This window comes from Oceanicella sp. (assembly GCF_056449545.1).
Genome location: NZ_JBWOMN010000141.1, coordinates 1 through 51,167, shown reverse-complemented (window position 1 = coordinate 51,167; position 51,167 = coordinate 1). Strand labels below are relative to the sequence as shown.

Below are 51,167 nucleotides of genomic sequence, written 5' to 3'. Positions count from 1 at the left end.
TTGGTCCCGATTCCCCAAAACAGCACCCGTCGGCCCCGTCGCTGCCGGCCGGGGGCCGGGCCGCCCCCACGCCGCCCGCGTCGATGACGGTGGCGCAGGCCATGGCCTCGACCCCGGCGGCGCGGGCGCGGGCGAACCCCGCCGCGTAGCCCGGATCGATGTCCCCGGCCATGCGCACCCGCGCGCAATCGCCGCGCTGCACCACGTAGAGCATGACCGCGCGCGCCCCCTGCGCCGCCATCGCCGCCAGTTCGTCGAGATGCTTGGCGCCGCGCCTGGTCACGCTGTCGGGGAATTCGGCCCAGTCGCCGGCGCGGCGCAGGGTCACGCTCTTGACCTCGACATAGCAGTCCGGGCGATCGTCGGCGCCCAGCAGGAAATCCACGCGGCTGTTGACGCCGTAGGGGGCCTCGGCGCGGATGCGGTCATAGCCGGCGAGCGCCGGGATGCGCCCGGCGGCCAGCGCCTCGCCCACCAGCCGGTTGGGCAGCGCGGTGTCGACGCAGGCGAACCGGCCCCCGGGCAGCTCCACCAGTTTCCAGCTCAGCTTCAGCTTGCGCCTGGGGTTGTCGTTGGGCTCCAGCCAGATCGTCGCGCCGGGGTCGGCCAGCCCGGTCATGGCCCCGGGATTGGCGCAATGGGCGGTGGCCTCGGCGCCGTCCGCAAGGATGACGTCGGCGAGAAATCGTTTATACCGGCGCACGAGCGTGGCGCGGATCAGAGGCGCGTCGAACTGCATCCGGCGGTGCTATCCCGCCCAGACCCGCGAGGCAAGACCATGACCCCAGCCGCTGCCGCGCCCACCGCCGCCATGGTGGTGATCGGCGACGAGGTGCTGTCCGGGCGCACCCGCGACGCCAACAGCCACCACCTCGCCAACGTGCTGACCGGCATCGGGATCGCGCTGCGCGAGGTGCGCGTGGTGCCCGACGAGCAGGCCGAGATCGTCGCCGCGGTCAACGCGCTGCGGGCGCGCTTTGACCACGTGTTCACCTCGGGGGGCATCGGCCCGACCCATGACGACATCACCGCCGACGCGATCGCCGCGGCCTTCGGGGTCCCGATCGGGGTGCGCGACGACGCGCGCGCGATTCTGGAGGCCTTTTACGGCGACGCCCGGGATCTGAACGAGGCCCGCCTGCGCATGGCCCGCATCCCCGAGGGCGCGGCGCTGATTGTCAATCCGGTAAGCCAGGCCCCGGGGTTTCGCCTTGAAAACGTCCATGTCATGGCCGGCGTGCCGGCGATTTTTCAGGCCATGCTGGAAAGCGTGCGCCCCGATCTGCAAGGCGGGCCGCCGATGCTTTGCCACGCGTTTCGCGTGCCGCTGCCCGAAGGCGACATCGCCGGTCCGCTGGGCGAGATCGCCCGCGCGCATCCGGCGATCAGCCTCGGCAGCTACCCGTTCTTTCGCGGCGGCCTTGGCACGACGCTGGTGGCGCGCGCCCGCGACCGGGCGGCGCTGGCCCGCGTCGCGGCGGCGATCCGGGCCATGTGCGAAAGCCTCGGCGCCCCCGACATCGAGGAAACCCCGCCGGACTGAGCCCCTGTCATTGCCCGCCCGGCATAGCCGCCCGCCCGGATGGTTTGCGCGCCGCCGGCGCCCCGGCCGCCGCTGCGCGACCGCCGGCAATCCGGCCTGCGCGGCCGGGGACAGGCGCCGCGCGCCGCGCCCCTAGACCGGCGCGCCGACCCGCGCCTGCGCCAGCAGATGCGCCAGACCGCGGCGCTCCAGATCATCGGCCATCTCGGCGAAATTGATCACCCCCTCCGCCATCGGCCAGGTGAATTGCCGCCGCATCTCGCTGCTGAGCCCGTCGGGATCGGCGCTCGACCCGATGAACCGCAGCAGCCGGGCGCGCTCGGCCCGGCTGTTCAGCGCCGCATGGTCGGTTTCGAGCGCCCCCCCCGCCGCGGCGATCCGGGCGCAAAGCTTGTCGAACCGGGCGCGCCCGCGCAGATAGCGCTCGAAGCGGTCGGGGTCGTAGCGCACGCGGCGGCGCAGCGCCTGCTCCGGCGGCGTCGGAGCGCCCTTGCGAAAAGTGTAAATCTCGGTCTGGCGGGCGCGCAGCCCCGACAGATGCGCCTCCAGCGGATTGCGGCGCAGCAGGATGCGCCGCCAATGGGGGCCGAACAGCAGGCTCTCGCGGATCGTCAGATCCTCCAGATGCGCCGGAAACACCTTGAAACCAGTGATCTTTTTCGGATGGATGGCGCGCAGCCGGTCGATGAACCCCATCCCCTGCGCATTGCGCGCCGCCGCGTCGCGCCGCCCAAGCCCGACCCGGCGCAGATGCCAGGCGTTCAGTTCCACCCGATCGCGCTTGAAAACCTCGCCATGGCAGATCACGTCGGGGGCGCTGTGCAGCAGGCTCGCCAGATGATACGAGCCCGAGCGCGCCGTGGTCACGATGATGAAGGGTTTCGGCGTCATCTCAGCATTCCGCCGCGAAATCCGCGCCGAAGGTCGCGGCCAGAAACGCCTCCTGCGGGGCCAGCCGGCGTTCCAGTTCCGCGCGCACGTCGCGCGGCGGCGCGGCGGGCCTGGTGGCGTGGACCTTGCGCCCCACCTCGTCGCCGCGCGGTCCCGGGTCGAGGCCCAGAAACCGCTCCACCTCCGTCAGCGCCGCCGCCGGGTCGCGCGCGATGCGCCCGAAAGGCAGGAACATCAGCCGATCCGGCGCGATCGCCGCCTGCCAGCGCGGGATCTGCGCCGCGTAATCGCCGCGATCGGCGAGGTCGGGATCCTCCAGCGCCGCGCGCCAGGCCGCGGCGCCCGCCTGCCCGCGCCGCTGCATGTTCATGCGCATCTGCGACAGCGCCCGCGCCGCCGGGGCGCGCAGGATGTGCAGGATCTTCACCCCCGGCAGGTCGCGCGCCACCTGCGCCGCCCCCGCCTCGGGCAATGACGCGTATTCGGGCGTCACGTCCATGCAGAGCCGCCCGGAGGGCGCCCGCGCGAAGGCCCGCGCGTACCAGCCGGGCGTGAACGGGTCGCGATCCGCCAGATCGCAAAGATAGCGCATCCAGTCCCGGTCGAACGTCTTGGCGTGATTCACATGCCAGCACAGCGCGCGCCGCACGCCGCGGCGCAGATGCGCATGGGTCCAGCGGCGGTTGCGCGGGATGTGCAGGTGGTCGAAATAGTGCAGTTCCTTCAGCGGCGGGGTCCATATGCCGGGATGGGTCCGCAGCCGTTCGAACAGCCAGGATGTGCCCGCCTTCTGCGCCCCGATGCAGAGAAACCCCGGCATTGTCCCCGGCAAATTCATCGCGCGCCTCCGCCCGCGCCGCGTCCCGGCGCTGTCGGGACTCTGGCGCAAACACCCCTAAGGCCGCGTTAAGCCCGGCGAGGGTTCCGGCGGCGCCGCGCGCAACTGTCGCTTGAATTGCCGGCCGCAGGGGGTAAAGAGAAGGTCCAGCGCGCCCCCCGCGCAACGCCATGCGGGGGATGCGGGGCCAAGGCGCGGGCGTGGCGAAACTGGTAGACGCATGGCACTTAAAATGCCTGGGACCTAGTCCGTGCCGGTTCGAGTCCGGCCGCCCGCACCACGATGTCCGGAATGACCGGCGCCGCCGGCTCAGATGGTGCGCCCGCCATCCACCTCCAGCACCACGCCGGTGATGAAATCCGCCTCGTCCGAGCACAGATACAGCGCCGCGTTGGCGATGTCGCGCGGCTGCGACAGCCGGCCCAGCGGCACCGTGGCGATGAAGGCGGCGCGCTTTTCCGGAGTGTCCTCGCCCATGAAGGTCGCGAGCAGCGGGGTTTCCCCCGCCACCGGGGCCAGCGCGTTGACGCGGATGCCGTCGGGCGCCAGTTCCACCGCCAGCGAGCGGCTCATCAGGTTCACCGCGCCCTTGGTGGAGTTGTACCAGGTCAGCCCCGGGCGCGGCCGCAGCCCGGCGGTGGAGCCGATATTGAGCATCACCCCGCCGCCCGCGTCGCGCCAGAGCGGCACCACGGCGTGGCAGAAATGGAAGATCGACTTCACGTTGACCGCGTAGAGCTTGTCGAAATCGGCTTGCGGAACATCGAGCAGCGGCTGGTTGCGCGGCGACCAGCCGGCGTTGTTGACCAGGATGTCAACGCCGCCGAAGGCCGCGGCGACCGTGGCGGTCGCGGCGCTGACGCTGGCGCCGTCGGACACGTCGCACAGCACCGGCAGCGCATTGGCGCCCAGCTTGTCGGCGACCTCGCGCGCCGCCGCTTCCTGGATGTCGAGCAGCGCCACATGGGCGCCTTCGGCGATGAACCGCTCCGCGATCCCCAGCCCGAACCCCTGCGCGGCGCCGGTCACGATGCAGCGCTTGCCCTCCAGTCGCATGGCGTCTCTCCCCTTGCCGTTTCGTCAGTCGCGCGCAGGGTGACGCGCGGCGCGGGCGGGCGCAAGGGGCCATCGACCCCGGAGCTCAGGCGGCGTCGCGGACCTCCTTGATCGCCATGCTCAATTCGTTGAGCGAGAACGGCTTGGGCAAAAAGTGGAAATCATCGAGGCCTTCGAGGTTCTTGCGGAACGCGTCCTCGGCATAGCCCGAGACGAAGATCACCTTCACGTCGGGCAGCTTTTCGCGGGCGCGCTTCACCCAGGTCGGGCCGTCCATGCCGGGCATCACCACGTCGGAGACGATGACGTCGATCTCGATGGCGGGGTCTTCGAGCGTCTTGAGCGCGGATTCGGCGGAATCCGCCTCCACCACCTCGTAGCCGCGCATGCGCAGGGCGCGCGCGGCGAAGGAGCGCACCGGCGCCTCGTCCTCGGCCAGCAGCACCACGCCCTCGCCGCCCAGATCCTGCGCCGCCTCGGGGGCGGCGGGGCGAATCGCGACCGGCGCCTCGGTCTGTTCGTGGCGCGGCAGGTAGATCGAGAACACCGCGCCCTCGCCCGGCGCGCTGTCCGCGAAGATGAAGCCGCCGGTCTGCTTGACGATGCCATAGGCGGTGGAGAGCCCGAGCCCGGTGCCCTCGCCCACCTTCTTGGTGGTGAAGAACGGCTCGAAGATGTTGCCGATCTTGTCGGGCGGGATGCCGGCCCCGGAATCCGAGACCTCGATCAGCACATAGTCGCCCGCCGGCACCACGGCGCGGTCGCGGCGGAATTCCTCCGACAGCGAAACGTTGCGGGTGCGCACCCGCACCTCGCCGCCGTCGCGCATGGCGTCGCGCGCGTTGACCACGAGATTCATGATCACCTGTTCGAACTGGCGTTCGTCCACGCGCACCAGACCCAGCTCGCCCTCGTGATCCAGATGCAGGCGCACCTTTTCGCCCAGCAGCCGGTTCAGCAGATGCGACAGTTCGGCCAGGGTTTCGACCAGCGAGATCACCTTGGGGCGCAGGGTCTGCTTGCGCGAGAACGCCAGCATCTGGCGCACCAGCGCCGCCGCGCGATTGCCGTTCTGGCGGATCTGCGCGAGGTCCGCGTGATCGGGATCGGTGGTGTCCCGGCGCATCAGCAGCAGGTCGCAATGGCCGTTGATCGCGGTCAGCAGGTTGTTGAAATCATGGGCGACGCCGCCGGCGAGCTGGCCCACCGCCTGCATCTTCTGGCTCTGCACGAACTGCGCCTCGAGGGTTTTCAGCTCGGTCGCGTCGGACAGGACCGCGATCAGCGACGGGGCGCCGTCGATCATCACCCGCGACAGCGACACCTGCAGGAACAGCTCGCGATCCTCGATCTTGCCCCGGGCGATTTCCGAGCGGCCGGTGGCGCGGCCGCGCGCCGCCTCGGCGACGCGATCGTCGATCGACCGCCCCAGCCCCTCGATCAAGGCGCCGATCGGGGCGCCGGGCTCGGCGCGGGGTCCGAGCAGGGCGCGCGCCGGGGCGTTGGCGGAGATCAGCCGCCCCTCCGGCGTCAGCCGCGCCAGCGCCACGGGCAGGCCCTCGAGAATGTCCTCGGCGTTGGCGCCGTCGGGCTCGTTGTCCTCGATTCGCAGCAGGAACATGGCCATGGGGGCCTCGGGCGGGGCCTTGGCGGCGGCGGTCTCGTCAAAGAACGCCCGGCAGCGCAGGCCGGGGCGCACGGGCCGCGCCAGCGCCACCGCCTCGCCCGAGCGCACCGGGCGCGCCGCGAACACGTCCTCGAGCTTTTCCACCGGCCCGTCGATCATCTCCGCCAGCGCGCGATTGACCGACGCGCGCCCGCCCTGCACCCGCAGAAACCCGAAGGCGGTGGCCGCGGCCAGCGCGCCGGCGCCCGCGTCCTCCCACGGCGCGCCGCAGGGCAGCAGGCGCCAGAGCAGCACGCCGGCCCCCGCAGGGGCGACCTCGGCATCCCATAATTCGCCGCCGCGCAGAAAGGTTTCGCGGCGCAGCACGCCGTCGCGGCGCATTTCGCGCAGCATCCGGTAGACGCGTTTTTCGATCTTCGCCGCGTCGCCGGAAAATATGCTGCGCACGTCTTCGCCGGGGCGGCAATGGGTGAGCCGGTGCATGGCCGGGTTGACCGCACGCAGGATGCCGTTGAAATCCGACAGCGCCGCGGGCGAAGAGGACGAGCCGAACAACGCGTCGAACGCCCCGCTTTCGCGCCGCGCCGCGCCCGCGCGTCGCAGCCGCAGCACGATCATCGCCGCAAAGGCGCTGAGCGCGCCGACGCCAAGCGCCGCCTGCGCCATGAGCCCCGCCGGCGCCGGCAGCGCCTGATCGGCCAGCAGCGCCGCCGCGCCGGTCAGCGCCAGCGCCGCGGCGCCAACGCCCCAGGACCGCGCCGCGCCCGCCCCGGACAGCCCGCCGCCAACTTCCGTCGCTTGTTCCGTCTGAACCGTCACGCCAACCGCTCCGCCGCACGCGCACGCATTCTGCGCAGGCAATCCCCCGCATATGAAATCCGCAAGGCTAACAGAGGGTAAACGCAATCGTGATTTCTATCTAGGGGAGAGTCGAATCACCGCGCCATAGAATCCGTCGCCGCCGTCGAGCGGGGTCAGGCGCCGCTCGGCCTCAAGCACGCAATCGCCGCGCGCCAGAAACCCGTCGACCACGTCGCGGTTTTCCGCCCGCAGCAGCGAGCAGGTGGCGTAGACCAGCCGCCCGCCGGGGGCGACGCAGCGCGCGGCCGCGGCCAGAATGCGCGACTGAAGCGCCGTCATCCGGTCCAGTTCTTCGCGTGTAAACGCCCATTTGGCGTCAGGATTGCGCCGCCACGCCCCCGAACCCGAACAGGGCGCGTCCACCAATGTCAGATCGCAGCGCCCGGCAAGCGCAGCGACGCCCGCCGCGTCCAACAGCGTGACGCGCGCCCCGGCGCGGCGCGCCCGCGCCGGCAGACCCGCCATGCGCGACGGGTCGGCATCATGGGCCAGCAATTCGCCCCGCCCCTGCATGTCGGCGGCCATGGCCAGCGTCTTGCCGCCGCCGCCGGCGCAATAATCAAGCACCCGCGCGCCGGGGCGGGCGTTGGCGAGCAGGGCGATGGCCTGACTGGCGGCGTCCTGCACCTCGACCAGCCCGTCGCGCAGGGCGGCGGCGTTGCGCAGGCGCCGCGCCCCGGCGGTGACCCGCAGGCACAGGGGCGCGAGCGGGCCGGGTTCGGCGCCCACGCCGTCGCGCGCCAGCGCCGCGCGGGCGGTCTGGATATCGGATTTCAGCGCGTTGACCCGCAGATCCGCCGGGGCGCGTTCGGTCATCGCCTCCAGCGCCGGGACGAAATCGGCGCCCAGCGCGCGGCGAAGTTCGGGGGCCAGCCAGTCCGGGATGTCGAGGCGCACCGCATCCGGGGCTGGCGGCGGCGGGACCGCGAGGCGCGCGCGGTCTTCGTCGTCAAGCGGCGCGGGCGCGTGGCGGGCGCCGGAGAACAGCGCCTCGATGGCGGGCAGGTCATGGCCTTGCGCCAGACGCCCGAGCATCAGCGTCCGGCCCGACGCCTCGTCGCCCGCGCCCATGCGCCAGGCCGCCGAGCGGCGCCGGCGCAGCGCCCCGTAGACCAGATCGGCCAGCGCCGCACGGTCGCCCGAGCCGGCGTAGCGGTTGTCGCGCCCCCAGCGGGCGAGCACGCGGTCGGCGCCGCGCCCGACGCCGACCCGGTCAAGAATTTCGATGGCGGCGGCGATGCGGGCGGCAGGAGTCATGGCGGGCTCAGGCGTTGGGGTTAAGTTGGAATTGTCGAAGCGGGATTCGGGCCGGAGGTCTGCTGTCATGGCCCGGATGCGGACGGCGGCGATCTGGCGCGACGGCGGCCCGCTGGCCGGGCCGCGCGCGCCACTGGTTGATCATCGGGCATAGTCGCTCGGGCAGGAGAGGACAAGCGCATGAAAACGGCATTCGGATCGGCTTTGCCCGGACATCCATGGCGGGCGTGGGGTCGCGCGCTTGGTCTGGGCGCGATGGCGGCGCTGCTGAGCGGCGCGGCGACGGCGCAGGAGGCGACGCAGCCGGAAAAAACCTATGAACGCGCCGCCGCCGCATCGATCGCCGCCGACAGCTACATGGTGGCGGCCGCCAACCCGATCGCGGCGGAGGTCGGGCGCGCGGTGCTGGCGGCGGGCGGTTCGGCGGCGGATGCGGCGGTGACGGTGCAGTTGATGCTGAATCTGGTGGAGCCGCAAAGCTCGGGCATCGGCGGCGGCGCGTTTCTGCTCTACTGGGACGCCTCGGCGCAGGAACTGAGTTCGCTCGACGGGCGCGAAAAGGCCCCCGCATCGGCGACGCCGGCCTATTGGCTGGGCGCGGACGGCAAGCCCGTGGGCTGGTGGGACGCGGTGATCGGGGGGCGTTCGGTGGGCGTCCCGGGGACCCTGCGGATGCTGGAGACCCTGCACCGCGCCCATGGCCGCCTGCCCTGGGCGGGGCTGTTCAACCCGGCGATCGAGATGGCGGAGGCGGGGTTCGAGATATCGCCGCGCATGGCGGAGTCCATCGCCTCGGCCCAAAAGCGCAAGCTGGGTCTGTTCGAGCCGGCGAAAAGCTACTTTTTCCGGGACGACGGGTCGCCGAGGCAGGCGGGCGAGGTGCTGAAGAACCCGGATTTCGCCCGCTCCCTGCGGCTGATCGCGGCCGAGGGCGCGGCGCCCTTCTACGAGGGCGTCATCGCCGGCGACATCGTCGCCGCCGTGCGCACCGGCGTGAACGGCGGCGAATTGACCCGCGCGGACCTGGCCGGGTACCGCGCCCTGCCCCGCCCGCCGGTCTGCGTGGAGTACCGCGCCTACGAGGTCTGCGGCATGGGGCCGCCTTCGTCCGGCGCGCTGACCGTGGGGCAGATCCTCGGGATGCTGGCGAATTTCGACCTGCCGGCCATGGGCGACGGGCCCGCGGCCTGGCACCTGTTCGTCGAGGCTTCAAGACTCGCCTACGCGGATCGCGGGCTTTACATGGCCGACAGCGATTTCGTCAACATGCCCGAGGGCTTGCTGAACCCGGCCTATCTGGCGGCCCGCGCGGCGCTGATCGACCCGGCGCGGGCGATGGCGCAAGCCGACCCGGGCGAGCCGCCCTGGGATGACGCCATGCTGCTGGCCCCCGACACCCAGCCCGAGCGCCCCGGCACCAGCCATTTCGTGGCGGTGGATCGCTATGGCGACATGGTCTCGGTCACCACCACCATCGAGACCGGCTTCGGCAGCCGGGTGATGACCGGCGGCTTCCTGCTCAACAACGAACTGACCGATTTTTCGCGGGCCCCGGAAAAGAACGGCGCGCCGATCGCCAACCGGGTCGAGGGCGGCAAGCGGCCGCGATCCTCCATGTCGCCGACGATCGTGCTGAAGGACGGGGCGCCGGTGCTGCTGATCGGTTCGCCCGGGGGATCGCGAATCATCGAATACGTGGCCGCGAACCTGATCCGCATCCTCGACTGGGGCATGGATCCGCAGGCGGCGGTCTCGGCGGGGCATGTGGTCAGTCGCGGCGGGCCCGTGGAGCTTGAAGAGGGCACGGAGGCGACGGCCCTGCAGGGCGCGCTGGAGGCGATGGGCCACGTGGTGAAGGTCAAGAACCTGAATTCGGGCCTGCACGCGATCCAGATCGGCGAGACCGGTCTGCTGGGCGCCGCCGACCCGCGCCGCGAGGGCGCGGCGCTGGGCGGCTGAGGGACGGGCGCGGGGACAAGGGTCGACGCCGCCCCCTGGATCTGAGGCGCCGCGGCATCCGCGGACGCCCCCCCCCACGGCCCCTCCCCGCCGGCGCCGGCAAACCGTCCGGCGCTCAGACGCGGTCAGGCCAGACGGGCGGCGATGAAATCGGTCTCCGCCCGGGCGTAGTCCCGGGCGATCTTCAGATCGAAATTGTTGAAGGCGTGGACGCCGCCGGGATAGATCTCCAGCGTCGTCTCGTGCCCGGCGCCGGCCCAGCGCGCCGCCATCTGCAGGCTGTCGTCGAGCAGCGGGTCCTCGGCGCCCACCTGGAACAACGCCGGGGGCATGTCGTGCAGCCGGGCCAGCATTGGCGAGGCGATCGGGTCCGCGCGCATCGCCGGGTCCGGCGTGAAATTGTCGATGAACCAGGCCACGGTGGGGGTGGAGAGAATCATCTGCCGGGCGCCCCAGTTCGCCAGCGAGGCGGTCCCGCGCAGATCATAGGCGCCGTAATTGAGCGCCGCGCCCGCGAACCGCCCGCCAAGACCGGCGTCGCGCAGGCGCAGCAGCGTCACCGCGCTCAGATGCGCGCCCGCCGATTCGCCGCCGATGAGAAACCGCCCGGTCCCGAAGCGCGCAGCGCCTTCGTCGAGCAGCCAGGTCGCGGCGGCAAGGCAGTCGTCGGGCCCCGCGGGCCATGGATTTTCAGGCGCCAGCCGGTATTGCGCCGAGACCACCGTCGCGCCGGTTTCCGCTGCGATCCGCTGGTTCTGCCGGTCGAAATGCTCGGGGCCGCCCAGCGACCAGCCGCCGCCATGGATGTGCAGATACACCCCGCGCGGGGCCCCGCTTGCGGGCGAAATCCGCACCCGCCCCCCCGACGGCAGGGTTTCCCAGTGCGAGCCCTCCAGCGGCCCGCCGGACGGGAACAGCCCGCGGCCCTCGTCGCGCGCGCGACGGGTGTCCTCTATGGGAACCTCATGGGTCGGCGGGGCCGCGCGCAGCAGCGCCTCGAGCCTGGCGTTGAACGCGGCGGTTTCGGGCAGGATGGCGTCGGGGCGGAACAGGGCCGGGTCGATCTGCGTCATGGCCGGACCCTAGCAGAGCCGCCGCCGCCCGCAACACCCCGGGATCCCGACGCGCCGGTCGCTCCCGCCCGCCCCGCGACCGCGCCCGCCCCCAAGCGCCCGCGCCATCAACCAGCGCCGTCAACCCGCGCCGTCAACCAGCGCCGCCCCGGCGAGCGTCCCGGCGATCGACCCGGCTCCGGCGCGGGCGCTGGGTGGGCGGGCGGGGCGTCCGCGCCGGAGCCGCGCGCCGCAAGGCGCGCCCGCTTTCAGGCGCCGCGCCGCCGCTCGGCGCATCCGCGCTGCGGCGGTCACTCCCATTCCATCTGCTCGAACACCCGCCCGGCGTTGCGCGTCGCCAGCTCCTTGAAAGTGTCGAGCTTCTCGTAAGGCGACTGATCCACGTAATAGGCCCCGGCCAGATCGCCGCCATTGTCGATATGCTCGCGGATCTTCCGGCGCAGATAGACCAGATAATCCCGGGTGTAGCGGCGCACCTGATCCATGTTGGTCGGATGCCCGTGACCGGGAATGACGTAGAGCGCGCCCAGCGGCTCGAATTCATCCTCCCAGGTTTCCAGCCAGGCGGCGGTGTCGGTGTCCTCGAAGATCGGCGGCAGGCGTTCGTGAAAGGCGATGTCGCCGGCGATCACCAGCTTCTGCGCCGGCAGCCAGACCGAAACGTCCCCCGGCGAATGCGCCGGCCCCAGCCGCAGGACCTCGATGCGCATCCCGCCCATCTCGACAATGTACCGGTCTTCGAAAACCTCCGTGGGCAGCGTCACCTCGGTGTTCCTCGCCAGGTCCTCGCCGTTATAGGCCTGCATGCTGGCGAGACTGTCATAGCCGGTTGCCTCGAAATGCGCCGCCGCCTCCTCCTGCGCGACGATCTTCACCCCCTGCGCCGCCCAGTAGCTGTTGCCGAGCATGGCGTGACCCTGCCCGTTCTCGTCGATCACCAGCTTCACCGGCTGATCGGTGATCGCGCGGATCTCCGCATGCAGCGCCTCGGCCAGCAGCCAGGAGGCGCCGCCGTTGATCACCACCACCCCGTCGCCGGTGACGATGAAGCTGAGATTGTTGTTGTGCCCGGCATTGGCGCGCCCCGGCGGCGCGGTGGCGCCGATCGCCGACCAGACATTGGGGATGAATTCCACCGGCTTGGAATAGAGCGGCGACGCCGGATACTGATCCGGAATCGACTGATCCGCCGCCGCCGGCCCGCCAAGGGCGAAGATCGCGCAGAGACCGGCGATGAAAGAACGCATGAGCATTGGTTTTCCTCGGAGCAAGGGGTTTCGAGGCCCGGCGCCTCGCGGCGCGCAACACATTCAGTTGTGCGAATATCCGAACGGAAAGCAAGCCCCATGATCCGCCCGCCAATGCCGGGCGCCCCCGCCCCCCGCCCGATGCGGCGAAGCCGCCCCGCGCGCAGGCCGGATCCGGGGCGCAGGCCCGCGCCACGCACGATTGCGTGAACCGCGCGTGCGCATCGTTGATTTCACTTCTCGGCGCGAAAAGGTATCAGAGACGAGCGCGCGCCAGATCGGGCGTCACGGAAAACGGGCAGACCAGATGAACAAGCACTTCCGGATCGCCGACGGCGACGCCGACGCGCCGCGCGCGAAATTCTCCGATCCGGCGCGCACCGCCAGGGGCGAGCCCCGCGCGACGGTGGCGCTCACGGGCGCGACCACGCTGTGGTTCAACACCGGAACGCTCTGCAACATCGAATGCCTGCGCTGCTATATCGAATCGAGCCCGACCAACGACCGCCTCGTCTACATCACCCGCGCCGAGGTCGAGGACTACCTCGCCCAGATCGCCGATCGCGACTGGCCGGTGACCGAGATCGGCTTCACCGGCGGCGAACCCTTCATGAACCCCGAGATGATCGCCATGGCCGAGGCGGCGCTCGAAGCCGGCCATGACTGCCTGATCCTCACCAACGCCATGCGCCCGATGATGCGCCCGTCCATGCGCGCCGGGCTCGCCGGGCTCCGCGCCCGATACGGCGACCGGCTGACGCTGCGGGTGTCGCTTGACCATTTCGCCCCGCGCCATCACGACGAAGAACGCGGCGCGGGCGCGTTCGACAGGACCCTCGCGGGCATGCGCTGGCTGCGCGACGCGGGCATCCGCATGGCGGTGGCGGGGCGCATGCTCTGGGCCGAGGACCAGGCGCAGGCCCGCGCCGGCTACAAGGCCCTGTTCGCGCGCGAAAACTTCGCCATAGACGCCGACGACCCGGCCATGTGCGTGCTGTTCCCCGAGATGGACGAGACCGCCGACGTGCCCGAAATCACCACCGCCTGCTGGGACATCCTCGGCAAGTCGCCGGCGGACGTGATGTGCGCCACCTCGCGCATGGTGGTCAAGCGCCGCGGCGCGGATCGCCCGGTGGTGCTTTCCTGCACCCTGATCCCCTATGATTCGCAGTTCGAAATGGGCGAGACCCTCGCCGACGCCGAGCGCCCGGTCAGCCTCAACCACCCCCACTGCGCCAAATTCTGCGTGCTGGGCGGCGCCAGCTGCTCCGGCTGACGCTTTTGCCGCTGTTGTCTTGGGGTGAACGGGGGCGCGTCGATGCCCGGTCGGCGCGGGACGCGATTTGTCGGCTGTTTTTTTACGCGGCGCCTGCGGCGCGCCGGGTTTTTTACGCGGCGCCTGCGGCGCGCCGGGGCGATAGCGATCGGCGCGAAACCAGACCGCCGCGATACGCCCAGCGGGCGCCGCTTTCGCCGCCGCGGTCAGGCTGACGCGCCCCCATTCGCCTCCATTCGCCCCCTCATGCAAAACAGGATGTCAGGCGGCGCGGGGTTCCGCCAGGGCGTCCGCCAGCACCGCGCGCACCACCGCCAGATCCACGTCGCGGGTGACGAAGGCCGCGCCGATGTCGCGCGCCAATATAAAAGTCAGCCGCCCGGCCTTCACCTTCTTGTCCTGCCCCATCAGCGTCAGCAGCCCGTCGGCGTCGGGCAGGTCGCCGGGGATCTCGGCCAGTCGCGCCTTCATGCCCATCTGCGCCAGATGCGCGCGCAGGCGGCTGGGGCTTTCCTGCGGGCACAGACCGAGCCGCATGGAGACCTCGAAGGCCAGCGCGCAGCCGATCGCGACGCCCTCGCCATGCAGCAGCCGGTCGCCGTAGCCGGTGGCCGCCTCCAGCGCATGGCCGAAGGTGTGGCCGAGATTGAGCAGCGCCCGCTCGCCCTGCTCGGTCTCGTCGCGGGCGACGATCTGCGCCTTCATCGCCACCGAGCGGCGCACCGCATGGATGCGCGCCGCCACGTCGCCGTCGCGCATGGCCGGGGCGTTCTTCTCCAGCCAGGCGAAGAAATCCGCGTCCCCCAGCAGCCCGTATTTCACAACCTCGCCATAGCCGGCGAGGAAATCGCGCGCCGCCAGCGTCGCCAGCGCGTCGGTGTCGGCCAGCACCAGCCGCGGCTGGTGAAACGCCCCGATCAGGTTCTTGCCCTGCGGCGCGTTGACCCCGGTCTTGCCCCCCACCGAACTGTCCACCTGCGCCAGCAGGGATGTGGGGATCTGCACGAATCCCACCCCCCGGCGCAGCACCGCCGCCGCGAAGCCCGCCAGATCGCCGATCACCCCGCCGCCCAGCGCGATCACCAGATCGTCGCGCTCGATTTTCCGATCGAGCAGCCATTCCACGGTCCGCGTCAGCGCGGCCATGGATTTCGTCGCTTCGCCCGCGGGCAGCGCCAACGCCTCGGCGGCGATCCCGGCGGCGGCGAGGCTCGCCTGCAGCGCCGGCAGATGCGCGCGGGCGACGTTTTCATCGGTGACGATGGCGCTCACCGGGCGCGCCAGCAGCGGGCGGATCAGCGCGCCGGCCTCGGCGATCAGACCGGGGCCGATCTCCACATCATAGCTGCGCGCCCCGAGCGCCACATGAACCCGTTCCCGCATAGTGTTGTTTTCCTTGCGTTTACCTGATTTCTACACGGCGAGAAGATCGCGCGCCTGCAGGGCGGCGACGATGCGCTCGACCACCTTTTCATGTTTCTCGCCCGCGTGGCTGTCGACGGTGATCATCGCCTCGCCATAGATCGGATGGCGCGCGGCGATCAGGTCGGCGAGGATCTGGCGCGGGTCGCCGGTCATCAGCAGCGGCCGCGTGGTCTTGCGCCCGACGCGTTCCAGCAGGGTGTCCAGTTCAGCGCGGATCCACACCGACGCGGCGCCGTTGTCGCGGATCAGGGCCCGGGTCTCGGGGTTCATGAACACGCCGCCGCCGGTGGCGATCACCTGCGGCGGTTCGTCGAGCAGGCGGGCGATGACCCGGCGTTCGCCGCGGCGGAATTCCGGTTCGCCCATTGTGGAGAAGATCTCGGCGACGCTCATGCGCGCGGCCGCCTCGATCTGTTCGTCGCTGTCGACGAACCCGGCGCCGAGCGCGCTCGCCAGCCGCCGGCCCACGGTGGTCTTTCCGGCCCCCATCAGCCCCACCAGCACCACCGGGCGGATCAGGCGGGGCGGCGGCGCGACGGGATCGGAACCGGATCCGGGCGACGCGTCGGTCACGGGCGGCGCGCCCGCGTCGCAGGGGCCGCGCCGAGCTGGGCGTCTGGGTCATGCATGTGCGGGCTCCGGCGTCGATTGCAACGGGCCTTGCGCCCGACGGCGAACCCCCCTCCGATCCCGCATTGCAGGGGCGACGCGGCGCCGTTAGGCTCTGCGCGCTGACCGGAATGAGCGCCCGGCCGCCGGAATTGCGAGGCAGGCTTCCCTCGTTACACCGGCCATGACGGGGCGCCAAGACCGCATCGCACGACCGATAACGACTGACACGCGACGACCGACGCGCGACGACCGACGCGCGACGACCGCACCGCCAAGAGGAGCTGCGCAGGCATGGGCCGCCTCACCAGATATTCGCTGTACCTGATCGTGCTGGGCCTGCTGGGCTTCGCCGGCTGGGCCATGTTCGCCCAATTGACGCCGCCCACGCGCGATATCGTCATCGACGCCCCGGCGCCCGGCGCCGCCGCCCCGTCGGGCGCCGGCGACGGCTGAAATGCCCCGACCGCCCGTCGCCCCGGGCCCTGCGGCCGAGGCCCTGACGCGCCCCCGCCCGTGGCGCGGCGCAATCCGGCCGCCGGGCGGCGTGGGGCTGCGGTTCGCTCTGGCCGCTGCGCTTGTCGCCGTCGCGACCGGCGCGCAGGCGGCGGCCAATTCTCCGCGCAGCGCCATCGACTGGCTCAAGGCCCCGCCGCCCGGCGCCGAGGCGCTCGGCGCCGCGCCGGACGCCGCCGCCGGCGGCGGCATCGAGGTGGAACGCTTCGCCCCGCCCGGCCCGGACGCGGCGGGGACGCTGACCCCGGCAAGCGGCGGCGTGGCCGCGAATTTCTGGCGCGGGGTGTCGGCGCTGCGCGCCGCGGCGCTGCTGCGCCGGGCGGATCTGGACGCCAGTCGCGGGCGCGCGCCGACCGCGCAGGCGCTGGTGCGGCGCATGCTGCTCAGCGCCGCGAAATCGCCCTCGGGCGGCGGGGTCGGCGGCGGGGTCGGCGGCGGCGCGCCGTTCCTGCGCGCCCGCCTCGACCTGCTGGAGGCGCGCGGCGCCCTGCCCGACGCGCTGGCGCTGCTGGACGCCGCCGCCGCGCCGCCCGCCTTCGACCTGCCGCGCCGGCTGCGCATCGGCCTGCTGACCGGCGCCGATCTCGCGCCCTGCACGGCGATCATCGCCGCGGAATCAGACATGGAATCGGGCTCAAGACCGGGCGCCGGGATGGGCGGGATCCCTGCGATCACCGCGGGCCAGCGCATCCATTGCCGCATCCGGCTCGGCGATTTCGCCGGCGCAAGGCTGTCGCTGGACCTGGCCGAGGCCTTGGACGCCGTCCCGAAACCCCGGCTGCGGCTGCTGCGCGCCCAGATCGACCCGGATCTGGCGCGGGTCGCCGAAGGCCCGGCGCGGGTGGCCGGGATGACCCCGCTGGATCTGGCGCTGGTCGACGGGATCGGCGCGCCGCGCCCGGCGGATTTTTCCAGGGCCGCGCCGCTGGCCTGGCGCTGGGCCGACATGACCGAGGCGGCGGCGCCGCGCCAGCGCCTCGACGCCGCCGAACGGCTGACCCGCGCCGGGGCGCTGCCCGCATCGGCGCTGATCGCGCTTTACCGCCGCTACGCCCCGGCCGAATCCGGCGGCGTCTGGGGCCGGGTCGAGGCCCTGCGCGACGCCGAGGCCGCCGCCGCCGACCCCGCGCAGCCCGCCAGGACCCGCGCCGCCGCCATCCTCGAGGCCGAGTCCCGCGCCGCGCTGGCGGGGCTGCGCCCGGCGATGGCGCGCGCGCTGGCCCCGCTGATCGCGGCGATCCCGGCGGCGGATTACGCCGCGCTGCCCGGACTTCAGACCGACCGGCTTGCCGAAATCCTGCTGCTGGCCGATTCGCCGGCCGCGGCGCAGCGCATCCATGGCGGATCGCCGTCGCGCCTGCGCGCGCTGCTGGCGCTGCGCGCAACCCCCGCCATCGCCGACTGGCCGGCGCTGCGCCGCGAGGCGGCCACCGGGCATGAGGACGCGGCGCGACTGCTGGCGGCGCTGGCGGCGCTGGGGCGCGCCGCGCCGGACCCCGAGCTCGACGCGCTGGTGGCGGCGGGTTCTGGTTCAAGCCCCGATTCGGGCCCAGAATCGGGCCCCGAATCGGGCGAAGGGACCGCGACCGCGCCGGCTGCGCCGGACATGGCGGATTCGGGCGCCGCCGGTTCGGGCGCGCCCTCGGTCGCCGCCCTCGGCGCGCTGCGCGAACTTGCCGCCGAGCGCCCCCCGGCGCGGGCGCTGCATGGCGCGCTGACCGCCCTGCGCGGCGCCGGCTTTCCCGACGAGGCCGCCGCGATCGCGGTCGAGGTTTTCCTCACGGAACGCCCGTGAGCGCCGCGCGCATCCGCCTGTTTCTGGAGGCCATGCAGGCCGAGCGCGGCGCCGCCGACAACACGCTGGCCGCCTATGCGCGCGATCTCGACGGGCTCGACGCCTTCGCCGGCGGCATCCTCAACGCCGGGCGCGCCGATGTGGAGGCCTGGCTGGCGGCGCTGGAGGCCGAGGGCCTGAGCGCGGCCACCCGCGCCCGCCGCCTCTCCGCCGCGCGCCAGTTTTTCCGGTTCGCCTTCGCCGAGGGCTGGCGCGACGACGACCCCGCCGCCCGCATCCGCGGCCCCGGCGCGGCGCGCGCCCTGCCCCGCACGCTCAGCGAATCGCAGGTGGAGGCGCTGCTCGCCGCCGCCCGCCGCCCGGCGCCGAACGCCGACGGGGCGCAAACCCCGGCGGCGCGCGTCGCGGCGCTGCGCATGACCTGCATGATGGAATTGCTTTACGCCACCGGGCTCAGGGTCTCCGAACTGCTGTCGCTGCCGGTGGCTGCGGCGCGGGGCGATCCGCGCATGATTCTCGTCACCGGCAAGGGCGGGCGCGACCGCATGACGCCGCTTTCGCCCCCGTCGCGCATCGCCCTGGCGCAGTGGATCATCCACCGCGACGGCGACGAGACGCTGGCCAATTCGCCCTATCTGTTCCCCTCGCGCGGCAAGCTGGGGCATCTGACGCGGGCGTGGTTCTTCCAGCGCGTCAAGGCGCTGGCGAGCGCGGCGGGGATCCCGCCGGGGCAGGTCTCGCCGCATGTCCTGCGCCACGCCTTCGCCACGCATCTGCTGGCCAACGGCGCGGATCTGCGCGCGATCCAGCAGTTGCTGGGGCATGCGGATCTTTCCTCGACCGAGATCTACACCCATGTGCTCGACGCCCGTCTGCGCGACCTGGTGCTGACCCGCCACCCGCTGGCCCGCGGAGCCGGCAAGGACGGCGGCGGCGATGGCGGCGACAACCGGGGCTGAGCCGGCGGGTCAGGCGATGCGCACCGCCGTCACCTGCCGATAGGGGCGATCGGGATCGCACAGGATCGACGGAAATTCCGGGTGATTGACGCTGTCGGGAAAATGCTGCGCCTCCAGGCACAGCCCGGCGAAGGGTTCATAGCGCCGCCCCCCCAGCCCCGGCACCGGCGCCTCCAGATTGGAGGCGTTGTAGATCTGCACCCCCGGTTGATCGGTCCACAGGTCGAGCCGCAGCCCGCTGCGCCCGGCCCAGACCGTGGCGGCGGGGACGGCCGGATCATGCCCGGCCTCAAGCACCAGATTGACGTCGAGCGGCGTCAGCGCCCCGCCGGCGCTGGTCATGCGCCGCGCGACGCGGAAATCCACCGGCGTGCCGGCCACCGAGGCGATCTCGCCGCTGGGGATCAGCGCCGCGTCGGCGGGGGTCCAGCAATCGGCGCGGATCAGCAGACGATGGTCGCGCACGTCGCCGTCGCCGTCGAGGTTCCAGTAACTGTGCTGGGCGAGGTTGATGGGGGTGAGCCGGTCGGGCCGGCCCTCCATTTCAAAGGCCAGTTCGGCGCCGTCGAGCCGCATGGTCACCGAAAAATCCACCGCGCCGGGATAGCGGTCCTCGCCGTCGGGGCTGTGGCGGGTGAGGCGGATGGCGGTGGCGGCGCTGTCGGTGTCCAGGCGCCAGTTGCGCCGGCCGAGCCCGGATTCGCCGCCATGGATGTGATGGGCGCCGCTGTTGGCGGCGAGCCGGATCTCGCGCCCCTCCAGCATGAACCTCGCGTTGGCGATGCGGTTGGCGACGCGCCCGGCGATGATGCCGAAGGATCGTGAATGGTTGATATAGTCCTCGAAACGGTCGAACCCCAGCGTCACCGGGATCTCGTCGGCCCCGCCGCCGGGGGCGCGGGCGCGCCAGTCGCGCAGCACGCAGCCCCAGGACAGGACCGAAATCCGCGCCTTGTCGCTTTCCAGCGTGGCCTCGACGATGTCCTGGCCTTCATGGCGGGCGAATGCGCGGGTGGTGACGGACATGGGGCGAGCCTCGCTGGGGCGGATTGACCCTCGGATGGCCAGAGGAACGGTCGCGGCCACAGCAAAGGCCGGCGCGGCGCGAAGATCAAGCCCCCGGCGCGGCGCGGGGGGGCTGGTCTCGCAGACGTGACGCGCGTCGAGCGGCGCTTCGCCGGCGCGACGCGGGGCGCGGATGGCGGGCCGGGGCGGCAGATGCGGCGCGGGCGGGAGGACGAGCGCGGCGACCAGGGGGCCGCGCGTCGGTCGCGCGTCGGCGGCGCGTCGGCGGCGTCTCGACAAGCCGCGCCGGAGCGGGTAGAACCCCGCCCTGATCGTCCGTTTCGCGCTTGCTCGCGCGACGCGGGCCGTTGTCCTTCGCTGACCACACCCGGCGCGCCCGCCCAGCGGGATCGCCGCCCGCCCCGCCCCGACGCCCGCCGCGACGCCTGAAACCCACCACGCCTGACGCCCGCCCGGCCATTCGAAAGCTGTCTCCATGGAAAATGTTCTGTTGATCGTCCACCTGATCATCGCGGTGTTTCTGATCGGCGTGGTGCTGCTGCAGCGCTCCGAAGGCGGCGCGCTGGGCATCGGCGGCGGCGGGGGCGGCGGGCTGGTGTCCGGGCGCGGCGCGGCGACGGCGCTGTCCAAGGTCACCTGGTTTCTGGCCGCGGCCTTCATCACCACCAGCCTGCTGCTGACGGTGCTGGCGGCGCAGAAGGCCGGCAGCCGTTCGGTGGTCGAGGGCGCGGCGATCGACGGCGGCGCGGTGGAACTGCCCGCCGCCGAGGCCATCGACGACGACCTAAAGGGGCTGATCGCGCCGCTGCCGGGCGCGGATCCGGCCCCGGTCGACGACCCCGCGACGCCGCCCGCGGCGAACTGATCCCCGGTCGGGCGGGCTGCTGATGGCGCCCGGCCCCGCGCGCCAGCCAATGCCCGGGGCCGCCCGGCCTCCAGGCCGGCGCCCGGGGGCCAACGCCGACTCGGCCGCCAAACCCGACCCGGGCTCCAGTCCTCCCCCGGCCCCCGGCCCGAACCCGCGCCCGGCCCGATTAAAAAAATCGATCGCGCGCGCCGATCGGTGGCCCGGCGCGCTGTGGCGCTGGCTGGACGCCGCCCCGTGGCGGCCCTGGGCGGCGCTGATCCTGCTGTGCCTGGCGCTGTTCCTGCCGGGGCTCGCGGCGCTGCCTGTCACCGACCGCGACGAGGCGCGCTTCGCCCAGGCCTCGCGCCAGATGCTGCAAGGCGGCGATTTCATCGACATCCGGTTTCAGGACCAGCCGCGCTGGAAAAAGCCCGCCGGGATCTACTGGCTGCAGGCGGGCGCGGTCGCGGGGGTCTCGGCGCTGACCGGGCTCGCCCCCGAGCGCGTCGGCATCTGGGCCTATCGCCTGCCCTCGGTCCTTGGCGCGAGCCTCGCCGTGCTGGGCGCCTTCTGGGGCCTCGCGCCGCTGCTGGGGCGGCGCGCGGCGTTGATGGCGGCGGCGATGATCGCAACCTCGGCGCTGGTCGCCGCCGAGGCCAACATCGCCAAGACCGACGCGGCGCTGCTGGGGGCCGCGACGATCGCCATGGGCGCCTATCTGCGGCTGTGGCTCGGCCTGCCGGGGCGCTGGCATCTGGCGATGTGGGCGGCGCTGGCGGCGGGGGCGATGCTCAAGGGGCCGATCGTGCTGCTGGCGCCTGGCGGCTGCGTGGCCTGGCTCTGCGTCGCCGGGCGCAGCCTTGCGCCGTTGAAGGCCATGACCTGGCGGGCCGGGCCGCTGCTGTTCCTGGCGCTGACCCTGCCGTGGTATCTGGCGATTCATCTGAAGACCGGCGGCGCGTTCTTCGAGGAGGCGCTGGTCAAGGATCTGCTCGGCAAGGTGGCCGCGGGCAAGGAGGCCCATGGCGCGCCGCCGGGGACCTATCTGGCGATCCTCTGGGCGATCTTCTGGCCCTGGGCCGGGCTGCTGATCCCCGCCGCGCCGGTCCTGTGGCGCGCGCGGGCGCGGCCCGAGATGCTGTTCCTGGCGGGTTGGGCGGCGCCGGTATGGCTGGTCTTCGAACTCACCCCCACCAAGCTGCCCCATTACGTGCTGCCGGCGCTGCCGGCGCTGGCCGGGATGCTGGCGGTCTGGCTCGACGGCGGCGCGGCGGTCGCGGGGCGCCGGGCTGTTCGCATCGCCGCGGCGCTGTTCGCGGCGGTCGGGCTGGCGCTGGGGCTGGCGGCGATCGGACTGCCTGCGGTTCTGGAGGGCGCGCCCTCGCCCGGCGCGACGCTGCTGGCGCTGCCCGGGCTGGCGGCGGTCGGGGTGGCGACGCTGGCGCTGTGGCGCGGGCGGATCGCGGCGTTCGGCGCGCTGGCGGGCATGGGCGCGGCGCTGCTGATCGCCGCCACGCTGCAATTCGCCCTGCCCGCCCTGAAAACCGCGTTCCCGAGCCCGCGCATGGCCGAGGCCGCCGCGCCCTTCGCCGCCTGCGCCGGGCGGCAAGCGGCTTCGGTGTCGTTTCGCGAGCCCAGCCTGGTGTTTTCGCAGGGGACCGGGACGCGGTTCCTCAGCCATGGCGACGCCGCCGCGCTGCTGCGCAGCGCCCCCGGCGCGCTGGTCTGGATCGAGGATCGGCGCCGCGACCGGCTCGACGCGGCGCTGGGCGCCGGCCCGCCCGAATTGCGTGAGCTGGCGCGGGTCGAGGCGTTCAACCTCAACCGCGGCAAGTTCACCACGCTGCGCCTGCTGGCGCGCGCGGATGATCCGACCTGGGCGAGCTGCGCGGCGGCGCGCTGAGGCGCGGGGCTGCGGCCGGGGCGGGGGCTCGGGCTGGGACTGCGACGCCGGGGGGGGGTTGGAGCCCGCCGCCCGCCACGCTATACCCGCCGCCAGCCTCGCGCATCCGGCGCCGATCCCAGACGGACCCCGACATGACCGACACTGCGCCCCATGCCCCTAGCGATCCGCCCGCCAGCCCGCCCGCCGGCGCAGGGCCGCGCATCACCGTGATCGCCCCCATGAAGAACGAGGCCGGCAATGTGGGGCCGCTGGCCGACGAGATCGCCGCCGCCTGCGCCGGTCTTGCGCCGTTCGAGGCGATCTTCGTCAATGACGGCTCCGACGACGGCACCGCCGCCGCCATCGCCGAGACCCGGCTGCGCCACCCCTGGCTGCGCGAGATCCGCCATGCCGAAAGCTGCGGGCAGTCGGCGGCGGTGCTGTCGGGGGTGCGCGCGGCCCGGGCCCCGATCTGCTGCACGCTGGACGGCGACGGGCAGAACCCGCCCGCCGAGATCCCCGGGCTGGTGGCGCCGCTGCTGGCCGAACAGGCGGGGGCCGCGCCGCGCATCGGGCTGGTGGCCGGGCAGCGGGTGGACCGTCAGGACACGGCGTCGAAGAAAATCGCCTCGCGGCTGGCCAACCGGCTGCGGCGCGCCCTGCTCAACGACGACACCCGCGACACCGGCTGCGGGCTGAAGGCGTTTCCGCGCGAGGTGTTCCTGGCGCTGCCGTTCTTTGACCACCTGCATCGCTACCTGCCGGCGCTGGTCAAGCGCGAGGGCCACGCCATCGCGCTGGTCGATGTCAGCCACCGGGCGCGCGAGGCGGGGGATTCCAAATACACCAATTTCGGCCGCGCCCTGGTCGGGGGCCTGGATCTGTTCGGGGTCTGGTGGCTGCTGCGCCGGCGCAAGGTGGCGCGAATCATCCACGAGGACCGCTGATGGACACGCTGGCGGGCTGGCTTGGCGCCGAGACCCGGGTCGAGCTGATCTGGATCTTTGTCGGCCTCGGCGGGCAGCTGCTGTTCATGATGCGCTTCCTGCTGCAATGGCTGGCCTCGGAAAAGGCCAGGCGATCGGTGATGCCGGTGTCGTTCTGGTGGTTTTCCATCGGCGGCGCGGCGGTGCTGCTGGCCTATGCGATCTATCGCAGGGACCCGGTGTTCATCATGGGGCAGGCGCTGGGGTTCTTCATCTATTCGCGCAATCTGTGGTTCATCCGCGCCGAACGGCGCGACGCGCGGGCGCCGCGGGATCCGGGCGCCGGGGACTGACGCCCCCCGCCCCCGCGTGAAACCCGGGCGCCCGCCCGGATCAGCCCAGCTCGGCCCAGATCGGGCGCGGCAGGGTTTCGAGAAAACTTTCGAAAGCCTCGGCGATCTCGGCCTTGGGGGCCTGCGGGTTGTGCTTGTAGCCGAGTCGGTCGAGCGCCTGCGCGCCGCCCGCGAGACGCAGCTGCGCATAGGCGGCGATATGGGTTTCCCAGCTGAGCCCGATGCCCAGCGCGTCGCTCAGGATCGCGTCCATGTCGGTCTGGGCCGCGAGCGGGTCGCGGGGCAGCGCGTCGGCGCCCATCTGTTCGCGCACATGGCCGATGAGCCGGTCGCGCAGGCTGCGCTTGGCGCGGGGGTCGAGATGCTCGACCTGTTCCGATCTGATCCGCAGCATGTGGCCCCCCCCCAATCATTGCGCGCCCGATTTCGCGCCCGCGCGGCGATCATAGCCATGCGCCGCGCGGAAATCTTCCTTTACTTGACGCACGCGTGGCGGCGCGGCGCCCGCAGCGTGGAATCATTCACATCATGGCTTGCGCCCGCGCCCATGGAGGCTTTTGATGGTCGAAAGCGGCGACTGCATGACCGCCGGCCCCGGGGAGACTTCAATGGGCGTACTGACCACGCATGTTCTTGACACCGCGACGGGGCGCCCTGCGGCGGGCATGGCGCTGGAGCTGTTCCGCCTGTCCGTGGACAGTCGCGACAGGCTGACGGCGCGGGAGACCAACGCCGACGGGCGCTGCGACGCGCCGCTGCTGGAGGGCGCCGCCTTCGGCCCCGGCGAATACGAGCTGGTGTTCCACGCCGGCGCCTATTTCGACGCGCTGGGGCTGACGCTGGGCAGTCCGAAGTTTCTTGGCGACGTGCCGATCCGATTCGGGATTTCCGACGGCGGCGCCCATTATCACGTGCCGCTGCTGATCTCGCCATTCGGCTATTCCACCTATCGTGGCAGTTGAGGCCCCGCGCCGGTCCGCCGGCGCGCCCGGGCGCGACCCGGGGACCGTCCGGCGCGCGCTCGCCCGCCCTGCGGGCGGGGTCGCGCGCCCCGCGGATGCGCCTGCGGCGATCCGGGCCGGGTTGCGGGCGCGGCGCGACCGGCGACATCGGGGCGTCGGGCGCGCAGGCGCAATGCCGGATGCGGCGGCAATCATGGAGGATCTGGCGTGAGCCCATTGCTTGAGCTTGACGGCGTCACCAAGCGGTTTCCCGGCGTGGTGGCCAATGACGCGGTGGGCTTCTCGGTCGGTCGCGGCGAGATCCACGCGCTGCTCGGCGAGAACGGGGCCGGGAAATCGACGCTGGTGAAGATGATCTACGGCGCCATGCGCCCGGACGAGGGGAGGATGCGCTTTGACGGCGCCCCGCACGCGCCGCCCAATCCGGGCGCCGCGCGGGCCGCCGGCGTGGGGCTGGTGTTCCAGCATTTTTCCCTGTTCGAGGCGCTGAGCGTCGGCGAGAACGTCGCCCTGGGCTTGCCGCCGGATCAGGCGGGCCCCGATCTCGGGGATCGCATACGCAAGGTGTCGGCCGCCTACGGGCTGCCGCTGGACCCTGACCGGCTGGTGGGGGAATTGTCTGTGGGGGCGCGCCAGCGCGTCGAGATCGTGCGCTGTCTGCTGCAGTCGCCGCGGCTGCTGATCATGGACGAGCCGACTTCGGTGCTGACCCCGCAGGAGGTGGAGATCCTGTTTCGCACCCTGCGCCAGCTGCGCGACGAGGGGGTGTCGATCCTTTACATCTCTCACAAGCTGGAGGAGATCCGCGCCCTGTGCTCGGCGGCCACCATCCTGCGCCACGGCCATGTGGTCGGGGCTTGCGATCCGCGCGAGGAGACCGCGAAATCGCTTGCCGAGATGATGATCGGCGAGAGTCTCGCGGCGCCCGTGGGGCTTGATGTCGAACCCGGGGATTTGCGGCTCACGGTGCGGGGCCTGTCGCTTGAATCCGAGGCGCAGTTCGGGGTGGATCTGCGCGACGTCTCGTTCGACCTGCGCGCCGGGGAGATCCTCGGGATCGCCGGGGTGGCGGGCAACGGCCAGGACGAATTCGTCGCCGCGCTGTCGGGCGAGACCCGCTGCCAGTCGGTGGCGATCCGCCTTGACGGCGCCCCCATCGGCAAGCTCGGCCCGCCGGCGCGGCGCAGGCGCGGGCTTTGCACCGCGCCCGAGGAGCGCCTCGGCCACGCCGCCGTGCCGGACATGAGCCTCACCGAAAACGCCATCCTGTCGGCGCGCACCCGGTCCCGGCTTGACTGGAAGGGGTTTCTGAAGCTCGGCATCGCCGAAAAATTCGCTCGATCCGTGGTCGAGAGTTTCGATGTGCGCACCGCCGGGGTGGAGCACGCGGCGAAATCCCTGTCCGGCGGCAATCTGCAGAAATTCGTCGTCGGGCGCGAGATCATGCAGCACCCGGAGGTGCTGGTGGTGGCGCAGCCCACCTGGGGCGTGGACGCCGGCGCCGCCGGCGCGATCCGCCAGGCGCTGCGCGACATGGCGGCGAACGGCGCGGCGGTGCTGGTGGTGAGCCAGGATCTGGACGAACTGCTGGAGCTTTCCACGCGATTCGCGGTGATGGCCAACGGCCGGCTGAGCGCGCCGCGCAAGGCGGGCGAGCTGAGCATCGAGGAAATCGGCCTGATGATGGGCGGCGACATCGAGGAGGCCACGCATGTTCCGGCTTGAACCGCGCAAGGAAAAATCCGCCGCCATGGCCTGGGCGGCGCCGCTGATCGCCGTGGGGCTGACGCTGGTCTTCGGGATGATCCTGTTCGCCGTTCTGGGCAAGGATCCGTTCCGCGCCGTCTACGTGATCTTCATCGACCCGCTGACCCAGGACTTCACCCGCGCCGAATTGCTGGTCAAGGGCGCGCCGCTGGTGCTGATCGCCCTGGGGCTGAGCTTCGGATTCCGCGCCGGGGTGTGGAACATCGGCGCCGAGGGGCAGTTCATCATCGGCGCGCTGGCCGGCGGCGCGGCGGGGCTGGCGGTCTATGACACGCCGGGGCTGTGGGTGCTGCCGATGATGGCTGTCGCCGGGATGCTGGGCGGGTTCCTGTGGGCGATGATCCCGGCGGTGCTGCGCATCCGCTTCAACGCCAATGAAATCCTCGTCAGCCTGATGCTGGTCTATGTGGCGGAACTGCTGCTCTCGGTGCTGGTGGGCGGCGTGCTGCGCGACCCCGACGGGTTCAATTTCCCCGAATCGCGGCTGTTCCACGACAGCGCCACCGTGCCGATCCTGATCGAGGGCACGCGGGCGCATATCGGCGCGTTGGTGGCGCTGGGCGCGGTGATCGCCGGCTATGTGCTGCTGGAGCGCCACGTGTTCGGGTTTTCGCTGAAGGTCGCCGGGCAGGCCCCGCGCGCCGCGCGCTTCGCCGGGTTCTCGCAAAACGGCGCCATCGCCGCCTGCCTCGGGCTGTCGGGCGCGCTGGCCGGGCTGGCGGGGATGTTCGAGGCCGCCGGTCCGGTGGGGCAGCTGGTGCCCGGCTTGCCGGCGGGCTACGGGTTCACCGCGATCATCGTGGCGTTTCTGGGCCGCCTGCACCCGGTGGGCATCCTGCTGGCCGGGGCGCTGATGGCGCTGACCTATATCGGCGGCGAGACCGCGCAGCTGGAAATGCAGCTGCCGGCGGCGGCGATCTCGGTGTTCCAGGGGATGCTGCTGTTTTTCCTGCTGGGCATGGACATTTTCGTGAGCTACCGGCTGCGCCGCGCCGGAGCGCCGCAATCGGCGCCGCCCGCGCCGGTCAAGCCCGCGCCGGTCAAAGAGGAGGCCGCGTGATGGATTTCAGCGTTCTCAACCCGATCTCCATCGCCATCGCCCTGATCGTCGCCGCCACGCCGCTGGTCTTCGCCGCCATCGGCGAACTGGTGGCGGAAAAATCCGGGGTGCTCAATCTTGGCGTCGAGGGCATGATGATCGTCGGCGCCATCGCCGGCTTCGCCACCACCATCGAGACCGGTTCGCCGCTGCTGGGGATTCTCGCGGCGATGCTGGCGGGGGCGGCGCTGGCGGCGCTGTTCGCCTTCTTCACGCAGATCCTGATGTCCAATCAGGTGGCGACGGGACTGGCCCTGACCATGTTCGGGCTCGGCGTCGCCTCCATGGTCGGCCAGCCCTATTCGGGGATGCCCGCGCCGGATTTCCCGCGCCTCGCGGTCCCGGTGCTGTCGGACCTGCCGGTGGTCGGAAAGCTGCTGTTTTCCCATGATCTGCTGATCTACCTGTCGCTGGCGCTGGTCGCCGGGGTCTGGTGGATGCTCAACCGCACCCGCGCCGGGCTGGTGCTGCGCGCGGTGGGCGAAAACCACGATGCGGCGCACGCCATCGGCTACCGGGTGGTGGCGATCCGCTTTGCGGCGATCATGTTCGGAGGCGCCTGCGCCGGGCTCGGCGGGGCCTATCTGGCGTTGGTGCAGACCCCGCTCTGGGTCGAGGGCATGACCTCGGGGCGCGGCTGGATCGCGCTGGCGATCGTGGTGTTCGCGGCCTGGAAACCGTGGCGGGCGATGCTCGGCGCCTATATCTTCGGCGGGGTGACCATCCTGCAGCTCAACCTGCAGGCGCTGGGGGTGGCCATCGAAAGCCAGTATCTGTCCATGACCCCCTACATCGCCACCATAGTGGTGCTGGTGATCATCTCCGCCGACAAGACCCGGGCGCGGCTGAACGCGCCCGGCTGCCTCGGGCGGCCGTTCTTCGCCGCCACCTGATCCGGCTTGCCGGTTTCTTAGGATTTGGCCTCTAGCCTGAGCCTCTGACATTTGCGTGGGCGCTTGGGGGGCGAAGACATGGCTGAGAGACAGGAGGGCGCGTTCGCCCGGTTTGGCGCGCAGGACATCGCAGCATGCGCGCAGGCCGCGCGCACCGCGCTGAACGCGCCGGTGGCGGCGGTGGCGCTGCCGGAGCATGATTTTCCGCTGATCTTCGCCGCGGAGGACCTGGATTCCGAGGCCATCGTCGATGACGTGTTCTGCGCGCGGGTGATCGCCGAGGGCGCGGCGCTGGCGGCGCCGGACATGCTGGTGGACCCGAATCTGGCGGACTCGACGCTGGCGCATCTGCCGATCCGCCTGCGCAGCGCCATGGGCGCGCCGCTGCCGGGCAACGCGGGACATGCGCGCGGCGCCATCAGCGTCTTCGATCCGGCGCCGGGGCGGTTTGGTCCGTCGGACCGGCTGCGCATGGCGGCCGCGGCGATGAAATTCGCCGCCGAGCTGACGCAGCGGCAGGCCGCCCATATCGACCCGAAGACCGGGCTGCTCACGGCGCGCGGCGCGCTCGAGGCCTTCGCCCGGGCCCGCGGGATGCTCAGCCGCTATTCGCGGCCCACCTCGCTGGCGCTGATCGAGATTTCCCGCGAAGGCGACGCGCCCTTGCCGGACGCGGCCTTCGCGGCGCTGGCCCGCGGCTGCCGCCGCGACCTGCGCGCCAGCGACCTGCTGGCGGATCTGGGCGACGGGCGCCTGGCGCTGCTGATGCCCGAAACCGCGGATGTGGACGCGCGCATCTGCCTTGAACGCCTGACCGGCACCATCACCGCCGCCGGGCCGGGGCTGGTCGCGCGCTCCGGGGTCACGATCCTCGATCCCGCCGACGCCGACGCCCAAGCGCCGCTGAAACGCGCCGAGGCCGAACTGCGCGCGCCCGCGGGGCCGGCGGGGCGCGCCGAAAGCACCCCCCTCGCGGATCCTCGCGGCGCCATGCGCCACGGGCTTGACGAAGGGATCCACAGCTTCTGCGACGACGAAGCGCCGTCGCCGGACAGGTTTCCACCCCCCTGACCCGACGCCCGCCCCCCCTTGAGGGGGGCGCCGCGTCTGCTCCCGCGCCGGTGGCGAGATCACCGCCCGCGGCGGGCTGCGAGTCCTGCGCCGGCGGCTCCCCCAGGCTCGACGGCCGCCCCATGCGCCGAACTGGCGACGCGCCGCGGGCCCGGACTGAGCCACGGGCGCGGGAGCAGACGCGGCGCCCCCGCCTCGGTCGGTCTCGCAACAGCGAGATCCGATGCGCATTCCGCGCCGCTCCAAGGCGCCGTCCGCCGCGCGACCCGCTCATCCGCGAGGCGCCATTTTCCCCATGACGTCCGACGACGCGCTCTGTATCGTTGCCTTTCGCGCGCCTCGACCCGGCGCGCGTCGGCGCAGCCCGTAAGACGGCGCGTCCATCCGCGCATCCGCAACCGGCGAAACAATGCCGGGCGGCGGCGGCGGCAGAGAGGACATAGGAGGTCCCAGTACATGAACCACGCAAAAACGCTGCTCGCGGCAATCGCAGCGCTCGGTCTCGCCGCAGCGGCGCAGGCCGCGGAGAAAACCAGAATCGGCTTCATCTATGTAGGCCCCGTCGGCGATTTCGGCTGGTCCTACGAACACAACCAGGGCCGCAAGGCCATCGAGGAGGCCTTTGGCGACAAGGTCGAGACCACCTATCTGGAAAGCGTCCCCGAGGGCCCGGACGCCGAACGCGCCCTGCGCCAGATGGCCCAGTCGGGCTATGACCTGATCTTCACCACCTCGTTCGGCTACATGAACCCGACGCTGAAGGTGGCCAAGCAGTTTCCCAAGGTGAAATTCGAACACGCCACCGGCTACAAGCGCGCCAGGAACGTCTCGACCTATTCGGCGCGCTTTTACGAGGGCCGCCACGTGATCGGCCTGATCGCCGGAAGCATGACCAAGTCGAACTCCATCGGCTACATCGCCTCCTTCCCGATCCCCGAGGTGGTGCGCGGCATCAACGCCGCCTATCTCGCGGCGAAATCGGTGAACCCCGAGGTCAAGTTCAAGGTGGTCTGGGTCAACACCTGGTTCGATCCCGGCAAGGAGGCCGACGCCGCCAACGCGCTGATCGAACAGGGCGTCGACGTGATCATGCAGCACACCGACAGCCCCGCCGCCATGACCATCGCCGAGGAAAAGGGCATCTACGCCTTCGGCCAGGCCTCGGACATGACCAAGTTCGGCCCGAACGCCCGGCTGAGTTCGATCATCGACAACTGGGCGCCCTACTACATCGCCCGAGTGCAGGCGGTGATGGACGGCGCCTGGGAAAGCGCCAACACATGGGACGGCATCGGCCCGGGCATGGTGAAGATCGGCGATTTCTCCAAACGCATCCCCGAAGACGTGCGCGCCAGGGCGCAGGCTGCAGCCGAAGCCATCGCCGCGGGCACGCTTCACCCCTTCACCGGGCCGATCAACAAGCAGGACGGCTCGGTCTGGCTCAAGGCCGGCGAGACCGCCCCGGACGGCGATCTGGTGGGGATGAATTTCTACGTGGAGGGGCTCGAGGGCGAATTGCCCAAGTAAGCCTGCGCCGCCCGCGACGGGCGGCGCGCTTTCAGCGACGCGTCTTGCAGGGCCCGGCGGCGACGCCGGGCCTTTTGCGCGCCAGCCGCCCAACCGCCGAACGTCACGACATCATCACGTCGGCGCGCGCAGCCGGCGCGCCCGCTCGCAATCCGCGCCCCAGGCGCCCATCTGTCATCCAGACGCCGGCGACCGCCCAGCTTCCCGCGCCCAGCTTCCCGCACCCCGCCGCGCGCATGAGGACCGACGATGAAACTGTTTCTGGCCGCTCCGGTCACCTACCTGCTGCTGGCGATTCTGGCGCTCTACGCCGTCTGACCCCCGGCGCTCGGGAATTGACAGCCGCGCCGCGCCGCGCCCAGTGTGCGCCCGACGTCATTGAACAGGAGCGCCGCCATGCAAACCGTCAATCTGGGCCGCACCGGGGTCGGGGTGTCGCAGCTCTGCCTTGGGACCATGTCGTTCGGAACCGACGCCGACGAAGCTGAATCCGCAAGGCTCTACGCCGCCAGCCGCGAGGCCGGGATCTCCTTCTTCGACTGCGCCAACATCTACGGCAACGGCGTTTCGGAAACCATTCTCGGCCGGCTGATCGCCCATGAGCGCGACCAGATCGTGCTGACCTCGAAATGCTATTTCATGGGCGGGCTCAGCCGGATGGCGATCCGCCGGCAGGTCGAGGACAGCCTGCGGCGGCTCGACACCGACCGGCTCGACATCCTGTTCCTGCACCATTCCGACGACCCCGCGCATCAGGAGGATCAGCTGCGCGCGCTGGAGGATCTGGCCCGCGCCGGCAAGGCGATCTATCTCGGGGCCTCGAATCACGCCGCATGGCAGATCGCCCGCGCGCTCGGCATCGCCGACAAGCGCGGCTGGTCGCGGCTCGACGTGATCCAGCCGATGTATTCGCTGGTCAAGCGTCAGGCGGAGGTCGAGATCCTGCCCCTGGCCCAGGCCGAGGACATCGGCGTGATCTCCTACAGCCCGCTGGGCGGCGGCCTGCTCAGCGGCAAATACGCCCGCGGCGAGGGCGGGCGGCTGACCGAATGGGACAGCTACAAGCTGCGCTACGGCGAAGCCCGCGTCTTTGACACGGCGGCGGCGCTGGCCGACATGGCGCGCGACATGGGGGTGCATCCGGTGAGCCTCGCCGTCGCCTGGGCCGGCGCGCATCCCGGCGTCACCGCGCCGATCATCGGCGCGCGCTCGGTTCAGCAGCTGCGCCCGTCGCTGGATTCGGTCGACATCGACATGACCCCGGAGCTTTACGCAAGGATCGAGGCGTTGTCCGCGCGCCCGGCCCCGGCCACCGACCGGCTGGATGAACAGGTGTCCGGCCCCGGCTGACGCCGGCCCCGCATGCGACTGACCGGAGTATTTCCATGAAACTGAAATTCTCGGCCAATCTCGGCTTTCTGTGGAATGACCGGCCGCTGCCCGAGGCGATCCGCGCCGCCGCCGCCGCCGGATTCGACGCGGTGGAGATCCACTGGCCCTATGCCGAGGACGCCGCCGCCATTGGCGCGGCGCTGACCCAGACCGGGCTGCCCATGCTCGGGCTCAACACCGCGCGCGGCGACGCGGCGGCGGGCGAGGTCGGGCGCGCCGCCCTGCCCGGCCGCGCCGCGGATGCGCGCGGCGACATCGATCAGGCGCTGGACTGGGCGGCGCGCATCGGCGCGCGATCGGTGCATGTGATGGCCGGCCGCGCGCGGGGACCGGCGGCGGAGGCGGCGTTTCTCGAAAGCCTCGACTACGCGGCGCGGGCGGCGCCCGAAGGGGTCACCCTGCTGATCGAGCCGCTGAACCCGCGCGACGCGCCGGGATATTTTCTCAACGCCGCGGACCAGGCGGCGGCGATCATCGCCACGCTCGACACGCCGAAAATCCGCCTGATGTTCGACTGCTACCACGTCCAGATCGTCTCCGGCGACCTGCTGCGCCGCTGCGAACGCCTGCTGCCGCTGATCGGCCATGTGCAATTCGCCGCCGCGCCGTCGCGCGCCGAACCCGACGAGGGCGAGATCGCCTATGACCGGCTGCTGCCGGCCATCGCGGCGCTCGGCTATGACGGGTTCTTTGGCGCCGAATACCGCCCCCGCGCCGGGGTCGAGGCGGGGCTGGGCTGGCTCAAGGCGTTCCGCGCCGCCGCAGGGCGTGCGGCGATCTGACCGCGCATATATGGATTGACGTATATACGCACAGGCATATATGAAAACCGCAACGCAACGAAGGAGGCCGCCATGGCCCCGCATGACCTGCTGGCATTGATGGGAGACGAGACGCGGTTTCGCATCCTGCATCTGATCTGGCGCCAGCAGCCGCTTTGCGTCTGCGAACTGGCGCATGCGCTGCAGGCCGGGCAGCCCAAGATATCCCGACATCTGGCGCTGCTGCGCGCCGCCGGGCTGGTGCGCCCCGAACGCCACGCGCAATGGATCCTGTACCGGCTGGCGCCCCCCATGGCGGCGGCGATCGCCAGCCTGCTGGACGCAGCGCTGGCCCAGACCGACGACGCCCAGGCGCGCGCCGATCTGCACTGCCTGAACGCCATGGAAGCGCGCCCCGCCGTCGCGCGGACAGCGGCCTGACCTGACCAGCCCCCCCCCCGCTAGAGGCCCCGAGATGTTCGAAATCTTCACCATTCTGGCGGACTGGACCGCCTATCGCCTGCTCGGGCTGGACCCGGCGACCAAGCTGGCGGACGCGGTGCATTTTTTCGTCGAGGACGTGACGAAGATCTTCTTCCTGCTGGCGGCGATCATCTTCGTCATCGGCTTTTTCCGCTCCATGCTGCAACCCGAACGGGTGCGCGGCTATATCGAGGGCAAGCCGCGCGGCGTCGCCTATGTCATGGCCGTGGGGCTCGGGGCGGTGACGCCGTTCTGCTCGTGCTCCTCGGTGCCGCTGTTCATCGGGTTTCTCGAGGCGGGGATCCCGCTCGGCGTCACCATGGCGTTCCTGACCGCCTCGCCGATGATCAACGAGGTGGCGGTGGTGATCCTGGCCGGGATCGTCGGCTGGAAACTGGCGGCGATCTACGTGATCGCCGGCATGGCGGTGGGCGTGCTGGGCGGCTGGCTGACCGACAAGGCGCGGCTGGAGCGATATGTCGAGGATTACGTCTGGAAAATCCGCATGGGCAAGATCGCGCTGCCGGAGATCGACGACAGCTTGCGCGGGCGCATCCGGTTCGCCTGGGCGCAGGTGCGCGAGATCGTCGGGCGGGTCTGGCTTTACGTGCTGATCGGCGTCGGCGCCGGGGCGGCGCTGCACGGGTTCGTCCCGCAGAGCTTTTTCACCGAATACGCCGGGCGGGACAACGCGTTCGCCCCCATCGTCGCGGTGTTCGTCGGCATTCCGCTGTATTCCAACGCCACCGGGGTGATCCCGGTGGCCGAGGCGCTGCTGGCCAAATCCGTGCCCATCGGCACGGTGCTGGCGCTGATGATGTCGGTGGCGGCGATTTCCCTGCCGGAGATGATGATCCTGCGCAAGGTGCTGCGCCCGCAGATGCTGGCGCTGTTCGCGGGGTATCTGGCGCTGGCCTTCGTCAGCATCGGCTATCTGTTCAACGCGCTGGCCTGAGGGGCGCGCGTCATCAAGAGGAGAAGACAATGAAAACCGTTCAGGTGCTCGGATCGGGCTGCAGGAAATGCGCGACCACGGCGGACTTGATCGCCGAGGTCGCCGGTCAGCTGGGCGCCGACGTCAAGATCGAGAAAGTCACCGACATGGGCCTGATCATGGCCGCCGGGGTGATGTCGACGCCGGGCGTGGTCATCGACGGCGCGGTGGTGCATGTGGGCTCGGTGCCCGACAAGGCGGCGATCGAAACCTGGCTGCGCTGACCCGCGCCCCAACCGGCCGCCGCCGCCCCCGCAAGCCGGTCCCGGATCGGGTCCGGGACGCGGCCGGCGGGGGCGGCGCGGCTCAATCCTCGAGCCGCGACAGCAGGATGCTCACAACCGGCTTCTTGCCCCAGAATCGACCGCAGACCCGGCGCACGGCGCGCGCGGCCAGATCCTCCAGCTGCTTGTCGGAGCGCTGTTTTCGCGGGGCCTTCTCGATTTCCGCGTCCACTGCGTCGTAGATCAGCTGCTCCAGCGGCGCCGGGTAGCCTTCGCCGGTCTCGGGGCCGCCGGTGATGCGGATTTCCGGATCGGCGAGCAGCTCGCCGCTGTCATCCACCACCACGCTCACCGCCACATGGCCTTGTCGCGCCAGCTTCAGGCGGGCGCGGATCACCCCGTCAAACGCCCCGACCAGCGTCGAGCCGTCGAGATACAGCATCCCGGTGTCAGCGGAACCGACGATCCGGGGGCGATCGCCGCCGATCGCCGTCACCGTGCCGTTGGGCGCGGCGATCGAGGGCACGCCGAGGCTTTCGGCGAAAGCCGCGTGTTCGGTCAGGTGCCGGTGCTCGCCATGCATGGGCACGGCGATGCGCGGGCGCAGGGCGTCATACATCACCCGCAGATCCTCGCGCCGCGCATGGCCCGAGACATGGATGCGCCCGACGCTTTCGTCGATCACCTTGACGCCGCGTTCGGACAGCAGGTTGTAAAGCCGGAACACCCCGGATTCATTGCCCGGAATGGTCTTTGAGGAAAAGATCACCGTGTCGCCGTCGCCAAGCGACACCGATGGGTGGGCGCCGCTGGCGATCCGCGCCAGCGCCGCGCGGCCCTCGCCCTGCGATCCGGTGACGATGTAGAACAGGTGATCCGAGGGCACGCTCGCGGCCTCCTCCTCGGAGATGGTCTCGGGGAAATCCGTCAGCAGCCCGGTCTCCATCGAGACCTCGATCATGCGCCGCATGGCGCGCCCCACCAGCACGATGGAACGCCCGCCCTGACGCGCCTGCAGCGCCAGGCTGCGCACGCGCGGCACGTTTGAGGCGAAGGTGGTGGCGGCGACGGCGCCCTTGGCCTCGCGGATCAGTTCGGCGAGCGGGTTCAGCACATCGGCCTCGGAGCCGCCATGGCCGGGCAGGAACACGTTGGTTGAATCGCAGATCAGCGCGTGCACGCCCTCGTCACCGAGCTTGCGGAACGCCGCATGGTCGAAGGGCTCGCCCATCTGCGGGGCGTTGTCGATCTTGAAATCGCCGGTGTGCACGATGCGCCCATGGGGCGTGTCGATGACCAGCGCCGCGGCCTCGGGGATCGAATGGGTGACCGGCTGGAAGCGCACGGTGAACGGCCCGGCCTTGACCGCGCCGCCGGTGATCGTCTTGACGACGGAGGGTTTCTGGCCCGCCTCCTCCATCTTGCGCTTCACATGCGCGGCGGTGAAGGGCTGGGCGTAGATCGGCGCGCGCAACCGCGGCCACAGGCGGCCCAGCGCGCCGATGTGATCCTCGTGCGCGTGGGTGACGAAGATGGCGTCGAGCTTGTCGGCCCGTTCGACGATGAAACCGGGATCGGCCATGATGATGTCGATGCCGGGGCTGGAGTCCATATCGCCGAAGCTGACGCCGCAATCCACCATGATCCAGCGCCGCCTGGCGCCGCGCCCGCAGCCATAGAGATACATGTTCATGCCGATCTCGCCGGCGCCGCCAAGCGCCACGAAAACCAGATCGTCGTCCTGAGCCATTTGAGGCCTTCCTATCGGTTCAGTTCGTGCACCGCGACCAGCCCCCGCAGGGTCAGGTCACGATCCACGGCGTCAATGATTTCCGCGCCGCGCGCGAAAAGCGGTGAAAGTCCGCCGGTGGCGATCACTTTCATGTCGTCGTGATGTTCAAGCATGATTCGGCGGCACAGCCCTTCGACCATGCTCACATACCCCCAGTATATGCCTGACTGCATGCAGGCCACCGTATTCACGCCGATCACCTTGTCGGGGCGGGCGACATCCACCTCGGGCAACGCCGCGGCGGCGTCCTGCAGGGCCTTCAGCGACAGGTTGACGCCCGGCGCGATCACCCCGCCTTCATAGGCGCCGTCATGGCCGACCACGTCGAAGGTGGTGGCGGTGCCGAAATCCACCACGATGAGATTGCCGCCATAGCTGCGATAGGCCGACAGCGCGTTGACCAGCCGGTCGGCGCCGACCCGGGTCTGGGGGTCGACGCGGGGCGCGGGGCCCAGCTTGCAGCCCGGCGCCCCAACCACCAGCGGGCGGGCGTGAAAATACTTGTCGCACAGCACCCGCAGATTGAACACGGCGCGCGGCGCCGTCGAGGACAGCACCACCGCGTCGATGTCGCGCGGCGCGATCTCGGCGAGGTTCATCAGCTGGTGCAGCCAGACGAAGTATTCGTCGCCGGTGCGTCGGGTATCGGTGGCGCAGCGCCAGTCGGCGAGGAAGCGTTCGCCGTCATGCACCGCGAACACGCAGTTGGTGTTGCCCATGTCGATGGTCAGCAGCATCGGGTCGCGCCTTTCATGCGGGGGGGCGGGGGGGCGGCGGGGGGAAATGCACCTCGGCGGCGGCGAAGCGCCGTTCGCCCTCCGGCGTCGCCAGAACCAGCGCGCCGCCGGCGTCGATGTCCCTGAAAATCCCGCTGACGGTTTCATGGGGCAACCGGGCCTCGATCGGCTGGCCAAGCCGCGCGGCGCGGGCGAGCCAGGCCGTGCGGATCGGCGCGAAGCCCTCGCGTTCCAGCGCCGCCGCATGGCGCGCGAAGGCGGCGGCGAGGATGTCGAGCGCGGTTTCGGGGTCGGGCGGCGCGCAGACCGCGGCGAGGCTGGCGGGCGGATGCGCGCCCGTTTCGCCGACCGGCAGGTCCGGGTGGGCGGCAAGGTTGACGCCGATCCCCACCGCCAGCCAGTTCAGCCGCGCCCCCGCGCCCTCGCTTTCCAGCAGGATGCCGGCGACCTTGCCGCCGTTCAGCAGCGCGTCATTGGGCCATTTCAGCGCCACGCCGGCGCCCGGGGCGCAGGTTTCCAGCAGATCGGCGACCGCCAGCGCGGCGACAAACCCGTAAAGCGCCGCCAGCGCCGGGGGCGCGGCGGGGCGCATCAGCAGCGTGGCGTTGAGATTGCCCGGCGGCGCCCGCCAGACGCGCCCGCGCCGCCCGCGCCCGCCGGTCTGGCGCCGCGCCATGATCCACAACGGGCCGGGCGCGCCGGCGCGGGCGGCGCGGCGCGCCTCCTCGTTGGTGCTGTCGATCTGCTCGAGGATCAGGCGATCCGCCTGGGCAAGACCCGCCCGGCGCGCCGGCCCCGGATCCGCCAACGCCGGCCCCGGGCGCGCCAACCCTGCCCCGGTCCCAGCCATCCGCTACTGGAACAGCGTCGCCGCCGCCTCCATGGCGATCGCCGGCACGCCGAAGCCGTTGACGAAGGGCAGCCAGCCCAGCCCCATGATCAGCGCCGAGACGCTCAGCGCCGCCACATGGGCCATGGGCATGGCCCCGGTCAGCACCGCGTCCGGGTCGTCGAAATACATCAGCTTGACGATGCGCAGATAGTAGTAGGCGCCGATCACCGAGGCCACCGCGCCGGCCAGCGCCAGCGGCGTCAGCCCGGCCTCGACCGCCGCCATGAACACGAAATACTTGCCGAAGAATCCCACCAGCGGCGGGATCCCGGCAAGGCTGAGAAACAGCGCCGCCAGCGCCAGCGCCATGCCCGGCTGGCTGCGCGACAGCCCCGTGAGGTCGGAGATCTGGGTGACCGCGGCGCCGTCGCGCTCCATGCACAGGATGAAGGCGAAGACGCCGATATTCATGGTCACGTAGATGGCGAGGTAGATCAGCAGCGACGAGGCCCCCTGTTCGGTGCCCGCCGCAAGCCCCACCAGCGCGAAGCCCATATGGGCGATCGAGGAATAGGCCATCAGCCGCTTCAGGTTGGTCTGGCCGATGGCGGCGATCGACCCGAGGAACATCGAGGCCAGCGCCAGGAAGGTCAGGATCTGCTGCCAGTCGCTGACATTGTGGCCGAAGCCGTCATACAGCACCCGCGCGAACATCGCCGCCGCCGCCACCTTGGGCGCGGTGGCGAAAAAGGCGGTGACCGGGGTCGGCGAGCCCTCGTAGACATCCGGCGTCCACATGTGGAACGGCGCGGCGGAGATCTTGAACGCCAGCCCCGCGCACAGGAACACCAGCCCGAACAGCAGGCCGAGGGACACGCCCTCGGCGCCGATCACCGTGGAGATGGATTCGAACCGCGTCGCCCCGGTGTAGCCGTAGATCAGCGAGGCGCCATACAGCAGCATCCCCGAACTGAGCGCGCCCAGAACGAAGTATTTCAGCCCCGCCTCGGTGGATTTCAGGCTGTCGCGGCGGAAGGCGGCGACCACGTAGAGCGCCAGCGACTGCAGTTCCAACCCCATGTAGAGCGACATCAGATCCCCGGCCGAGACCATGATCATCATGCCCACCACGGCCAGCGCGATCAGCACCGGGTATTCGAATTTCATCAGCTTGTGGCGGCGCAGGTAATCCTCGGACAGGACCAGGATGGCGGCGGCCGAGAACAGCAGCGTCACCTTGGCGTAGCGCGCGAAGCCGTCGGAGACGAAGGCGCCGTTGAAGGCTTCGTGCGCGCCCTCGCGAAAGCCGATGAACAGGCCCAGCAACGCAAACGCCAGCGCCGTGGCCCAGGTCAGCATGGAGGCCCAGCGATCCTGCCCCCCGTAGACGCAGAGCATCAGCGACGCCATGGCGAAGACGGCGAGAATGACCTCGGGCAGAATGACGGAAAGATCGGCGCTCAACATGGTCTTGTCTCTCTCTCGTCAGTGCTGCATCGCGAGGCGGACGCCGTCGACGTCGGCTTGCGCGAGCGCGGTCTGCATGTCGGTGAGCAACGCGGTGACGGACGGCCCGAACAGGTCGGTCGCCAGACTCGGATACACCCCGAGCAGCAGCATCATCGCGATCAGCGGCGCGAACATCAGTTTTTCCCGGCGGTCCATGTCGGCGATGGAGCTCAGGCTCTGCTTGATCAGGTCGCCGAACGCCACCCGGCGATACAGCCACAGCGCGTAGGCGGCGCTGAGGATCACCCCGGTGCTGGCGATGAAGGCCACCCAGGTGTTGGCCTGGAAGGCGCCGGCGATGGTCAGGAATTCGCCCACGAAGCCCGACGTGCCCGGCAGGCCCACATTGCCCATGGTGAACAGCATGAACACCAGCGCGTAGACCGGCATGCGGACCGCCAGCCCGCCATAGGCGGCTATGTCGCGGGTGTGCATGCGGTCGTAGATCACCCCCACGATCAGGAACAGCGCGCCGGAGATGAAGCCGTGGCTCAGCATCTGGAACACCGCGCCGTCGACGCCCTGCTTGTTGGCCGCGAAGATGCCCATGGTGACGAAGCCCATATGGGCGACCGAGGAATAGGCGATCAGCTTCTTCATGTCCTCCTGCACCAGCGCCACAAGCGAGGTGTAGACGATGGCGATCACCGACAGGGTGAAGACGAAATTCGCCATCAGATCCGAGGCCACCGGGAACATGGGCAGCGAAAAGCGCAGGAAGCCGTAGCCGCCCATCTTCAGCAGGATCGCCGCCAGCACCACCGACCCGGCGGTGGGCGCCTGCACATGGGCGTCGGGCAGCCAGGTGTGCACCGGCCACATGGGCATCTTCACCGCGAAGCTGGCGAAGAAGCCGAGCCAGAGCAGGGTCTGGAAGCCGCCCGCGATCTGCCAGCCCAGCACGTCGATGCTGGCATAGGAGAATTCATGGGTCAGCAGCTTGGCGATGTCGGTGGTGCCCGCGTCCCAGTACATGGCGATCAGCGCGATCAGCATCAGCACCGAACCGAGCAGCGTGTAGAGGAAGAACTTGAAGGCCGCGTAGACCCGTTCCTTGCCGCCCCAGATGCCGATGATCAGGAACATGGGGATCAGGCCGGCCTCGAAGAACACGTAGAACAGCACGATGTCGAGCGCACAGAACACGCCGATCATCAGGGTTTCCAGCACCAGGAAGGCGGCCATGTATTCCTTGACCCGGTGTTCCACATGCCAGCTTGCGCCGATGACGATGGGCATCAGGAAGGTGGTGAGCATGACGAACAGGATCGAGATTCCGTCGACGCCCATCTTGTAGCTCACGCCCGGCAGCCACTGGCCCTCCTCGACGAACTGGAACCCGGTGTCGGCGGGGTCGAAGCCGGTGAGGATCACCAGGCTGAGCGCGAAGGTGGCGGTGGTGGTCAGCAGCGCCACGATCTTGGCGTTGAGCCGGGCCGCCTTGTCGTCGCCGCGCAGCACCAGCATCAGCGCCAGCGCGCCGATCATCGGCAGGAAAGTGATGAGGGAGAGGATGTTTTCCATCAGTGCGCCCCTCCGGTGGCGGACCCGGCGATCGAGATCCAGGTGACGAGCACGGACACCCCGATCAGCATGACGAATGCGTAATGGTAGAGATAGCCCGACTGCAACCGGCCCGCGAAGCGCGTGAGCCGGGGGATCAGCCCCATGGCCACCCCGTCGATGGTCCCGTCGACGATGGTCCCGTCGCCCGTTTTCCACAGCGTCCGGCCGATCCACTTGGCGGTGCGCACGAAGACGAGGTCGTAGAGTTCGTCGAAATACCACTTGTTGAGCAGGAACTGGTACAGCCCGTGATGGCGTTCGGCCAGCTGGCGCGGCAGCGCCGGGTTGGCGATGTAGAACCACCATGCCGCGCCCAGCCCCAGCGCCATGGCGACGAAGGGCGCGATCTTCACCCAGGCGGGCACGCCGTGATAGTCGTGCAGCACCTCGTTGCCCGCGCCCATGGCGATGGATTCGCCGAAGAATTCCTCGGCCCCGTGGCCCACGAAGCTGCCATACCACAGCATCCCCGCCAGCGCCGCGCCCGCGCCCAGCACATAGAGCGGGATCATCATCGTGTTGGGGCTTTCATGGGCGTGCTCATGGGCCTTGCGGTCCCGCGGCTTGCCGTAGAAGGTCATGAAGATCAGCCGCCAGGAATAGAACGAGGTCATCAGCGCCGCGATCACCAGCAGCCAGAAGGCGTAGGTCGACCCTCCGGCGTAGGCGCCCTCGATGATCGCGTCCTTGGACACGAAGCCGGCGAAGCCGAAGGGCACGCCCAGCAGGTCGCCCGAGAACGGGATGCCGACGCCGGTGATGGCCAGCGTGCCCAGCACCATCATGGCGAAGGTCAGCGGGATCTTTTTGCGCAGGCCGCCGTATTGGCGCATGTCCTGTTCGTGATGCATGGCGTGGATCACCGCGCCGGCCCCGAGGAACAGCAGCGCCTTGAAGAAGGCGTGGGTGAACAGATGGAACATCGCCGCCTGATAGAACCCCACCCCGGCGGCGGCGAACATGTAGCCCAGCTGCGAACAGGTGGAATAGGCGATCACCCGCTTGATGTCGTTCTGCACCAGCCCCACGGTGGCGGCGAAGAACGCGGTCGAGGCGCCGATCACCGTGATGAACAGCGACGCCGACGGCGCCACTTCGTAGAGCGGCGACATGCGGCAGACCAGGAACACGCCGGCGGTGACCATGGTGGCGGCGTGGATCAGCGCCGAGACCGGGGTCGGGCCCTCCATCGCGTCGGGCAGCCAGGTGTGCAGGAACAGCTGCGCCGACTTGCCCATGGCCCCGATGAACAGCAGCAGCCCCACCACCTCGGCCGCGTTCCAGTCGGTCCAGAGGAAGCGCAGCTGGGTTTCCGCCAGCTCCGGCGCCTTGTCGAAGATCACGTCGAAGCTGATGCTGTCGGTCAGGTAGAACAGCCCGACGATGCCCAGCAGGAACCCGAAATCCCCGACCCGGTTGACCACGAAGGCCTTGATCGCCGCGGCGTTGGCGGAGGGTTTCTTGAACCAGAAGCCGATCAGCAGATACGAGGCGACGCCCACGCCCTCCCAGCCGAAGAACATCTGCAGCAGGTTGTCGGCCGTGACCAGCGCCAGCATGGCGAAGGTGAAGAAGGACAGGTAGGCGAAGAAGCGCGGCTTGCCGTCATCCTCCTCCATGTAGCCGATGGAATAGAGATGCACGAGCGAGGACACCGTGGTCACCACCACCAGCATCACCCTTGTGAGCCCGTCGACGCGCACCGACCAGTCGGCGCTGAGGCTGCCGCTGTCGATGAAGCGGAACAGCGGCGTGATCTCCACGCCCTCGCCGGTGAAGAACACGATCCAGGACAGCAGCGCGGTGAACAGCAGGATGCCGGTGGTGGACAGCATCACCATGCGCTCGCCAAGGGCGCGATGGCCGAAGCCGGCGATCAGCGCGCCCAGCAGCGGCGCAAGCAGAATGAACGTGGTCATGCGCTCAGCCCTTCATCACGTTGACGTCGTCCACCGCGATGGCGCCGCGGTTGCGGAAGAAACACACCAGAATGGCCAGCCCGATGGCGGCCTCGGCGGCGGCCACGGTCAGCACGAACAGCGTGAACACCTGCCCCGCCATGTCGCCCAGATAGGTCGAGAACGCGACGAAGTTGATGTTCACCGCCAGCAGCATCAGCTCGATCGACATCAGGATGACGATGACGTTCTTGCGGTTCAGGAAGATGCCGAAGATGCCGATGACGAACAGGATCGCCGCCACCGTCAGGTAATGTTCAAGGCCGATGCCCGTTTCAGCGCTCATGTCATCGCTCCCTAAATGCCCTGGCCCGGCTTGACGTCGTGCAGCGTCACCGCCTCGGCGGGATCCCGGTGGATCTGTTCGAGGATGTTCTGGCGCTTGGCCTTGGGCTTGTGGCGCATGGTCAGCACGATGGCGCCGATCATCGCCACGAACAGCACCAGCCCGGCGATCTGGAACAGGAAGGCGTATTCCGTGTAGATCAGCCGCCCCAGCGCCTGGGTGTTGTGGATGTCGCTGGGGATCGGGGTGACCGCGGCGCGCATGGCCGGGGCCTCCTCGGCGATGATCCAGTGACCGAACAGCAGCCCCAGCTGCACCAGCAGCACCACCCCGACCAGCAGCCCCACCGGCAGGTAATCCGCCAGCCCGTCCTTCAGTTCGGAAAAATCCACGTCCAGCATCATCACCACGAACAGGAACAGCACCGCCACCGCGCCCACATAGACGATGACCATGAGCATGGCGACGAATTCCGCCCCCATGAGCACGAACAGCCCCGCCGAGGAGAAGAACGCCAGGATCAGCCAGAGCACCGAATGCACCGGATTGCGCGCGAACACCACGAAGACGCCCGCGGCGATCGCCGTGAAGGCGAACAGATAGAATGTCAGGATCGCAACTGCCATGGCTGTCTCTCGTTCCCTCGCCGGGTTTTCCGGCTTGCCTTTTTTCAGGTTTCCGCGCCACGCGATCGCGGGCCGGCTTGCGTTTGGACGCCCCGGGCGGATCAGGATCCGCGCCGGGGGCAGGTCATCGGTACGGCGCGTCCAGTTCCAGGTTGCGGGCGATCTCGGCCTCCCAGCGCGCGCCGTTCTCAAGCAGCTTGTCCTTGTTGTAGAACAGCTCCTCGCGGGTCTCGGTGGCGTATTCGAAATTCGGCCCCTCGACGATGGCGTCCACCGGGCAGGCCTCCTGACAGAACCCGCAGAAAATGCATTTGGTCATGTCGATGTCGTAGCGCGTGGTGCGGCGCGATCCGTCTTCGCGCGGCTCCGCCTCGATGGTGATCGCCTGCGCCGGGCAGATCGCCTCGCACAGCTTGCAGGCGATGCAGCGCTCCTCGCCGTTGGGATAGCGGCGCAGCGCGTGTTCGCCCCGGAACCGGGGCGACAGCGGACCCTTTTCATGGGGGTAGTTCAGCGTGGCCTTGGGTTTCAGGAAATATTTCATCCCCAGCCCGAAGCCCTTGATGAAATCCATCAACACGAAGTAGCGCGCGAAGCCGGCGACGGTGATAGCCATTTCGGTCTCTCCTTACCAGCGGGCGTAGCCGGGGACGCCGTATTGCGCGAAGCCGGCGACCAGCACAACCCAGCCCAGCGACAACGGCAGGAACACTTTCCAGCCCAGCCGCATCAGCTGGTCATAGCGAAAACGCGGCACGATGGCTTTCACCATGGCGAAGATGAAAAAGACGAACACCGCCTTGGCGACGAACCAGAACACCCCGTCGGGCAGCCCCGGGACCGGCGACAGCCAGCCGCCGAAAAACAGGATGGTGACCAGCGCGCACATCAGCACGATGGCGAGGTATTCGCCGATCATGAACAGCAGATACGGGGTCGAGGAGTATTCCACCTGATACCCGGCCACCAGTTCGGATTCCGCCTCGGGCAGGTCGAAGGGCGGGCGGTTGGTTTCGGCCAGCGCCGAGATGAAGAACAGGATCAGCATCGGGAAATGCGGCAGCCAGTACCAGCTGAGCAGCCCGTAGGACCCGTCCTGCGCGCGCACGATGTCGCTGAGATTGAGCGACCCGGTGGTGATCAGAACGCCGATGATGATGAAGCCGATCGACACCTCGTAGGACACCATCTGCGCCGCCGAGCGCAGCCCCCCGAGGAACGCGTATTTCGAATTCGACGCCCAGCCGCCCATGATCACGCCGTAGACCTCCAGCGAGGACACCGCGAAGATGTAGAGAATCCCGACATTCAGGTCCGAGATCACCCAGCCGTCGGAAAACGGCACCACCACCCAGGCGATGGCGGCGAGCGTGAAGCTCATGATCGGCGCCAGGAAGAACACCGCCTTGTCGACGCCGGCGGGAATCACCACCTCCTTGACGATGAATTTCAGGAAATCCGCGAAGGATTGCAGCAGGCCGAAGGGGCCGACCATGCTCGGGCCCTTGCGCATCTGCACCGCCGCCCAGACCTTGCGGTCCATGTAAAGCAGGAACGCCAGCGCCACCAGCAGCGCCACCAGCACCAGCAGGCACTGGGCGAAGATCACGATGCCCGGCCAGGCGTAGGCGCTCCAGAAAGTCTCTTCCATCACTGCGTCCTCTCGATGACGTCGTAGCCGGGGATCGAATCGTTGGCCGCGCAATCCTGCTGCATCCGGTCGGCGTCGAACACCGACTCGCCGTCGGCGGTCAGTTCGTTGGTGACCCGGAACCCGTGGCGGCTGATCGAGGCGACGGCCTTTTCGCCGTCCACCCGGCCCAGCTTGGCGGTGTTTTCGCCAAGGCTGAGCGCGATGCGCGCGGCGTCGTGCTTCACCGCGTAATCCGCGGCGATGCAGCGGGCGATGGCGTAGGGCACGATGGCGATCAGGTTGTCGATCTCCGAGGCGCTGAGCCCTTCGGCCTCGAACAGCATGTCGAGGTCGACGCTCACCAATTCGCCGGCGCCGGGGGTCAGCTGGGCGCGCAGAAACTTGCGCGGCGTCGCGAACAGCTTGGCCAGCCCGCTGGGCGCGCCGGCCTCGTTCTGCTGGGCGCGGGCGCCCGGGATCGCGGGCGCGGCGATGGCGATCGCGCTCAGCGCGGCGATCAGCGCGGCGCGGGCGCCGCGGCGAACCGGCCCGGTCATTGCGCCGCCACCGGCAGGTCGCGCGCCAGCTTGGCGCGGCTGAGTTCGGCCAGCGTGGCCGAGGCCCGGGCGATGGGGTTGCTGAGATAGTGGTCGCGCACCGGGCTGACGAAAGCCGCGCCCGACAGCGCGTCCAGATCCGGCGCCGCGGCCTCGGGCGCCTCGTTCGCGGGGACCTGGTCGATGCGGCCCAGATGCGGATGCGCGGCGATCATCGCCTGGCGCAGCGCCGCGAGGCTGTCATGGGGCAGCGTCTTGCCCAGCTCCGCCGACAGGGCGCGCAGGATCGCCCAGTTTTCCTTCGCCTGCCCGGGCGGGAACCCGGCGCGGCAAGCCATCTGCGGGCGGCCCTCGGTATTGACGAAGATGCCGCTTTCCTCGGTGAAGGCGGCGCCGGGCAGGATCACGTCGGCGCGGTGCGCCCCGCGATCGCCGTGGCTGCCCTGGTAGACCACGAAGGGCCCGCCGCTTTCGTCGCGGGCGATGTCGATCTCGTCGGCGCCGAGGTTGAACACCACGTCGGCGCCTTCCAGCGCGTCCATGCCGCCCTCGGCGACAAAGCCCACATCCATGCCGCCCACCCGCGCCGCGGCGGTGTGCAGGATCAGCAGGCCGCTGTCGGTGTTGGCGGCGATGGCCCGCGCGGCCGCCAGCACCGCGGCGCCGTCCTCGCGGGTCAGGGCGCCCTGCCCGACGATCACCAGGCTTTTCGCCGCCCTGATCTCGTCGTCGCCGCCCATCTCGACAATGGGTTTCAGCGCGTCGGCGCCCGCGCCCATATGCGTGTAGTCATAGGTGAGGTCCGCCGGCTCGCCCACCAGCGCCACCTTCGCGCCATTGGTCCAGGCCTTGCGGATGCGCGCGTTCAGCACCGGCATTTCCAGGCGCGGATCGGCGCCGATGATCAGGATGCGCGTCGCCTCGTCGATATCGGCGATGCACGCCGTGCCCGCGTATCCGGCGCGGTCGCCGATCGGCAGGCGGGCGCCGTCGACGCGACATTCCACCTTGCCGTCAAGGCTTTCCACCAGTTGCTTGAGCGCGAACATCGCCTCGGTCGGGACCAGATCCCCGGCGATCCCGGCGACGACCCCGCCCTTCGCGGCCCTGGCGATCGCGGCGAAGGCCTCGGCCCAGGAGGCCGGCGCCAGCTTGCCGTCGCGGCGCAGATAGGGCTGGTCCAGCCGCTGTCGGCGCAGCCCGTCCCACATGAAGCGCGAGCGGTCCGACAGCCATTCCTCGTTCACCCCGTCATGGTTGCGCGGCAGGATGCGCATCACCTCGCGCCCGCGCACGTCGACGCGGATGCTGGCCCCGAGCGCATCCATGGCGTCGATGGTCTCGGTCTTCTTCAATTCCCACGGGCGGGCGGAAAACGCATAGGGTTTCGAGGTCAGCGCCCCCACCGGGCACAGGTCGATGATGTTGCCCTGCAATTCCGAGGTCAGGGTCTGGGCGAGATACGAGGTGATCTCGGAATCCTCGCCGCGCCCGGTCTGGCCCATCTCCGGCACGCCCGCCACCTCGGTGATGAAGCGCACGCAGCGGGTGCAGGAAATGCAGCGGGTCATGCAGGTCTTCACCAGCGGCCCCAGATCCAGCTCGGCGGCGGCGCGCTTGGGTTCGCGAAAGCGCGAGAAATCGACCCCGTAGGCCATGGCCTGATCCTGAAGATCGCATTCGCCGCCCTGATCGCAGATCGGGCAGTCGAGCGGGTGGTTGATGAGCAGGAATTCCATCACCCCTTCGCGCGCCTTCTTCACCATGGGCGATCTGGTCAGCACCTTCGGGGCCTGCCCCTCCGGCCCCGGGCGCAGGTCGCGCACCTGCATGGCGCAGGAGGCGGCGGGTTTCGGCGGGCCGCCGACCACCTCCACAAGGCACATGCGGCAGTTGCCGGCGATGCTGAGCCGTTCGTGATAGCAGAATCGCGGGATCTCCACGCCAGCCTGTTCGCAGGCCTGCAGGATGGTCAGCGCGCCGTCGACCTCGATTTCCTTGCCGTCGATGTTGATCTTCTTAAGGTCGGTCATGGGACTCACTCCGCCGCAATCGCCGAGACGCGCCCGGTCTTTCTGGCCTTGATGCGGTCTTCGATTTCCTCGCGGAAATGCTGCACCAGCCCCTGAATCGGCCAGGCCGCCGCGTCGCCGAGCGCGCAAATGGTGTGGCCCTCGACCTGCCTGGTGACCGACAGCAGCATGTCGATCTCCTCGATCTCGGCCTCGCCGGTGACCAGCCGATCCATCACCCGCATCATCCAGCCGGTGCCCTCGCGGCATGGCGTGCACTGGCCGCAGCTTTCATGCTTGTAGAATTTCGACAGCCGGGCGATGGCCTTGATGATGTCCACCGACTGATCCATGACGATCACCGCCGCGGTGCCCAGCCCCGACTGCTGTTCGCGCAGCCAGTCGAAATCCATGATCGCGTCGCCGCACAGCGTGTGCGGCAGGCAGCGCACCGAGGATCCGCCCGGGATCACCGCCTTCAGGTTGTCCCAGCCGCCGCGCACCCCGCCGCAATGGGTTTCAAGCAGGTCGCGCAGCGGGATCGACATGCTTTCCTCGACCACGCAGGGGTTGTTCACATGCCCCGAGATCGCGAACAGCTTGGTGCCGGCGTTGTTGGGCCGCCCGAAACCGGCGAACCAGGCGGCGCCGCGGCGCAGGATGGTGGGGGCGACGGCGATGGATTCGACGTTGTTGACCGTGGTCGGGCAGCCATACAAGCCGGTGTTGGCCGGAAACGGCGGCTTCAGGCGCGGCATGCCCTTGCGCCCTTCGAGGCTTTCGAGCAGCGCGGTTTCCTCGCCGCAGATATAGGCCCCGGCGCCATGCACCAGATGCAGGTCGAAATCCCAGCCCGAGCCGGCGGCGTTCCTGCCCAGCAGCCCGGCGTCATAGGCCTCGTCGATGGCGATCTGCAGCGCCTCGCGCTCGCGGATGAATTCGCCGCGGATGTAGATGTAGCCGGCATTGGCCCCCATGGCGAAACCGGCGATCAGGCAGCCCTCGACCAGCGTGTGCGGATCGTGGCGCATGATCTCGCGATCCTTGCAGGTGCCGGGTTCGGATTCGTCGGCGTTGACCACCAGATAAGCCGGTCGCCCGTCGCTTTCCCTGGGCATGAAGGACCATTTCAGCCCGGTCGGAAAGCCGGCGCCGCCGCGCCCGCGCAAGCCGCTGTCCTTGATCTGCTGCACGATCCAGTCGCGGCCCTGCTTGATGAACCCGGCGGTGCCGTCCCACTGGCCGCGCGCCCGCGCCCCCGCAAGGCTGCGGTCCTTCATCCCGTAGATGTTGGTGAAGATGCGATCCTGATCCGCGAGCATCCTACTTTCCTTCTCCGAGATCCGCGCGCGCATCGGCGCGCCGGACCCTGATCATCACCCACAGCGCCCAGCCGAGCGCCGCCATGCTGGCCATGTCGACCAGAAACGCATAGCGCACCGGCAGACCCAGCCGCCCGCCAAGAAAGCTCAGCCCCATCCAGGCCAGCATGGTGACCGCGATCACGATGCTCGCCTGGCGGATCCGCGCCTTGCGCGTCTCGCCCGCGCCGGTCCCGTCGTCCTTTTCAGCCGTCATGGCCATGTCTCGTTCCGCCGACCCGTGGCGGGCCGTTTGATTGCCGGCCCGGAGCGGACCCTTGCTTTCATCCGCGCCGCTCAGGCCGCGTCATTCAGCGCCGCCGCCGCCTTCGAAGCCGCCGCCCGCCGCGCGGCCTGTCGCGCCGCCGCCGCATGGACTTCGGCAAGCTCCGCGTCGTCGATCGGATCCTCGCGCGCGTCCTCCAGCGCCATTTCCGCGGCCGTCTCGACCGTCGCGGCGATCACCCCGACCATCGAATCGGGCGTCGCGTCCAGGACCGGCGCCTCTGGCGGGGGGGCCGGCGCCGCTGCTGACGGGGCGGCCTGCGCCGCTGGCGGGGCGGCCTGCGCCGCCGCCGTGGCGGCGCGCGCCGCGCAAATGCGCGAAGCGGCGAAGGCGAAGGCGGCGAAGGCCACCACATAGACGATCAGCGTGCCGAAAAATCCGGATCCGAACATCCATCCAGCGATCAGAGCGCCCACGGCCGAGGCGACGAGCCCCTTTGTCGAGCAGGACATTCCTTGCGATGCGGCGTTCATGGCGGTCTCCCTGGCGGCTGATTGCACTCACGTCATTGGCTTGAAGGCACGTCTCCCCTGGCGACCCGCGCGGCGAATTCGGTGACCTCGCCCGCGGCCAGCTGCTGCGCCTGCCTCACCCATTCGTCGCGGGTGACGCGGCCCTTGAACCCTTCCAGATTGTCGTCGACCCAGGCGATCTCGGCCTCGGTCCAGGCGGCGATCTGGTCAAAATGGTAGAACCCCATGGAGTTCAGGAGCTGCTCCATCTTCGGCCCGACGCCCTTGATCTGCTTGAGATCGTCGGCCCCGCCCTCGCGCGCCGCGGCCAGGCCCCGCGGCTTGCCGGGGTCGGCGCCATCGCCTGACTCGTCATCATGGGCGGCGTCGCCCAGCGCCGCGGCGGCGGCGCGGGCGG

48 protein-coding genes, 1 tRNA gene and 1 pseudogene are annotated in these 51,167 nt (G+C 70.3%); 22 read left to right on the top strand and 28 right to left on the bottom strand.

Annotation, left to right across the window (positions count from 1 at the left end; all coding sequences use genetic code 11):
- Positions 1–739, bottom strand: a 739-nt coding sequence (sfsA, locus tag AC1HC7_RS18030; protein WP_479499283.1) for a DNA/RNA nuclease SfsA, incomplete at its 3' end; no start/stop codon positions are given.
- 39 nt (positions 740–778) lie between these two features.
- Here sfsA and AC1HC7_RS18025 point away from each other — a divergent pair.
- Positions 779–1,543: a competence/damage-inducible protein A gene (locus AC1HC7_RS18025; protein ID WP_479497635.1), complete on the top strand. Its 765-nt coding sequence runs from the start codon at positions 779–781 to the stop codon at positions 1,541–1,543.
- 132 nt (positions 1,544–1,675) lie between these two features.
- Here the strand turns inward: AC1HC7_RS18025 and AC1HC7_RS18020 are convergent, their stop codons facing one another.
- Positions 1,676–2,434: a hypothetical protein gene (locus tag AC1HC7_RS18020; protein WP_479497636.1), complete on the bottom strand. Its 759-nt coding sequence runs from the start codon at positions 2,432–2,434 to the stop codon at positions 1,676–1,678.
- 1 nt (position 2,435) lies between these two features.
- Positions 2,436–3,272: a sulfotransferase gene (locus AC1HC7_RS18015; protein ID WP_479497637.1), complete on the bottom strand. Its 837-nt coding sequence runs from the start codon at positions 3,270–3,272 to the stop codon at positions 2,436–2,438.
- A gap of 194 nt (positions 3,273–3,466) precedes the next feature.
- On the opposite strand from AC1HC7_RS18015, the gene AC1HC7_RS18010 reads away from it, so the two are divergent.
- A tRNA-Leu gene (locus AC1HC7_RS18010) sits at positions 3,467–3,552 on the top strand.
- Between the two features lie 29 nt (positions 3,553–3,581).
- On the opposite strand, the gene AC1HC7_RS18005 is transcribed toward AC1HC7_RS18010, so the two are convergent.
- From AC1HC7_RS18005 to AC1HC7_RS17995, 3 genes are all read right to left on the bottom strand, one after another.
- Positions 3,582–4,328, bottom strand: a complete 747-nt coding sequence (locus tag AC1HC7_RS18005) for an SDR family oxidoreductase (RefSeq protein ID WP_479497638.1) — start codon at positions 4,326–4,328, stop codon at positions 3,582–3,584.
- Positions 4,329–4,413: 85 nt separating this feature from the next.
- Positions 4,414–6,774: a hybrid sensor histidine kinase/response regulator gene (locus AC1HC7_RS18000; protein ID WP_479497639.1), complete on the bottom strand. Its 2,361-nt coding sequence runs from the start codon at positions 6,772–6,774 to the stop codon at positions 4,414–4,416.
- Between the two features lie 96 nt (positions 6,775–6,870).
- Entirely contained in the window at positions 6,871–8,073 is a 1,203-nt protein-coding gene (locus AC1HC7_RS17995) for an RsmB/NOP family class I SAM-dependent RNA methyltransferase (protein WP_479497640.1), read from the bottom strand.
- A gap of 180 nt (positions 8,074–8,253) precedes the next feature.
- Here AC1HC7_RS17995 and ggt point away from each other — a divergent pair, with 180 nt between their 5' ends.
- Positions 8,254–10,032 carry a gamma-glutamyltransferase gene (gene ggt, locus AC1HC7_RS17990; protein ID WP_479497641.1) on the top strand — a complete coding sequence of 593 codons (1,779 nt, stop codon included), beginning with the start codon at positions 8,254–8,256 and terminating at the stop codon, positions 10,030–10,032.
- Positions 10,033–10,157: 125 nt separating this feature from the next.
- Here ggt and AC1HC7_RS17985 read toward each other — a convergent pair whose 3' ends face one another.
- Together AC1HC7_RS17985 and AC1HC7_RS17980 are read right to left on the bottom strand one after the other, a co-directional pair.
- Complete coding sequence (locus AC1HC7_RS17985; protein ID WP_479497642.1) at positions 10,158–11,105, bottom strand: alpha/beta hydrolase; 948 nt, start codon at positions 11,103–11,105, stop codon at positions 10,158–10,160.
- A gap of 290 nt (positions 11,106–11,395) precedes the next feature.
- Positions 11,396–12,352, bottom strand: coding sequence for an MBL fold metallo-hydrolase (locus AC1HC7_RS17980; RefSeq protein ID WP_479497772.1), 957 nt, complete (start codon positions 12,350–12,352; stop codon positions 11,396–11,398).
- Positions 12,353–12,659: 307 nt separating this feature from the next.
- Between AC1HC7_RS17980 and AC1HC7_RS17975 the strand changes: the two genes are divergently transcribed.
- On the top strand, positions 12,660–13,628 hold the full coding sequence (locus AC1HC7_RS17975) for a radical SAM protein (RefSeq protein ID WP_479499282.1): 969 nt from the start codon (positions 12,660–12,662) through the stop codon (positions 13,626–13,628).
- A 261-nt stretch (positions 13,629–13,889) separates the two neighbouring features.
- On the opposite strand, the gene aroB is transcribed toward AC1HC7_RS17975, so the two are convergent.
- Both aroB and AC1HC7_RS17965 read right to left on the bottom strand, forming a co-directional pair.
- A complete protein-coding gene (gene aroB, locus AC1HC7_RS17970) occupies positions 13,890–15,011 on the bottom strand; it encodes a 3-dehydroquinate synthase (RefSeq protein WP_479497644.1) in 1,122 nt (373 codons plus the stop codon).
- A gap of 30 nt (positions 15,012–15,041) precedes the next feature.
- A complete protein-coding gene (locus AC1HC7_RS17965; protein WP_479497645.1) occupies positions 15,042–15,626 on the bottom strand; it encodes a shikimate kinase in 585 nt (194 codons plus the stop codon).
- A 330-nt stretch (positions 15,627–15,956) separates the two neighbouring features.
- On the opposite strand from AC1HC7_RS17965, the gene AC1HC7_RS17960 reads away from it, so the two are divergent.
- From AC1HC7_RS17960 to AC1HC7_RS17950, 3 genes are all read left to right on the top strand, one after another.
- Positions 15,957–16,118 (top strand): hypothetical protein, encoded by a 162-nt coding sequence (locus tag AC1HC7_RS17960; protein WP_479497646.1) that lies wholly within the window; start codon positions 15,957–15,959, stop codon positions 16,116–16,118.
- Positions 16,119–16,209: 91 nt separating this feature from the next.
- Positions 16,210–17,973, top strand: coding sequence for a hypothetical protein (locus AC1HC7_RS17955; RefSeq protein WP_479499281.1), 1,764 nt, complete (start codon positions 16,210–16,212; stop codon positions 17,971–17,973).
- Positions 17,970–18,932 (top strand): tyrosine recombinase, encoded by a 963-nt coding sequence (locus tag AC1HC7_RS17950; RefSeq protein ID WP_479497648.1) that lies wholly within the window; start codon positions 17,970–17,972, stop codon positions 18,930–18,932. The genes AC1HC7_RS17955 and AC1HC7_RS17950 overlap by 4 nt, the downstream gene beginning before the upstream one ends.
- 9 nt (positions 18,933–18,941) lie before the next feature.
- Here AC1HC7_RS17950 and AC1HC7_RS17945 read toward each other — a convergent pair whose 3' ends face one another.
- Positions 18,942–19,958: an aldose epimerase family protein gene (locus AC1HC7_RS17945; protein WP_479497649.1), complete on the bottom strand. Its 1,017-nt coding sequence runs from the start codon at positions 19,956–19,958 to the stop codon at positions 18,942–18,944.
- A gap of 475 nt (positions 19,959–20,433) precedes the next feature.
- On the opposite strand from AC1HC7_RS17945, the gene secG reads away from it, so the two are divergent.
- From secG to AC1HC7_RS17925, 4 genes are all read left to right on the top strand, one after another.
- Positions 20,434–20,823 (top strand): preprotein translocase subunit SecG, encoded by a 390-nt coding sequence (gene secG / locus AC1HC7_RS17940; RefSeq protein WP_479497650.1) that lies wholly within the window; start codon positions 20,434–20,436, stop codon positions 20,821–20,823.
- Positions 20,824–20,872: 49 nt separating this feature from the next.
- The gene (locus tag AC1HC7_RS17935; protein WP_479499280.1) at positions 20,873–22,708 is read left to right on the top strand and encodes an ArnT family glycosyltransferase; all 1,836 of its coding nucleotides are present in this window, start codon (positions 20,873–20,875) and stop codon (positions 22,706–22,708) included.
- 134 nt (positions 22,709–22,842) lie between these two features.
- Positions 22,843–23,637 carry a glycosyltransferase family 2 protein gene (locus AC1HC7_RS17930; RefSeq protein ID WP_479497652.1) on the top strand — a complete coding sequence of 265 codons (795 nt, stop codon included), beginning with the start codon at positions 22,843–22,845 and terminating at the stop codon, positions 23,635–23,637.
- Positions 23,637–23,969 carry a lipid-A-disaccharide synthase N-terminal domain-containing protein gene (locus AC1HC7_RS17925; RefSeq protein ID WP_479497653.1) on the top strand — a complete coding sequence of 111 codons (333 nt, stop codon included), beginning with the start codon at positions 23,637–23,639 and terminating at the stop codon, positions 23,967–23,969. The genes AC1HC7_RS17930 and AC1HC7_RS17925 overlap by 1 nt, the downstream gene beginning before the upstream one ends.
- A gap of 40 nt (positions 23,970–24,009) precedes the next feature.
- On the opposite strand, the gene AC1HC7_RS17920 is transcribed toward AC1HC7_RS17925, so the two are convergent.
- A complete protein-coding gene (locus AC1HC7_RS17920) occupies positions 24,010–24,363 on the bottom strand; it encodes a hypothetical protein (protein WP_479497654.1) in 354 nt (117 codons plus the stop codon).
- 214 nt (positions 24,364–24,577) lie between these two features.
- Here AC1HC7_RS17920 and uraH point away from each other — a divergent pair, with 214 nt between their 5' ends.
- The 11 genes from uraH (at position 24,578) to AC1HC7_RS17865 (ending at position 35,142) form a co-directional block, all read left to right on the top strand.
- Positions 24,578–24,931: a hydroxyisourate hydrolase gene (gene uraH / locus AC1HC7_RS17915; RefSeq protein ID WP_479497656.1), complete on the top strand. Its 354-nt coding sequence runs from the start codon at positions 24,578–24,580 to the stop codon at positions 24,929–24,931.
- Between the two features lie 207 nt (positions 24,932–25,138).
- A complete protein-coding gene (locus AC1HC7_RS17910) occupies positions 25,139–26,656 on the top strand; it encodes an ABC transporter ATP-binding protein (RefSeq protein WP_479497657.1) in 1,518 nt (505 codons plus the stop codon).
- A complete protein-coding gene (locus tag AC1HC7_RS17905; protein ID WP_479497658.1) occupies positions 26,643–27,758 on the top strand; it encodes an ABC transporter permease in 1,116 nt (371 codons plus the stop codon). Before AC1HC7_RS17910 ends, AC1HC7_RS17905 begins: the two co-directional genes overlap by 14 nt.
- Complete coding sequence (locus tag AC1HC7_RS17900) at positions 27,758–28,690, top strand: ABC transporter permease (RefSeq protein ID WP_479499279.1); 933 nt, start codon at positions 27,758–27,760, stop codon at positions 28,688–28,690. The genes AC1HC7_RS17905 and AC1HC7_RS17900 overlap by 1 nt, the downstream gene beginning before the upstream one ends.
- A 78-nt stretch (positions 28,691–28,768) precedes the next feature.
- The gene (locus AC1HC7_RS17895; RefSeq protein ID WP_479497660.1) at positions 28,769–29,761 is read left to right on the top strand and encodes a GGDEF domain-containing protein; all 993 of its coding nucleotides are present in this window, start codon (positions 28,769–28,771) and stop codon (positions 29,759–29,761) included.
- Positions 29,762–30,217: 456 nt separating this feature from the next.
- Positions 30,218–31,288 carry a BMP family ABC transporter substrate-binding protein gene (locus AC1HC7_RS17890; RefSeq protein ID WP_479497661.1) on the top strand — a complete coding sequence of 357 codons (1,071 nt, stop codon included), beginning with the start codon at positions 30,218–30,220 and terminating at the stop codon, positions 31,286–31,288.
- A gap of 396 nt (positions 31,289–31,684) precedes the next feature.
- Positions 31,685–32,638 (top strand): aldo/keto reductase, encoded by a 954-nt coding sequence (locus AC1HC7_RS17885; RefSeq protein WP_479497662.1) that lies wholly within the window; start codon positions 31,685–31,687, stop codon positions 32,636–32,638.
- 35 nt (positions 32,639–32,673) lie between these two features.
- Positions 32,674–33,462 (top strand): hydroxypyruvate isomerase family protein, encoded by a 789-nt coding sequence (locus tag AC1HC7_RS17880; RefSeq protein ID WP_479497663.1) that lies wholly within the window; start codon positions 32,674–32,676, stop codon positions 33,460–33,462.
- A gap of 72 nt (positions 33,463–33,534) precedes the next feature.
- On the top strand, positions 33,535–33,882 hold the full coding sequence (locus AC1HC7_RS17875; protein WP_479497664.1) for an ArsR/SmtB family transcription factor: 348 nt from the start codon (positions 33,535–33,537) through the stop codon (positions 33,880–33,882).
- Between the two features lie 34 nt (positions 33,883–33,916).
- Positions 33,917–34,879: a permease gene (locus tag AC1HC7_RS17870; RefSeq protein ID WP_479497665.1), complete on the top strand. Its 963-nt coding sequence runs from the start codon at positions 33,917–33,919 to the stop codon at positions 34,877–34,879.
- 29 nt (positions 34,880–34,908) lie between these two features.
- Positions 34,909–35,142, top strand: a complete 234-nt coding sequence (locus AC1HC7_RS17865) for a thioredoxin family protein (protein ID WP_479497666.1) — start codon at positions 34,909–34,911, stop codon at positions 35,140–35,142.
- Positions 35,143–35,224: 82 nt separating this feature from the next.
- Here AC1HC7_RS17865 and AC1HC7_RS17860 read toward each other — a convergent pair whose 3' ends face one another.
- The 16 genes and pseudogenes from AC1HC7_RS17860 to AC1HC7_RS17785 all read right to left on the bottom strand — a co-directional run.
- Positions 35,225–36,892, bottom strand: a complete 1,668-nt coding sequence (locus AC1HC7_RS17860) for a ribonuclease J (protein ID WP_479497667.1) — start codon at positions 36,890–36,892, stop codon at positions 35,225–35,227.
- Positions 36,893–36,903: 11 nt separating this feature from the next.
- Entirely contained in the window at positions 36,904–37,671 is a 768-nt protein-coding gene (locus AC1HC7_RS17855; RefSeq protein WP_479497668.1) for a type III pantothenate kinase, read from the bottom strand.
- Between the two features lie 13 nt (positions 37,672–37,684).
- Positions 37,685–38,479, bottom strand: coding sequence for a biotin--[acetyl-CoA-carboxylase] ligase (locus AC1HC7_RS17850; protein WP_479497669.1), 795 nt, complete (start codon positions 38,477–38,479; stop codon positions 37,685–37,687).
- A 45-nt stretch (positions 38,480–38,524) separates the two neighbouring features.
- Complete coding sequence (nuoN, locus tag AC1HC7_RS17845; RefSeq protein WP_479497670.1) at positions 38,525–39,970, bottom strand: NADH-quinone oxidoreductase subunit NuoN; 1,446 nt, start codon at positions 39,968–39,970, stop codon at positions 38,525–38,527.
- Between the two features lie 18 nt (positions 39,971–39,988).
- A complete protein-coding gene (locus AC1HC7_RS17840; RefSeq protein WP_479497671.1) occupies positions 39,989–41,536 on the bottom strand; it encodes an NADH-quinone oxidoreductase subunit M in 1,548 nt (515 codons plus the stop codon).
- Positions 41,536–43,497 carry an NADH-quinone oxidoreductase subunit L gene (gene nuoL, locus AC1HC7_RS17835; RefSeq protein WP_479497672.1) on the bottom strand — a complete coding sequence of 654 codons (1,962 nt, stop codon included), beginning with the start codon at positions 43,495–43,497 and terminating at the stop codon, positions 41,536–41,538. The genes AC1HC7_RS17840 and nuoL overlap by 1 nt, the downstream gene beginning before the upstream one ends.
- A 4-nt stretch (positions 43,498–43,501) precedes the next feature.
- Positions 43,502–43,822: an NADH-quinone oxidoreductase subunit NuoK gene (gene nuoK, locus AC1HC7_RS17830; RefSeq protein WP_479497673.1), complete on the bottom strand. Its 321-nt coding sequence runs from the start codon at positions 43,820–43,822 to the stop codon at positions 43,502–43,504.
- Between the two features lie 11 nt (positions 43,823–43,833).
- A complete protein-coding gene (locus AC1HC7_RS17825) occupies positions 43,834–44,448 on the bottom strand; it encodes an NADH-quinone oxidoreductase subunit J (RefSeq protein ID WP_479497674.1) in 615 nt (204 codons plus the stop codon).
- Positions 44,449–44,572: 124 nt separating this feature from the next.
- Positions 44,573–45,064, bottom strand: coding sequence for an NADH-quinone oxidoreductase subunit NuoI (nuoI, locus tag AC1HC7_RS17820; protein ID WP_479497675.1), 492 nt, complete (start codon positions 45,062–45,064; stop codon positions 44,573–44,575).
- Positions 45,065–45,076: 12 nt separating this feature from the next.
- Positions 45,077–46,099: an NADH-quinone oxidoreductase subunit NuoH gene (gene nuoH / locus AC1HC7_RS17815; RefSeq protein ID WP_479497676.1), complete on the bottom strand. Its 1,023-nt coding sequence runs from the start codon at positions 46,097–46,099 to the stop codon at positions 45,077–45,079.
- On the bottom strand, positions 46,099–46,638 hold the full coding sequence (locus AC1HC7_RS17810; protein ID WP_479497677.1) for a hypothetical protein: 540 nt from the start codon (positions 46,636–46,638) through the stop codon (positions 46,099–46,101). The genes nuoH and AC1HC7_RS17810 overlap by 1 nt, the downstream gene beginning before the upstream one ends.
- Positions 46,635–48,671: an NADH-quinone oxidoreductase subunit NuoG gene (gene nuoG / locus AC1HC7_RS17805; protein ID WP_479497678.1), complete on the bottom strand. Its 2,037-nt coding sequence runs from the start codon at positions 48,669–48,671 to the stop codon at positions 46,635–46,637. Before nuoG ends, AC1HC7_RS17810 begins: the two co-directional genes overlap by 4 nt.
- Positions 48,672–48,676: 5 nt before the next feature.
- Positions 48,677–49,972 carry an NADH-quinone oxidoreductase subunit NuoF gene (gene nuoF / locus AC1HC7_RS17800; RefSeq protein ID WP_479497679.1) on the bottom strand — a complete coding sequence of 432 codons (1,296 nt, stop codon included), beginning with the start codon at positions 49,970–49,972 and terminating at the stop codon, positions 48,677–48,679.
- A gap of 1 nt (position 49,973) precedes the next feature.
- A complete protein-coding gene (locus tag AC1HC7_RS17795; RefSeq protein ID WP_479497680.1) occupies positions 49,974–50,228 on the bottom strand; it encodes a DUF5337 domain-containing protein in 255 nt (84 codons plus the stop codon).
- An 80-nt stretch (positions 50,229–50,308) separates the two neighbouring features.
- The gene (locus tag AC1HC7_RS17790) at positions 50,309–50,770 is read right to left on the bottom strand and encodes a hypothetical protein (protein ID WP_479497681.1); all 462 of its coding nucleotides are present in this window, start codon (positions 50,768–50,770) and stop codon (positions 50,309–50,311) included.
- Positions 50,771–50,802: 32 nt separating this feature from the next.
- Positions 50,803–51,167, bottom strand: a pseudogene (locus AC1HC7_RS17785) (fused NADH-quinone oxidoreductase subunit E/endonuclease); the annotation flags it as partial.

Coding starts and splice junctions, on each gene's coding strand:
- AC1HC7_RS18025 (WP_479497635.1), top strand. CDS start 779: ATGACCCCAGCCGCTGCCGCGCCCACCGCCGCCATGGTGGTGATCGGC.
- AC1HC7_RS18020 (WP_479497636.1), bottom strand. CDS start 2,434: ATGACGCCGAAACCCTTCATCATCGTGACCACGGCGCGCTCGGGCTCG.
- AC1HC7_RS18015 (WP_479497637.1), bottom strand. CDS start 3,272: ATGAATTTGCCGGGGACAATGCCGGGGTTTCTCTGCATCGGGGCGCAG.
- AC1HC7_RS18005 (WP_479497638.1), bottom strand. CDS start 4,328: ATGCGACTGGAGGGCAAGCGCTGCATCGTGACCGGCGCCGCGCAGGGG.
- AC1HC7_RS17995 (WP_479497640.1), bottom strand. CDS start 8,073: ATGACTCCTGCCGCCCGCATCGCCGCCGCCATCGAAATTCTTGACCGG.
- ggt (WP_479497641.1), top strand. CDS start 8,254: ATGAAAACGGCATTCGGATCGGCTTTGCCCGGACATCCATGGCGGGCG.
- AC1HC7_RS17985 (WP_479497642.1), bottom strand. CDS start 11,105: ATGACGCAGATCGACCCGGCCCTGTTCCGCCCCGACGCCATCCTGCCC.
- AC1HC7_RS17980 (WP_479497772.1), bottom strand. CDS start 12,352: ATGCGTTCTTTCATCGCCGGTCTCTGCGCGATCTTCGCCCTTGGCGGG.
- AC1HC7_RS17975 (WP_479499282.1), top strand. CDS start 12,660: ATGAACAAGCACTTCCGGATCGCCGACGGCGACGCCGACGCGCCGCGC.
- aroB (WP_479497644.1), bottom strand. CDS start 15,011: ATGCGGGAACGGGTTCATGTGGCGCTCGGGGCGCGCAGCTATGATGTG.
- AC1HC7_RS17960 (WP_479497646.1), top strand. CDS start 15,957: ATGGGCCGCCTCACCAGATATTCGCTGTACCTGATCGTGCTGGGCCTG.
- AC1HC7_RS17945 (WP_479497649.1), bottom strand. CDS start 19,958: ATGTCCGTCACCACCCGCGCATTCGCCCGCCATGAAGGCCAGGACATC.
- secG (WP_479497650.1), top strand. CDS start 20,434: ATGGAAAATGTTCTGTTGATCGTCCACCTGATCATCGCGGTGTTTCTG.
- AC1HC7_RS17935 (WP_479499280.1), top strand. CDS start 20,873: ATGCCCGGGGCCGCCCGGCCTCCAGGCCGGCGCCCGGGGGCCAACGCC.
- AC1HC7_RS17930 (WP_479497652.1), top strand. CDS start 22,843: ATGACCGACACTGCGCCCCATGCCCCTAGCGATCCGCCCGCCAGCCCG.
- AC1HC7_RS17925 (WP_479497653.1), top strand. CDS start 23,637: ATGGACACGCTGGCGGGCTGGCTTGGCGCCGAGACCCGGGTCGAGCTG.
- AC1HC7_RS17920 (WP_479497654.1), bottom strand. CDS start 24,363: ATGCTGCGGATCAGATCGGAACAGGTCGAGCATCTCGACCCCCGCGCC.
- uraH (WP_479497656.1), top strand. CDS start 24,578: ATGGGCGTACTGACCACGCATGTTCTTGACACCGCGACGGGGCGCCCT.
- AC1HC7_RS17905 (WP_479497658.1), top strand. CDS start 26,643: ATGTTCCGGCTTGAACCGCGCAAGGAAAAATCCGCCGCCATGGCCTGG.
- AC1HC7_RS17900 (WP_479499279.1), top strand. CDS start 27,758: ATGGATTTCAGCGTTCTCAACCCGATCTCCATCGCCATCGCCCTGATC.
- AC1HC7_RS17895 (WP_479497660.1), top strand. CDS start 28,769: ATGGCTGAGAGACAGGAGGGCGCGTTCGCCCGGTTTGGCGCGCAGGAC.
- AC1HC7_RS17890 (WP_479497661.1), top strand. CDS start 30,218: ATGAACCACGCAAAAACGCTGCTCGCGGCAATCGCAGCGCTCGGTCTC.
- AC1HC7_RS17885 (WP_479497662.1), top strand. CDS start 31,685: ATGCAAACCGTCAATCTGGGCCGCACCGGGGTCGGGGTGTCGCAGCTC.
- AC1HC7_RS17880 (WP_479497663.1), top strand. CDS start 32,674: ATGAAACTGAAATTCTCGGCCAATCTCGGCTTTCTGTGGAATGACCGG.
- AC1HC7_RS17875 (WP_479497664.1), top strand. CDS start 33,535: ATGGCCCCGCATGACCTGCTGGCATTGATGGGAGACGAGACGCGGTTT.
- AC1HC7_RS17870 (WP_479497665.1), top strand. CDS start 33,917: ATGTTCGAAATCTTCACCATTCTGGCGGACTGGACCGCCTATCGCCTG.
- AC1HC7_RS17865 (WP_479497666.1), top strand. CDS start 34,909: ATGAAAACCGTTCAGGTGCTCGGATCGGGCTGCAGGAAATGCGCGACC.
- AC1HC7_RS17860 (WP_479497667.1), bottom strand. CDS start 36,892: ATGGCTCAGGACGACGATCTGGTTTTCGTGGCGCTTGGCGGCGCCGGC.
- AC1HC7_RS17855 (WP_479497668.1), bottom strand. CDS start 37,671: ATGCTGCTGACCATCGACATGGGCAACACCAACTGCGTGTTCGCGGTG.
- nuoN (WP_479497670.1), bottom strand. CDS start 39,970: ATGTTGAGCGCCGATCTTTCCGTCATTCTGCCCGAGGTCATTCTCGCC.
- AC1HC7_RS17840 (WP_479497671.1), bottom strand. CDS start 41,536: ATGGAAAACATCCTCTCCCTCATCACTTTCCTGCCGATGATCGGCGCG.
- nuoL (WP_479497672.1), bottom strand. CDS start 43,497: ATGACCACGTTCATTCTGCTTGCGCCGCTGCTGGGCGCGCTGATCGCC.
- nuoK (WP_479497673.1), bottom strand. CDS start 43,822: ATGAGCGCTGAAACGGGCATCGGCCTTGAACATTACCTGACGGTGGCG.
- AC1HC7_RS17825 (WP_479497674.1), bottom strand. CDS start 44,448: ATGGCAGTTGCGATCCTGACATTCTATCTGTTCGCCTTCACGGCGATC.
- nuoI (WP_479497675.1), bottom strand. CDS start 45,064: ATGGCTATCACCGTCGCCGGCTTCGCGCGCTACTTCGTGTTGATGGAT.
- nuoH (WP_479497676.1), bottom strand. CDS start 46,099: ATGGAAGAGACTTTCTGGAGCGCCTACGCCTGGCCGGGCATCGTGATC.
- AC1HC7_RS17810 (WP_479497677.1), bottom strand. CDS start 46,638: ATGACCGGGCCGGTTCGCCGCGGCGCCCGCGCCGCGCTGATCGCCGCG.
- nuoG (WP_479497678.1), bottom strand. CDS start 48,671: ATGACCGACCTTAAGAAGATCAACATCGACGGCAAGGAAATCGAGGTC.
- nuoF (WP_479497679.1), bottom strand. CDS start 49,972: ATGCTCGCGGATCAGGATCGCATCTTCACCAACATCTACGGGATGAAG.
- AC1HC7_RS17795 (WP_479497680.1), bottom strand. CDS start 50,228: ATGACGGCTGAAAAGGACGACGGGACCGGCGCGGGCGAGACGCGCAAG.
- AC1HC7_RS17790 (WP_479497681.1), bottom strand. CDS start 50,770: ATGAACGCCGCATCGCAAGGAATGTCCTGCTCGACAAAGGGGCTCGTC.